General features: G+C 66.8%; 55 protein-coding genes and 4 tRNA genes (1 of these 59 running past the window's edge). 25 read left to right on the top strand and 34 right to left on the bottom strand.

From position 1 onward, the window contains the following. Both arsC and CEW88_RS03245 read left to right on the top strand, forming a co-directional pair. Nucleotides 1-90 carry the 3' portion of an arsenate reductase (glutaredoxin) gene (gene arsC / locus CEW88_RS03240; RefSeq protein ID WP_108964658.1) on the top strand. Its footprint begins 249 nt before the window's first position, so the window shows 90 of its 339 coding nt (coding positions 250-339); its start codon lies beyond the left edge, outside the window; it ends in the stop codon at nucleotides 88-90. A gap of 11 nt (nucleotides 91-101) precedes the next feature. Then, the gene (locus CEW88_RS03245; RefSeq protein WP_108964659.1) at nucleotides 102-1,205 is read left to right on the top strand and encodes a THUMP domain-containing class I SAM-dependent RNA methyltransferase; all 1,104 of its coding nucleotides are present in this window, start codon (nucleotides 102-104) and stop codon (nucleotides 1,203-1,205) included. On the opposite strand, the gene CEW88_RS03250 is transcribed toward CEW88_RS03245, so the two are convergent. The 4 genes from CEW88_RS03250 to hisB all read right to left on the bottom strand — a co-directional run bounded on the left by CEW88_RS03250 (nucleotide 1,184) and on the right by hisB (nucleotide 3,635). Next, on the bottom strand, nucleotides 1,184-1,480 hold the full coding sequence (locus tag CEW88_RS03250; RefSeq protein ID WP_108964660.1) for a hypothetical protein: 297 nt from the start codon (nucleotides 1,478-1,480) through the stop codon (nucleotides 1,184-1,186). The two genes, CEW88_RS03245 and CEW88_RS03250, sit on opposite strands and share 22 nt — an antisense overlap. Then, the gene (gene hisA, locus CEW88_RS03255; protein ID WP_108964661.1) at nucleotides 1,477-2,199 is read right to left on the bottom strand and encodes a 1-(5-phosphoribosyl)-5-[(5-phosphoribosylamino)methylideneamino]imidazole-4-carboxamide isomerase; all 723 of its coding nucleotides are present in this window, start codon (nucleotides 2,197-2,199) and stop codon (nucleotides 1,477-1,479) included. The genes CEW88_RS03250 and hisA overlap by 4 nt, the downstream gene beginning before the upstream one ends. A 102-nt stretch (nucleotides 2,200-2,301) precedes the next feature. Next, complete coding sequence (hisH, locus tag CEW88_RS03260; RefSeq protein WP_108964662.1) at nucleotides 2,302-2,937, bottom strand: imidazole glycerol phosphate synthase subunit HisH; 636 nt, start codon at nucleotides 2,935-2,937, stop codon at nucleotides 2,302-2,304. Between the two features lie 110 nt (nucleotides 2,938-3,047). After that, nucleotides 3,048-3,635: an imidazoleglycerol-phosphate dehydratase HisB gene (gene hisB / locus CEW88_RS03265; protein ID WP_108964663.1), complete on the bottom strand. Its 588-nt coding sequence runs from the start codon at nucleotides 3,633-3,635 to the stop codon at nucleotides 3,048-3,050. Between the two features lie 144 nt (nucleotides 3,636-3,779). Between hisB and CEW88_RS03270 the strand changes: the two genes are divergently transcribed. Then, on the top strand, nucleotides 3,780-4,019 hold the full coding sequence (locus CEW88_RS03270) for an Lrp/AsnC ligand binding domain-containing protein (protein ID WP_108964664.1): 240 nt from the start codon (nucleotides 3,780-3,782) through the stop codon (nucleotides 4,017-4,019). 163 nt (nucleotides 4,020-4,182) lie between these two features. On the opposite strand, the gene CEW88_RS03275 is transcribed toward CEW88_RS03270, so the two are convergent. The 3 genes from CEW88_RS03275 to CEW88_RS03285 form a co-directional block, all read right to left on the bottom strand. Next, nucleotides 4,183-4,257 (bottom strand) — tRNA-Gly (locus CEW88_RS03275). Between the two features lie 85 nt (nucleotides 4,258-4,342). Then, a tRNA-Gly gene (locus CEW88_RS03280) sits at nucleotides 4,343-4,417 on the bottom strand. A gap of 291 nt (nucleotides 4,418-4,708) precedes the next feature. Further along, entirely contained in the window at nucleotides 4,709-7,156 is a 2,448-nt protein-coding gene (locus CEW88_RS03285; RefSeq protein ID WP_108964665.1) for an ATP-dependent helicase, read from the bottom strand. Between the two features lie 347 nt (nucleotides 7,157-7,503). Between CEW88_RS03285 and CEW88_RS03290 the strand changes: the two genes are divergently transcribed. The 4 genes from CEW88_RS03290 to CEW88_RS03305 all read left to right on the top strand — a co-directional run bounded on the left by CEW88_RS03290 (nucleotide 7,504) and on the right by CEW88_RS03305 (nucleotide 13,861). Continuing rightward, nucleotides 7,504-10,947, top strand: a complete 3,444-nt coding sequence (locus CEW88_RS03290) for a pyruvate carboxylase (RefSeq protein WP_108964666.1) — start codon at nucleotides 7,504-7,506, stop codon at nucleotides 10,945-10,947. Between the two features lie 279 nt (nucleotides 10,948-11,226). Next, complete coding sequence (locus tag CEW88_RS03295) at nucleotides 11,227-12,765, top strand: ATP-dependent DNA helicase (RefSeq protein ID WP_108964667.1); 1,539 nt, start codon at nucleotides 11,227-11,229, stop codon at nucleotides 12,763-12,765. A 132-nt stretch (nucleotides 12,766-12,897) separates the two neighbouring features. Further along, complete coding sequence (locus CEW88_RS03300; protein WP_108964668.1) at nucleotides 12,898-13,344, top strand: MaoC family dehydratase; 447 nt, start codon at nucleotides 12,898-12,900, stop codon at nucleotides 13,342-13,344. 100 nt (nucleotides 13,345-13,444) lie between these two features. Further along, nucleotides 13,445-13,861, top strand: a complete 417-nt coding sequence (locus CEW88_RS03305) for a PaaI family thioesterase (protein ID WP_235940128.1) — start codon at nucleotides 13,445-13,447, stop codon at nucleotides 13,859-13,861. 12 nt (nucleotides 13,862-13,873) lie between these two features. Here the strand turns inward: CEW88_RS03305 and CEW88_RS03310 are convergent, their stop codons facing one another. Next, on the bottom strand, nucleotides 13,874-14,476 hold the full coding sequence (locus tag CEW88_RS03310; protein WP_108964669.1) for a flavin reductase family protein: 603 nt from the start codon (nucleotides 14,474-14,476) through the stop codon (nucleotides 13,874-13,876). A gap of 92 nt (nucleotides 14,477-14,568) precedes the next feature. Between CEW88_RS03310 and CEW88_RS03315 the strand changes: the two genes are divergently transcribed. Continuing rightward, the gene (locus CEW88_RS03315) at nucleotides 14,569-15,045 is read left to right on the top strand and encodes a GNAT family N-acetyltransferase (protein ID WP_370457115.1); all 477 of its coding nucleotides are present in this window, start codon (nucleotides 14,569-14,571) and stop codon (nucleotides 15,043-15,045) included. Between the two features lie 50 nt (nucleotides 15,046-15,095). Next, entirely contained in the window at nucleotides 15,096-15,860 is a 765-nt protein-coding gene (locus CEW88_RS03320) for an EcsC family protein (protein ID WP_108964671.1), read from the top strand. 224 nt (nucleotides 15,861-16,084) lie between these two features. Here the strand turns inward: CEW88_RS03320 and ptsP are convergent, their stop codons facing one another. The 7 genes from ptsP to CEW88_RS24420 all read right to left on the bottom strand — a co-directional run bounded on the left by ptsP (nucleotide 16,085) and on the right by CEW88_RS24420 (nucleotide 23,233). Continuing rightward, nucleotides 16,085-18,334 (bottom strand): phosphoenolpyruvate--protein phosphotransferase, encoded by a 2,250-nt coding sequence (gene ptsP / locus CEW88_RS03325; protein ID WP_108967514.1) that lies wholly within the window; start codon nucleotides 18,332-18,334, stop codon nucleotides 16,085-16,087. Nucleotides 18,335-18,638: 304 nt separating this feature from the next. Then, a complete protein-coding gene (locus CEW88_RS03330) occupies nucleotides 18,639-19,898 on the bottom strand; it encodes an aspartate kinase (protein WP_108964672.1) in 1,260 nt (419 codons plus the stop codon). A gap of 212 nt (nucleotides 19,899-20,110) precedes the next feature. Next, entirely contained in the window at nucleotides 20,111-20,755 is a 645-nt protein-coding gene (locus tag CEW88_RS03335) for an SDR family oxidoreductase (RefSeq protein WP_108964673.1), read from the bottom strand. 10 nt (nucleotides 20,756-20,765) lie between these two features. Then, nucleotides 20,766-21,215, bottom strand: coding sequence for a DUF1178 family protein (locus CEW88_RS03340; RefSeq protein ID WP_108964674.1), 450 nt, complete (start codon nucleotides 21,213-21,215; stop codon nucleotides 20,766-20,768). A 60-nt stretch (nucleotides 21,216-21,275) separates the two neighbouring features. Further along, nucleotides 21,276-21,743: an NUDIX hydrolase gene (locus CEW88_RS03345; protein ID WP_108964675.1), complete on the bottom strand. Its 468-nt coding sequence runs from the start codon at nucleotides 21,741-21,743 to the stop codon at nucleotides 21,276-21,278. 35 nt (nucleotides 21,744-21,778) lie between these two features. Continuing rightward, the gene (locus CEW88_RS03350; RefSeq protein ID WP_108964676.1) at nucleotides 21,779-22,993 is read right to left on the bottom strand and encodes a 3-deoxy-D-manno-octulosonic acid transferase; all 1,215 of its coding nucleotides are present in this window, start codon (nucleotides 22,991-22,993) and stop codon (nucleotides 21,779-21,781) included. 156 nt (nucleotides 22,994-23,149) lie between these two features. Beyond that, nucleotides 23,150-23,233 (bottom strand) — tRNA-Tyr (locus CEW88_RS24420). Between the two features lie 152 nt (nucleotides 23,234-23,385). Here CEW88_RS24420 and rlmB point away from each other — a divergent pair. The 6 genes from rlmB to CEW88_RS03380 all read left to right on the top strand — a co-directional run bounded on the left by rlmB (nucleotide 23,386) and on the right by CEW88_RS03380 (nucleotide 27,354). Continuing rightward, the gene (gene rlmB, locus CEW88_RS03355; protein WP_108964677.1) at nucleotides 23,386-24,165 is read left to right on the top strand and encodes a 23S rRNA (guanosine(2251)-2'-O)-methyltransferase RlmB; all 780 of its coding nucleotides are present in this window, start codon (nucleotides 23,386-23,388) and stop codon (nucleotides 24,163-24,165) included. 49 nt (nucleotides 24,166-24,214) lie between these two features. Then, a complete protein-coding gene (locus CEW88_RS03360; protein WP_108964678.1) occupies nucleotides 24,215-24,535 on the top strand; it encodes a hypothetical protein in 321 nt (106 codons plus the stop codon). A gap of 108 nt (nucleotides 24,536-24,643) precedes the next feature. After that, a complete protein-coding gene (gene ribB, locus CEW88_RS03365) occupies nucleotides 24,644-25,765 on the top strand; it encodes a 3,4-dihydroxy-2-butanone-4-phosphate synthase (RefSeq protein WP_108964679.1) in 1,122 nt (373 codons plus the stop codon). A gap of 2 nt (nucleotides 25,766-25,767) precedes the next feature. Then, entirely contained in the window at nucleotides 25,768-26,319 is a 552-nt protein-coding gene (locus CEW88_RS03370; protein ID WP_108967516.1) for a 6,7-dimethyl-8-ribityllumazine synthase, read from the top strand. Then, nucleotides 26,316-26,798: a transcription antitermination factor NusB gene (gene nusB, locus CEW88_RS03375; protein WP_108964680.1), complete on the top strand. Its 483-nt coding sequence runs from the start codon at nucleotides 26,316-26,318 to the stop codon at nucleotides 26,796-26,798. Before CEW88_RS03370 ends, nusB begins: the two co-directional genes overlap by 4 nt. Before the next feature lie 244 nt (nucleotides 26,799-27,042). Continuing rightward, complete coding sequence (locus CEW88_RS03380; RefSeq protein ID WP_108964681.1) at nucleotides 27,043-27,354, top strand: hypothetical protein; 312 nt, start codon at nucleotides 27,043-27,045, stop codon at nucleotides 27,352-27,354. 320 nt (nucleotides 27,355-27,674) lie between these two features. On the opposite strand, the gene CEW88_RS03385 is transcribed toward CEW88_RS03380, so the two are convergent. Together CEW88_RS03385 and CEW88_RS03390 are read right to left on the bottom strand one after the other, a co-directional pair. Next, the gene (locus CEW88_RS03385; RefSeq protein ID WP_108964682.1) at nucleotides 27,675-28,415 is read right to left on the bottom strand and encodes a hypothetical protein; all 741 of its coding nucleotides are present in this window, start codon (nucleotides 28,413-28,415) and stop codon (nucleotides 27,675-27,677) included. Beyond that, a complete protein-coding gene (locus CEW88_RS03390) occupies nucleotides 28,412-29,752 on the bottom strand; it encodes a hypothetical protein (RefSeq protein ID WP_108964683.1) in 1,341 nt (446 codons plus the stop codon). The genes CEW88_RS03385 and CEW88_RS03390 overlap by 4 nt, the downstream gene beginning before the upstream one ends. A gap of 109 nt (nucleotides 29,753-29,861) precedes the next feature. Between CEW88_RS03390 and CEW88_RS03395 the strand changes: the two genes are divergently transcribed. Beyond that, the gene (locus CEW88_RS03395) at nucleotides 29,862-30,323 is read left to right on the top strand and encodes an MmcB family DNA repair protein (protein ID WP_108964684.1); all 462 of its coding nucleotides are present in this window, start codon (nucleotides 29,862-29,864) and stop codon (nucleotides 30,321-30,323) included. A gap of 29 nt (nucleotides 30,324-30,352) precedes the next feature. On the opposite strand, the gene CEW88_RS03400 is transcribed toward CEW88_RS03395, so the two are convergent. Next, nucleotides 30,353-30,541: a DUF6324 family protein gene (locus tag CEW88_RS03400; RefSeq protein WP_092424081.1), complete on the bottom strand. Its 189-nt coding sequence runs from the start codon at nucleotides 30,539-30,541 to the stop codon at nucleotides 30,353-30,355. A gap of 72 nt (nucleotides 30,542-30,613) precedes the next feature. Between CEW88_RS03400 and CEW88_RS03405 the strand changes: the two genes are divergently transcribed. Beyond that, complete coding sequence (locus CEW88_RS03405) at nucleotides 30,614-31,129, top strand: GNAT family N-acetyltransferase (RefSeq protein WP_108964685.1); 516 nt, start codon at nucleotides 30,614-30,616, stop codon at nucleotides 31,127-31,129. A gap of 53 nt (nucleotides 31,130-31,182) precedes the next feature. After that, nucleotides 31,183-31,259, top strand: a tRNA-His gene (locus CEW88_RS03410). Nucleotides 31,260-31,395: 136 nt separating this feature from the next. On the opposite strand, the gene CEW88_RS03415 is transcribed toward CEW88_RS03410, so the two are convergent. Continuing rightward, nucleotides 31,396-31,719 (bottom strand): DUF6476 family protein, encoded by a 324-nt coding sequence (locus CEW88_RS03415; protein WP_108964686.1) that lies wholly within the window; start codon nucleotides 31,717-31,719, stop codon nucleotides 31,396-31,398. Between CEW88_RS03415 and CEW88_RS03420 the strand changes: the two genes are divergently transcribed. The 5 genes from CEW88_RS03420 to CEW88_RS03440 all read left to right on the top strand — a co-directional run bounded on the left by CEW88_RS03420 (nucleotide 31,718) and on the right by CEW88_RS03440 (nucleotide 36,671). Next, entirely contained in the window at nucleotides 31,718-32,746 is a 1,029-nt protein-coding gene (locus CEW88_RS03420; protein ID WP_108964687.1) for an RluA family pseudouridine synthase, read from the top strand. The genes CEW88_RS03415 and CEW88_RS03420 overlap by 2 nt on opposite strands. 180 nt (nucleotides 32,747-32,926) lie before the next feature. Further along, nucleotides 32,927-33,823, top strand: a complete 897-nt coding sequence (gene rpoH / locus CEW88_RS03425; protein ID WP_108964688.1) for an RNA polymerase sigma factor RpoH — start codon at nucleotides 32,927-32,929, stop codon at nucleotides 33,821-33,823. Between the two features lie 110 nt (nucleotides 33,824-33,933). After that, on the top strand, nucleotides 33,934-34,908 hold the full coding sequence (locus CEW88_RS03430; RefSeq protein ID WP_108964689.1) for a Gfo/Idh/MocA family protein: 975 nt from the start codon (nucleotides 33,934-33,936) through the stop codon (nucleotides 34,906-34,908). 138 nt (nucleotides 34,909-35,046) lie between these two features. Next, the gene (gene phaR / locus CEW88_RS03435) at nucleotides 35,047-35,604 is read left to right on the top strand and encodes a polyhydroxyalkanoate synthesis repressor PhaR (RefSeq protein ID WP_108964690.1); all 558 of its coding nucleotides are present in this window, start codon (nucleotides 35,047-35,049) and stop codon (nucleotides 35,602-35,604) included. A gap of 125 nt (nucleotides 35,605-35,729) precedes the next feature. Then, on the top strand, nucleotides 35,730-36,671 hold the full coding sequence (locus CEW88_RS03440) for a DMT family transporter (RefSeq protein WP_108964691.1): 942 nt from the start codon (nucleotides 35,730-35,732) through the stop codon (nucleotides 36,669-36,671). On the opposite strand, the gene CEW88_RS03445 is transcribed toward CEW88_RS03440, so the two are convergent. The 12 genes from CEW88_RS03445 to CEW88_RS03500 form a co-directional block, all read right to left on the bottom strand. Next, nucleotides 36,659-37,870, bottom strand: coding sequence for a DegT/DnrJ/EryC1/StrS family aminotransferase (locus tag CEW88_RS03445; protein WP_108964692.1), 1,212 nt, complete (start codon nucleotides 37,868-37,870; stop codon nucleotides 36,659-36,661). The genes CEW88_RS03440 and CEW88_RS03445 overlap by 13 nt on opposite strands. A gap of 112 nt (nucleotides 37,871-37,982) precedes the next feature. Next, nucleotides 37,983-39,284, bottom strand: a complete 1,302-nt coding sequence (locus tag CEW88_RS03450; protein ID WP_108964693.1) for an NAD(P)/FAD-dependent oxidoreductase — start codon at nucleotides 39,282-39,284, stop codon at nucleotides 37,983-37,985. An 85-nt stretch (nucleotides 39,285-39,369) separates the two neighbouring features. After that, nucleotides 39,370-40,734 (bottom strand): glutamine synthetase family protein, encoded by a 1,365-nt coding sequence (locus CEW88_RS03455; RefSeq protein WP_108964694.1) that lies wholly within the window; start codon nucleotides 40,732-40,734, stop codon nucleotides 39,370-39,372. Next, nucleotides 40,731-41,417, bottom strand: coding sequence for a type 1 glutamine amidotransferase (locus CEW88_RS03460; RefSeq protein WP_108964695.1), 687 nt, complete (start codon nucleotides 41,415-41,417; stop codon nucleotides 40,731-40,733). Before CEW88_RS03460 ends, CEW88_RS03455 begins: the two co-directional genes overlap by 4 nt. Before the next feature lie 63 nt (nucleotides 41,418-41,480). Next, nucleotides 41,481-42,824, bottom strand: coding sequence for a glutamine synthetase family protein (locus tag CEW88_RS03465; protein ID WP_108964696.1), 1,344 nt, complete (start codon nucleotides 42,822-42,824; stop codon nucleotides 41,481-41,483). A gap of 196 nt (nucleotides 42,825-43,020) precedes the next feature. Continuing rightward, nucleotides 43,021-43,830 (bottom strand): ABC transporter permease, encoded by an 810-nt coding sequence (locus CEW88_RS03470; RefSeq protein ID WP_108964697.1) that lies wholly within the window; start codon nucleotides 43,828-43,830, stop codon nucleotides 43,021-43,023. Continuing rightward, nucleotides 43,827-44,708: an ABC transporter permease gene (locus CEW88_RS03475; RefSeq protein ID WP_108964698.1), complete on the bottom strand. Its 882-nt coding sequence runs from the start codon at nucleotides 44,706-44,708 to the stop codon at nucleotides 43,827-43,829. The genes CEW88_RS03470 and CEW88_RS03475 overlap by 4 nt, the downstream gene beginning before the upstream one ends. A 50-nt stretch (nucleotides 44,709-44,758) precedes the next feature. Next, entirely contained in the window at nucleotides 44,759-45,481 is a 723-nt protein-coding gene (locus CEW88_RS03480; RefSeq protein ID WP_108964699.1) for a transporter substrate-binding domain-containing protein, read from the bottom strand. Between the two features lie 50 nt (nucleotides 45,482-45,531). After that, nucleotides 45,532-46,314, bottom strand: coding sequence for an ABC transporter ATP-binding protein (locus tag CEW88_RS03485; RefSeq protein ID WP_108964700.1), 783 nt, complete (start codon nucleotides 46,312-46,314; stop codon nucleotides 45,532-45,534). 146 nt (nucleotides 46,315-46,460) lie between these two features. Next, the gene (locus CEW88_RS03490) at nucleotides 46,461-46,901 is read right to left on the bottom strand and encodes a TerB family tellurite resistance protein (protein ID WP_108964701.1); all 441 of its coding nucleotides are present in this window, start codon (nucleotides 46,899-46,901) and stop codon (nucleotides 46,461-46,463) included. A 139-nt stretch (nucleotides 46,902-47,040) separates the two neighbouring features. Continuing rightward, nucleotides 47,041-47,469 (bottom strand): hypothetical protein, encoded by a 429-nt coding sequence (locus tag CEW88_RS03495; RefSeq protein WP_108964702.1) that lies wholly within the window; start codon nucleotides 47,467-47,469, stop codon nucleotides 47,041-47,043. Between the two features lie 123 nt (nucleotides 47,470-47,592). Next, the gene (locus CEW88_RS03500) at nucleotides 47,593-48,381 is read right to left on the bottom strand and encodes a 23S rRNA (adenine(2030)-N(6))-methyltransferase RlmJ (protein ID WP_108964703.1); all 789 of its coding nucleotides are present in this window, start codon (nucleotides 48,379-48,381) and stop codon (nucleotides 47,593-47,595) included. 391 nt (nucleotides 48,382-48,772) lie between these two features. Here CEW88_RS03500 and CEW88_RS03505 point away from each other — a divergent pair, with 391 nt between their 5' ends. Further along, nucleotides 48,773-49,849 (top strand): acyltransferase family protein, encoded by a 1,077-nt coding sequence (locus CEW88_RS03505; RefSeq protein WP_159099541.1) that lies wholly within the window; start codon nucleotides 48,773-48,775, stop codon nucleotides 49,847-49,849. Between the two features lie 83 nt (nucleotides 49,850-49,932). On the opposite strand, the gene CEW88_RS03510 is transcribed toward CEW88_RS03505, so the two are convergent. Continuing rightward, entirely contained in the window at nucleotides 49,933-51,576 is a 1,644-nt protein-coding gene (locus CEW88_RS03510; protein WP_108967518.1) for a CTP synthase, read from the bottom strand. A 171-nt stretch (nucleotides 51,577-51,747) separates the two neighbouring features. Further along, nucleotides 51,748-52,128 carry a preprotein translocase subunit SecG gene (gene secG / locus CEW88_RS03515; RefSeq protein WP_108964705.1) on the bottom strand — a complete coding sequence of 127 codons (381 nt, stop codon included), beginning with the start codon at nucleotides 52,126-52,128 and terminating at the stop codon, nucleotides 51,748-51,750. A 269-nt stretch (nucleotides 52,129-52,397) separates the two neighbouring features. Between secG and CEW88_RS03520 the strand changes: the two genes are divergently transcribed. After that, nucleotides 52,398-53,339 (top strand): DMT family transporter, encoded by a 942-nt coding sequence (locus CEW88_RS03520; protein WP_108964706.1) that lies wholly within the window; start codon nucleotides 52,398-52,400, stop codon nucleotides 53,337-53,339. Here the strand turns inward: CEW88_RS03520 and CEW88_RS03525 are convergent. Then, complete coding sequence (locus CEW88_RS03525) at nucleotides 53,260-53,949, bottom strand: thiamine diphosphokinase (protein WP_108964707.1); 690 nt, start codon at nucleotides 53,947-53,949, stop codon at nucleotides 53,260-53,262. The two genes, CEW88_RS03520 and CEW88_RS03525, sit on opposite strands and share 80 nt — an antisense overlap. Between the last annotated feature and the right edge of the window lie 50 nt (nucleotides 53,950-53,999).

Consider the following 53,999-nt stretch of genomic DNA (forward strand, 5'->3'; position numbering starts at 1 on the left):
ACGCCGAAGCTGATCGAGCGTCCGGTGGCCTTTGCCAGCGCGCGCGCGGTGATCGGCCGACCGCCCGAGCGCGTGCTCGAGCTGCTCTGACGGGACATGTGATGGACAAGACCTTCGAGATTTTCCTGGCCTGCGCGCCGGGGCTGGAACCCGTTCTGGTGGCCGAGGCAAAATCGCTCGGCTTCGGGCCGCTGAAGCCCGAACAGGGCGGCGTGTCGTTCCAGGGCGGCTGGCCCGAGGTGGCGCGCGCCAACCTCGAACTGCGCGGCGCGGCGCGGGTGCTGGCCCGCATCGGCGGCTTCCCGGCGGTGCATCTGGCCCAGCTCGACAAGCGGGCGCGCAAGTTCCCCTGGGGCGATGTCCTGCGGCCCGACGTGCCGGTGAGGGTCGAGGCGCTGAGCCGCAAGTCGAAGATCTACCACGCCGGGGCCGCCAAGCAGCGGATCGAGCGCGCCATCACCGAGGAGCTTGGCGGGCCGCTCGCCGACGATGGCGTGCGCATCCTCGCGCGGATCGAGGACAATCTCGTGTCGTTCTCCGTCGACACTTCGGGCCAGCCGCTGCACCGGCGCGGGCTCAAGCAGGCGGTCAGCAAGGCGCCGATGCGCGAGACGCTGGCCTCGCTCTTCCTGCGCGCCTGCGGCTACGATGGCAGCGAGCCGGTGCTCGATCCCATGTGCGGCTCGGGCACCTTCCCGATCGAGGCCGCCGAGATCGCCGCCGGCCTGCTGCCGGGCCGGGCGCGCGCCTTCGACTTCGAGCGTCTGGCGGTCTTTGCACCGGCCGATCTCAAGGGGCTGAAGCGGCAGGAGCCTCTGCGGGCACCCAGCTCGCGCTACTACGGCTCGGATCGGGACGCGGGCGCGGTGCGCTTTGCCACCGAGAACGCCGCGCGCGCGGGCGTCACCGACTGGACCCGCTTCGACTGCCGCCCGGTGGCCGATCTGGAACGCCCCGAGGGGCCTCCGGGCCTTGTCATGGTCAATCCGCCCTACGGTGCGCGGATCGGCGAAAAGGGCCCGCTGCACGCGCTGCACGCCTCGCTCGGCACTGTGTTGAAGGAGAGGTTCGCGGGCTGGCGCGTCGGCATCATCACCACCGAACCGGGGCTGGCCAAGGCCACCGGCCTGCGCTTCCTGCCGACCGGCGCGCCGGTGGCGCATGGCAGCCTGAAGGTGAAGCTCTACCGCACCGAGCCGCTCTGACGGCGCCGGATCAGCCGGACCAGCCAGAGCGCCCCCAGCACCATCACGATGAGCCCGGCAAAGGGCAGGGTGAGCAGCGCGAACCAGCCCGACACGAAAACGGTGCTGAGCAGCCCGCCGAGGTCATGGCCGAGCACGAGACAGGGGTAGCTGCCGGCCTCGTCGAGGCGGCAGCCTGCCAATTCAGCGATGGCCGTGGACACGAGAACGCCCGCGACGGGCAGCAGGCAGATCAGCAGTGCCCCAAGCAGGATCAGGGTGAGCGCGCGGCTCACCCCTTCAGCGCGGCCAGCGCCTCTTTCAGGTCGATCGCCCCGTCGTAGAGCGCCCGGCCCGAGATCGCGCCATTGAGCTCTGCGCCGCAGTCGCGCAGCGCAATGAGGTCCGCCAGCTTCGACACGCCGCCCGAGGCGATCACCGGAATCGACACGGCGCGCGCCATGGCGGCGGTGTACTCGATGTTCGGGCCCTGCATGGCGCCGTCGCGGTTGATGTCGGTGTAGATGATCGCCGCCACGCCGTCGTCCTCGAAGCTGCGCGCGAGATCCACCGCATCGACGTCGGTGACCTCGGCCCATCCCTTGGTCGCCACGCGTCCGTCACGTGCATCGATGCCCACCGCGACCTTCCCGGGGAAGGCCTTTGCCGCCTCGCGCACCAGTGCGGGGTTCTCGACCGCCACGGTGCCGAGGATGACCCGCGCGAGGCCCTTGTCGAGCCAGCGCTCGATCGTCGCCATGTCGCGGATGCCGCCGCCGAGCTGCGCCGGAACCTTGGTGCGGGCGAGGATCGCCTCGACCGCCGCGGCGTTCACCGGCTCGCCGGCGAAGGCGCCGTTGAGATCCACGAGGTGCAGCCAGTCGCAGCCCGCCTCGACGAACTCCATCGCCTGCGCGGCGGGATCGTCGTTGAAGACCGTGGCCTTCTCCATGTCGCCGCGCAGCAGGCGCACGGCCTTGCCGTCCTTGAGGTCGATGGCGGGGTAGAGGATCATGGCGCGGCTCCGCAAATTCTGTGACGGCCCCCTATAGCCGCGCCGGGGCGCGCTTTGCAATGCGCGCCGCCCCGATGCGAGGGTGCGTTCCGGGCGCGGCGCTTACGGCGCCCAGGTGAGGAAGTTGCCGATCATCCGCAGGCCGGTGTCGGCGCTCTTCTCGGGGTGGAACTGGAAGCCGAGCATGTTGCCCCGCCCGACGACGGCGGTGATCGTGCCGCCGTAATCGACATGCGCCAGACGGTGCTCGGGGGTCAGCATGCGCATCTGGTAAGAATGCACGAAATACGCGTGATCGCCGGTCTTCACGCCGTCCAGCACCGGGTGCGCGCGGTCGATGACCAGCTCGTTCCAGCCCATGTGCGGCACCTTCAGCGAGGTGTCCGAGGGCAAGATCTTCTCGACCTCGCCGTCGACCCAGCCGAGGCCGGGCGTTTCTTCGTATTCGTGGCCGACACGGGCCATGAGCTGCATGCCGACGCAGATCCCGAGGAAGGGCCGGCCCTTGACGGTCACCGCCTCGACCATGGCGTCGAAACAGCCCGAGAGCCGCAGGGCCTTTGCGCAGGCGGGAAAAGCGCCGTCGCCGGGCAGCACGATCCGGTCCGCCCTGGCAACCACTTCGGGCGCGTCGGTGACCACGACGTCGCCCGCGCCCAGCTCGTGCGCCATGCGCTGAAAGGCTTTTTCGGCGGAATGCAGGTTGCCGCTCTCGTAATCGATGATCGCCGTCAGCATCTCGCCTCCTGTCCGGGCATCGGGTCCGCCCAAGTGTCATGGGTGTTTCTTGTGGGATCAAAGACCCCGGTGAGCGCGAGGGGTTGGCCCCTCGGCTCGGTCGTAAGCGCTCAGAGCGCGCCCTTGGTCGAGGGGATCGCGTCGCTCTTGCGCGGGTCGGGCTCGACCGCCTCGCGCAGGGCGCGGGCCACGGCCTTGAAGGCCGCCTCGACGATGTGGTGCGAGTTGACGCCGTCGATGGCCTCGATGTGCAGGGTGATGCCGCCGTGAGTCGCCAGCGCCTGGAAGAACTCGCGCACCAGCTCGCAATCGAAGGAGCCGATCTTCTCGGTGGGCAGATCGACTTTCCAGACGAGGAAGGGCCGCGCCGAGAGGTCGAGCGCCGCGCGCACCAGCGCGTCATCCATCGGCAAGAGGCAGGAGCCGTAGCGGCGGATGCCGCGCTTGTCTCCAAGCGCCTTGGCCAGCGCCTGGCCGATGGCGATGCCGGTGTCCTCGACGGTGTGGTGGTCGTCGATGTGCAGGTCGCCCTCGGCACGCACCACCATGTCGATCAGCGAATGGCGCGCCAGCTGGTCCAGCATGTGGTCGAAGAACCCCACGCCGGTCTTCATGTCGTAGCTGCCTGTGCCGTCGAGATCGAGGCTTACCTCGATCTTCGTCTCGGCGGTGCTGCGGCTCACCTCGGCCTTGCGCATGGACCATACTCCTCGATGTCTCGCAGGGGCTTATAGGGCGGGGCAGGGCGCAGGCCAAGCCCCGCGCGCGCGTGAGAGGCCGGGCGCGCTTGCGGCGGCGGGAGCGCTGTGACAGCTTGCGCGCATATCATCGAGAGGCCCGCCATGACCACCTGCGTCTTCGTCCAGATCCGCTGCAAGCCCGGCGCCACCTATGAGGTGGCCGACCAGATCGCGCTCCGGGAAATCCATTCCGAGCTCTATTCGACGTCGGGCGAATGGGACCTGCTGCTCAAGCTCTATATCCCCGAAGGTGCCGACGTGGGGCATTTCATCAACGAGAACCTTCTCACGGTGCCGGGAATCGAGCGCACGCTGACCACGCTCACCTTCAAGGCCTTCTGAGCCGGAGCCGGGCGGCCTGAGGGTCGCCCTCTGCTTAGGGTCGCCCTGTGCCTTGGGCGGAGTTCGCGCATTCGCGCAGACGCGAAACACCCGGCGTCGCGTCACCGCGGCCGGACAATCTCGTGTCGTATCTTGAAGGATTTTCCGAAGGGAAAGTGGTGAATGGAGCGGGCGAGGCGATTCGAACGCCCGACCCTTACCTTGGCAAGGTAATGCTCTACCCCTGAGCTACGCCCGCATACCATTCATCATGTGGGTCTTTCGACCCTTGGCCTTTCAGCCAGCCGGCCTCTCACCGGTCCGACTTGCGCCGGAGGTCCAACTGGAGCGGGCGAGGCGATTCGAACGCCCGACCCTTACCTTGGCAAGGTAATGCTCTACCCCTGAGCTACGCCCGCTTCCTTGTTGGTGTGGGCGATTTAGAGTTTCCCGCGGACCTCCGCAAGAGGAAAAATGACCTTTTTCCGGGAAATTTCCCGCGCGGCGAAAAAACCCAATAAGACGCGACGGAAACCCAACCGCCGCGCCGCGATGTCCTTGGTCGCAGAGGAGAGGTGCGACGCGGCGGCGGCCGCATTTGCCAAAAAAGAAAGCCCGGAGGGCGCTGCCCCGGGCCTTCTTCTGGGTTCGGATGTCGCGGCGGAGGGGTTGCGGCGGCGGGGACAGAGCTCCCGTAGCAGGCGATCTGATCAGAAGGGTACGTCGCCCGCCGAATCCGCCGCCGTGACGAAACGCGCCACCACCTTCTTCACCCCGGCTTTCTCGAAGCTGATCTCAAGCTTGTCGCCCTCGAGGCCGATGATCTCGCCGTAGCCGAACTTCTGGTGGAAGACCCGCTCGCCCATCTCGAAGGCCGAAACCGCTTGCAGGTCGATCACCGTGTTGCGGCTTTCGCGCGGCTGGCTGACCGGGCGCGCGCTCGACGAGCGCTCCTGCAGCCGCTTCCAACCCGGCGAATTGTAGACATTGGCCTCGGCTGCACGGGTTTCGAGCCCGGAGCCGCCGCCAAAGCCGCCGCTCATGCCGGCCGCGCCGTAGCCACCGCCGTAGAGCCCGGGCGGCGTGAGAATCTCGACATGTGCCTCGGGCAGCTCGTCTATGAATCGCGAGGGCAGGGCGGATTGCCACTGTCCGAAGACCCGGCGGTTCGCCGCAAAGGAGATGGTGCAGAGCTCCTCGGCGCGGGTGATGCCCACATAGGCGAGGCGCCGCTCCTCTTCGAGGCCCTTGAGGCCGCTTTCGTCCATCGAGCGCTGCGAGGGGAAGAGCCCGTCCTCCCAGCCCGGCAAGAAGACCGCCGGGAACTCGAGGCCCTTGGCCGCGTGCAGCGTCATGATCGACACTTTTGCGCCGGTCTCCTCGGTCTCGTTGTCCATGATCAGCGCGACGTGCTCGAGGAAACCCTGCAGGTTGTCGAAGCTTTCCAGCGCTTTCACCAGTTCCTTGAGGTTCTCGAGCCGTCCCGGCGAGTCGGGGTTCTTGTCGAGCTGCCACATCTCGGTGTAGCCGCTCTCGTCGAGCATGGTCTCGGCCAGTTCCATGTGGCTGACCACCTTGCTCAGCGGCTTGTCCTCGTCGATCAGCACAAGGTCGTCGTCGTCCTGCTGCACCTCCGAGGGCAGGCCGAGCTGCTGCCGGGCCACGTCGTGCCAGCGCTCGATCTGATCGACGAAGGTGGCAAGCTTGGCCGCGCCTTTGCCGGTGATCTCCTTGTCGCGCAGCAAAAGGCGTGCGCCCACCAGCAGCGGCACGCCATGCTCGCGCGCTTTGAGCTGGATCTTCTGCTGCGCCTTGTCGCCGAGCCCGCGTTTCGGGGTGTTGACGATGCGCTCGAAGGCGAGATCGTCCTCGGGCGAGACCACCAGCCGGAAATAGGCCATGGCATCGCGAATCTCGAGCCGCTCGTAGAAGCGCGGGCCACCGATCACCCGGTAGGGCAGGCCGATGGTCAGGAAGCGGTCCTCGAAGGCGCGCATCTGGTGCGACGCGCGCACGAGGATCGCCATGTCGTCGAGCGAGAAGGCGCGCATCCCGCGCGAGCCGCGCTGCGCCGCCTCGATCTCCTCGCCAATCCAGCGAGCCTCTTCCTCGCCGTCCCAATGGCCGATGAGGCGGACCTTCTCGCCGCCCTGCGCTTCGGTCCACAGCTCCTTGCCGAGCCGGTTCTCGTTGCCGCGGATCACCGAGGAGGCGGCGGCGAGGATATGCGCGGTCGAGCGGTAGTTCTGTTCCAGCCGCACCACATGGGCGCCGGGGAAATCCTTTTCGAAGCGCAGGATGTTGCCCACCTCGGCGCCGCGCCAGCCGTAGATCGACTGGTCGTCGTCGCCGACGCAGCAGATGTTGGTATGCCCCTGCGCCAGGAGCCGTAGCCAGAGGTACTGGGCGACGTTGGTATCCTGATACTCGTCCACCAGGATGAAGCGGAACCATCGCTGGTATTGTTCGAGCACATCGGCGTGCTGCTGGAAGATCATCACCACGTGCAGCAGGAGATCCCCGAAATCGCAGGCGTTCAGCTCGCGCAGGCGGGTCTGGTACTGGGCATAAAGCTCGGTGCCGCGGTTGTTGAAGGCCGAAGCCTCGGCAGCGGGCACCCGGTCGGGCGTCCAGGCGCGGTTCTTCCAGTTGTCGATCAGCCCCGAGAGCTGCCGGGCGGGCCAGCGCTTTTCATCAATGTTGTTGGCCGCGATCACCTGTTTCAGCAGGCGGATCTGGTCGTCGGTGTCGAGGATGGTGAAGTTCGACTTCAGCCCGACCAGCTCGGCATGCCGGCGCAGCAGCTTGACGCAGATCGAGTGGAAGGTCCCCATCCAGGGCATGCCTTCGACCGCGTGGCCGAGCAGGCGGCCGACCCGCTCCTTCATCTCGCGCGCGGCCTTGTTGGTGAAGGTCACCGAGAGGATCTCGTTTGGTCGCGCCCGGCCGGTGGTCAGCAGGTGCGCGATGCGGGAGGTGAGCGCCTTGGTCTTGCCGGTGCCCGCCCCCGCGAGCATCAGCACGGGGCCGTCCAGCCGCTCCACCGCCTCGCGCTGCGCCGGGTTGAGATCGTCGAGATAGGGCGCGGGACGCGCCGCCATGGCCCGCGCCGACAGCGAGGCCCCCTCGAATGCATCCATGTCGTCGAAACTGCTCATGCGCCAAACTTAGCGCGGCACAGGGCGTTGCGAAAGGTGCGTTCTTTGTTTGTTCATCAAATTGATCGTGCGGCCACCCCTCTCGCCCTCCGCGGCCCGATCAAGGCTCTCGGCGTGCGACGTCGTGGGGATTCGCGTCCCTCGACAGCAAGATCACACCCCGGAGAAAGTCGCAAAAGCGCGGGAAGAGGTCGCGGCCCCGTCGCGTCGATCAAGTCAACTTTGCAAATCATGCGCTAACATTAGCATAATTTGCAAAGCCTCTTGCGCTGCAGCGCGGCATGCCCTTGAGTTTGGAATGCGATGCCTCCGGGAGCGGCATTTCGCATTCAAAGGAGGAAGATTTGATGCCCGAGTTCCAGAAGATCCTCATCGCCAACCGTGGCGAGATCGCGATCCGCATCATGCGGGCGGCGAACGAGATGGGAAAGAAGACCGTTGCCGTCTACGCCGAAGAGGACAAACTCGGGCTCCACCGCTTCAAGGCCGACGAGGCCTACCGCATCGGCGAGGGGCTGGGCCCGGTCGCGGCTTACCTCTCGATCCCCGAGATCATCCGCGTGGCCAAGGAGTCGGGCGCCGACGCGATTCACCCGGGCTACGGGCTGCTGTCGGAGAACCCCGAGTTTGTCGATGCCTGCGATGCGGCGGGCATCACCTTCATCGGTCCCAAAGCGGCGACCATGCGCGCGCTCGGCGACAAGGCCAGCGCCCGCAAGGTGGCCATCGAGGCCGGCGTGCCGGTCATCCCCGCGACCGAGGTGCTGGGCGACGACTTCAAGGCCATCGCCAAGGAGGCCGAAGAAATCGGCTACCCGCTGATGCTCAAGGCGTCCTGGGGCGGCGGCGGGCGCGGCATGCGTCCGATCGAGGGGCCGAAGGAACTCAAAGAGAAGGTGCTCGAGGGCCGGCGCGAGGCCGAGGCGGCCTTTGGCAACGGCGAGGGCTATCTCGAGAAGATGATCCTGCGCGCCCGCCACGTCGAGGTGCAGATCCTCGGCGACAAGATGGGCAATATCTACCACCTCTACGAGCGCGATTGCTCGGTGCAGCGCCGCAACCAGAAGGTCGTCGAACGCGCCCCCGCGCCCTATCTCAGCGAAGCGCAGCGCGAGGAGATCTGCGAGCTTGGCCGCAAGATTTGCGCCCATGTGAACTATGAGTGCGCTGGCACCGTCGAGTTCCTGATGGATATGGACAGCGGCAAGTTCTACTTCATCGAGGTCAACCCGCGCGTGCAGGTCGAGCACACCGTCACCGAAGAGGTGACCGGCATCGACATCGTGCAGGCACAGATCATGATCGCCGAAGGCAAGAGCCTCGCCGAGGCCACCGGCAAGGCCAGCCAGTACGACATCCGCCTCACCGGCCACGCGCTGCAGACCCGGATCACCACCGAGGATCCGACCAACAACTTCATTCCCGACTACGGCCGGATCACCGCCTACCGCTCGGCCACCGGCATGGGCATCCGGCTCGACGGCGGCACCGCCTACGCGGGCGGGGTGATCACCCGCTACTACGACTCGCTGCTGGTCAAGGTCACCGCCAAGGCGCCGACGCCGGAGAAGGCCATCGCCCGCATGGACCGCGCCCTGCGCGAGTTCCGCATCCGCGGCGTGAGCACGAACATCGACTTCGTGATCAACCTGCTCAAGCACCCGACCTTCCTGACCAACCAGTACACCACCAAGTTCATCGACACGACGCCCGAGCTCTTCGACTTCAAGAAGCGCCGCGACCGCGGCACCAAGGTGCTGACCTACATCGCCGACATCACCGTCAACGGGCACCCCGAGGTGCAGGGGCGCCCCAAGCCGCATGCCGAGCTGAAGCCCGCCCGCGCGCCCGAACTGCGCGCAGAGACGCCGCCGCCGGGCACCCGCACGCTGCTGGAAGAGAAGGGCGCGCAGGCCGTGGCCGACTGGATGGCGGCGCAAAAGCAGCTGCTGATCACCGACACCACCATGCGCGACGGTCACCAGTCGCTGCTGGCGACCCGGATGCGCTCGATCGACATGATCAAGGTGGCCCCGGCCTATGCGGCGAACCTGCCCGGGCTCTTCTCGGTGGAATGCTGGGGCGGGGCGACCTTCGACGTGGCCTATCGCTTCCTGCAGGAATGCCCGTGGCAGCGGCTGCGCGACATCCGCGCCAAGATGCCCAACATCCTGACGCAGATGCTGCTGCGCGCCTCGAACGGCGTCGGCTACACCAACTACCCCGACAACGTGGTGCAGAGCTTCGTGGCGCAGGCGGCCGAGAGCGGCGTAGACGTCTTCCGCGTCTTCGACTCGCTCAACTGGGTCGAGAACATGCGCGTCGCCATGGATGCGGTGATCGAGAGCGGCAAGATCTGCGAGGGCACCGTCTGCTACACTGGTGACATCCTCGATCCGGCGCGCGCCAAGTACGACCTCAAGTATTACGTCGAGATGGGCAAGGAGCTTCGTGATGCCGGCGCGCATGTCCTCGGTCTGAAGGACATGGCGGGCCTGCTGAAACCCTCCGCCGCCGGCGCGCTGATCAAGGCGCTGAAGGAAGAGGTCGGCCTGCCGATCCACTTCCACACCCATGACACCTCGGGCGCCGCCATCGCCACCATCATGGAAGCCTCGAAAGCGGGCGTCGACGCGGTCGACGCGGCGATGGACGCGCTCTCGGGCAACACCTCGCAGCCCACATTGGGCTCGATCGTCGAGGCGCTGCGCCACACCGATCGCGACACCGGGCTCGACGTCGATGTGATCCGCGAGGTTTCCAACTACTGGGAGGCGGTGCGCGGGCAATACGCGGCATTTGAATCGGGCATGCAGGCCCCGGCGTCCGAGGTCTATCTGCACGAGATGCCGGGCGGGCAGTTCACCAACCTCAAGGCGCAGGCGCGCTCGCTGGGGCTCGAAGAGCGCTGGCACGAGGTCGCCAAGACCTATGCTGACGTGAACATGATGTTCGGCGACATCGTGAAGGTGACGCCCTCGTCGAAGGTCGTGGGCGACATGGCGCTGATGATGGTCAGCCAAGGGCTCACCCGGGCGCAGGTCGAGGACCCGAAAAGCGACGTCAGCTTTCCCGACTCGGTGATCGACATGATGCGCGGCAACCTCGGCCAGCCGCCGGGCGGCTTCCCCGAGGGCATCGTCAAGAAGGTGCTGAAGGGCGAGACGCCCAACACCGAGCGCCCGGGCAAGCACCTGCCGCCCGCCGATTTCGCCAAGCTGCGCGCTGAGCTGGACGCGAAGTTCGAGGACGTCGAGTTCGACGACGAGGACTTCAACGGCTACCTCATGTACCCCAAGGTCTTCACCGATTACGTGGCGCGGCACGAGGACTACGGCCCCGTCCGGGTGCTGCCGACGCTGACCTACTTCTATGGCATGCAGCCGGGCGAGGAGATCACCGCCGAGATCGACCCCGGCAAGACACTGGAGATCCGCCTCATCACTGTCGGCGACACGCAGGACGACGGCGAGGTGCGGGTGTTCTTCGAGCTGAACGGCCAGCCGCGCGCGGTGCGCGTGCCCGACCGCAAGGCCAAGGCAGCGAGCGGCGCCAAGCCCAAGGCCGAGGCGGGCAACCCCAACCACATCGGCGCGCCGATGCCGGGCGTTGTCGCCACCATCGTTGTGCAGGCGGGGTCCAAGGTCAAGGAAGGCGACCTGCTGCTCACCATCGAGGCGATGAAGATGGAGACCGGCCTGCACGCCGAGCGCGACGCCACGGTCAAGGCGGTGCACGTGCTGCCGGGCGGCCAGATCGACGCCAAGGACCTGCTGATCGAGCTGGAATGAGGGGAGGGGCACTGTCGCCGCCTGGCAAGGCGCGGCAGGACATGGAGGAGGGGGCTCCACCCCCCGCCGCGCTGCGCGCGCCTCCCCCTGACTATTTGGACCTGGAAGAAGAAGGGGGTCGCGCGTGCCGCCCCCTTCTTCCTTCTCGTTGACACATGCGCCCGCCGGAGGCGGTTCTGCGCGGCCCGCCGGGCGAAGCCCCGCAAAACTCCCGCAGGCGACAACGGAAAAGCTGGCGCGCGTCTGGTGCGCGCCGCGCGGCTCTTGTAGGGTCGCGCCATGACGGCGCCCGCGATCAGTTTTTCCGAGGATCAGGCCGAAGCCTGGGACCGCGTGGCCGAGATGCTGCGCGGTGCCGGCGTCGATCTGGATGAAGGCACCACCGAGCCCGCCCGCGAGGGGCTCTCGAAGGTCATGGCGCTGATGGGCAAGGCCGGCTCGGGCAAGACATTGCTGCTAGCCGAGCTGAGCAAGGCCCTGCAGGACGCGGGCTGCGAGGTTGTCTCGGGCGATTTCGAGAGCCGCAAGAAGCGCGAGAAGCGAACGCTTGCGATCCTGGCGCCCACCAACAAGGCCGCCTCGGTACTACGGATGCGGGGCGTGCCAGCGACAACCATTCACCGCATTCTCTATACCCCGGTCTATGATCCGGTCTACGAGCGCATCGCCGAGTGGCTGATGGGCAACGAGGAGCGGCCCGAGATCGACACGCTGACCCCCGAGGCGCTCGACCGCGCGTATTCCGCCTACCAGAGCCACAGCTCGGTACCGGCCGCGCTGGCCGCGGCGGGGCTGCGCGGCAGCGATTTCATCACCGGCTGGAAGCGCCGCGAGGAGCCGCTCGACATCGGCTTCGTGGACGAGGCCTCGATGCTCGACGACCGGCAGTTCGAGGATCTCCAGGAGATCTTCCCCAACCTGCTGCTCTTCGGCGACCCGGCGCAGCTGGCGCCGGTGAACCAGTCGGGCAAGATGGTCTTCGATGCGGTGCCCGAGGACCGCAAGATGGAACTCAGCCGCATCCACCGGCAGGAGGCCTCGAGCCCGATTCTCGATCTCGCCCACGCGCTAGCCGACCCGGAGGTGGATTTTTACCGTTTCGAGCGGCTGGTCGAGGAGATGGCCGCCAAGGACGATCGCGTGGTCTGGGGCCAGCGGGTCGAGGTCGACCTGATGGCGCGCTCACCGGTGCTGGTCTGGCGCAACGCCACGCGCATCCGGCTGATCAACGCCTTCCGCGCCGTGCATGGCGCGCCCGAGACCGAGCTTTTGCCCGGCGAGCCGCTGATCTGCGACGGCATCGAGCTGCCGCTCAAGCACCGCAAGAAGCGGCTCGATCTGGAAGCGCGCGGGCTCATCAAGGGCGCGCAGGTGGTCTATCTTGGGCCGGGCAAGAAGCCCGGCTTCTCGCGGCTGCACGTCATTGGTGCGCCCGATCCGCAGGTCTCGGCCGCGTCGATCGTGAAGATAGAGAAGCCCGACGAGGAAGAGCCCTTCATCCCCTTCGCCGCGCGCATGGGGGCGACCTTTCTGCATGGCGCCGCGGTGACCATCCACAAGGCGCAGGGCTCGCAATGGGAGAACGTGCAGGTCTTCGGTCCCGATCTTTATGCGGCGGCGCGCATGGGGCGGGTCGAGGCGGGCCAGCCGCTGTGGAAGCGGCTCGCCTATGTCGCGGTCACCCGCGCCTCTGACCGGCTCTACTGGGTGGTGCGCAACCGGCTGTCGCGGCCCTCGGGGCCGCTGCGGGTGGACGATCTCGGCGGCGCGCCGGTGCCGCTCGAGCTTGAGATGCAGGGCGAGGAGGCGGCGGGCTGAGCTGCTCATCTGGCAGGCGCCCGGCATTTACCCTTGCCATCGGTGGGGGCGATCCGCCACTCTGCCTCGGGATTTCGCACCGATCGGGAGACGGGATGCAGCGCGAGAAAGCACTGAACGGGGGAGCGTGCCATGCCGGCTGAGGCCATTCTGCAGATGGAGCCGAAGGTCTCGCGCTGGTTCACGCTTGACGCCGAGACCGTGGCCCGCTTCGGCGAGGTGACCGGGGACCTGAAATTTTTCCATTCCGACCCCGAGCGCTCCGCAGATTTCCTTTTCGGCGCGCCCGTCGCGCAGGGGTTCCTGACGCTCTCGCTGCTCTCGGCCATGTGCGCCGATGCCGTGCCGCCCTTTCCCGGGCAGATCGCCAACGTCAATTACGGCTTCGACCGGGTGCGCTTCGTCACCCCGGTGCCGGTGGGCTCGCGGGTGCGCGGGCATTTCACCGTCGGCGGCGTCGAGGAGGGGGACGATCGGCTCACCGTGCATTGGGACGTGGAGATCGAGATCGAGGGGCAGGGGCGCGACCAGCCGGCGCTCGTGGCGCAATGGGTGACCTTCCTCGAACTGCGCGACTGATGTCCCCGTCTGACCGGCTCGCCTGATCGACCCGGGCGGAGCATGGCTTGACGCTGGGCCGCGCAGCGCCGAGAACGGCGCGACAGAGCAGGAGAGCCCCATGGACAAGCACAGCGCGGAGATGCCCATCACCGAGGCGCCCTCGGGCTACCTGTCGCACCTCGGCATCGAGATGACCGGCTGGCGGCAGGATTTCGCGCGCTTCGAAGTGCAGCTCGGGCCGGAGCATCTCAACCGCCACGACAACCCGCACGGCGGGGTGCATGCCTCGATGCTCGACACGGCCATGGGCTACGCGGGCTGCTGGACCGGCGATCCGCAGGACAGGCTCATGGCGCTCACCCTCTCGCTCAACGTCCAGTACCTGTCGCGGCCGAAGGGCAGCCGGCTCATCGTCGAGGGCGCGCGCACCGGCGGTGGCAAGAGCACCTTTTTCGCCGAGGGCACCGTCACCGATGAGACCGGTGAGCTGATCGCCAAGGGCTCGGGCGTGTTCCGCTACCGCCGCCGGGGCTGAGCCAGCCGGCGCTTACTCTCCGGGGCGCTTGAGTTCGAAGACCTCGCGGATCACCGAGTAATCGCGGTAGCCGAGGCGGGTGAGCGGCTGGAAGGTCGTCACGTCGAACCGCCCGTCCACGAGGCAGTCGTCGCGCATGTGCACGCCGGTGACCTCGCCGAAGACGGCGAAGTTTGTGGCGCCCTCGAGCCTCACGATCTGCGTCACCTTGCATTCCAGCGAGGCTGGCGCCCCGGCGACGCGCGGGCAGTCGATGGTTTCGCACTCGGCCTTGTCGATCCCTGCGAGGGCAAATTCGTCCTCACCCGCGGGCCAGGGGCCGGAGCTGAGGTTCATCGCGTCGCGCGCCGCGTATTCCACGATATTCACGCAGAAGACCCCGCTTTCGCGGATCTGGGCGACGCTGTCCTTGGTGCCCTCGCGGTCCTCCTTGGCAGAGGTCGAGGAGAACATCACCTGCGGCGGCACATAGGCCACGGCATTGAAGAAAGAGTAGGGCGCGAGGTTGTCCCCGAGCGTGCCGCGGGTCGAGATCCAGCCGATGGGCCGGGGCGAGACGATGGCGTTGAACGGGTTGTGCGGCAGCCCGTGGCCGTCTTCGGGGCGATAGAACATGCCTGTCCTCTCAGGTGTTTGCGCGACTGTCAGACCCGTGATAGGGCGGATTCGTCCGAAACGCCACGGGGGAGACCGGGTCTCTGTACAGCTTGCATCAGGAACGCCCGGATGATCGCTGGGAAGTCGAGGCGCTCTACGACCTGTGCTTCGCGCCGGGTCGCGAGTTGCTGTCCTCCTACCGTTTGCGCGACGGGGTGGCCCCGGTCTCCGAGCTTTGCCGGGTGGCCAAGGACGACAGCGGCAGCATCGGCGGGGCGATCCGTTACTGGCCGGTGCGCGTCGGCGCGGCGCAACTGCTGTTGCTGGGGCCGGTGGCGGTGCATCCCACGGCGCAGGGCGAAGGGCTGGGCGCGGCGCTGATCCGCGATACGCTGGAACGGGCGCGGGCCTTGGAATGGGGCCGGGTGCTGCTGGTCGGCGACGAGCCCTACTACCGCCGCTTCGGGTTTTCCAAGATCGAGGGGGTCCAGATGCCTCCGCCGACCAACCCCGAGCGGGTTCTGGCGCTGGAGCTGCTTCCGGGCGCTTGGCAGGGCGTCACCGGCGAGGTCATGCGCAAGGCTTGATTTCCCGCGGGGCGCGCCGATCTTCTAGGGGAGACCCAAGGAGGCCGCCCATGACCGCACCCGTTTCCGGAACGCAGCTCGTTCCCCTCAGCATCGACGCCGAGATCGCCGCGCTGGCCCGCCGCCACCGGGCCGCGGGCGGGGTCGGGCTGCAGGTGCTCAACATCATCGGCGGTCAGGCCGAGAACCTGCTCGAACGCTTGCCCGACCGGGTGAAGGAGCGGCTCGAAACAAGCACCGCCAAGGCGCTCGAGCTGGCGCTGAAGGCCGCCACGGGCTCGCGCCGCGCCGTACCCGACCAGAAGGGCTGGCTGAACACCGCGCTCGCGACCGCCATGGGCGCGGCGGGCGGCGCCGGGGGCCTGCCGACCGCTCTGGCCGAGTTGCCGGTGACCGTGACGGTGCTGCTGCGCGCGATCCAGGGGATCGCGGCGGAATACGGCTTCGACCCCGAGATGCCCGAGATCAAGCGCGAGTGCCTCAGCGTCTTTGCCTCGGCTGGACCGCTCGAGGCAGATGATGGCGCGGACCTGGGATTCCTTGCCACACGGGTCACGCTCACCGGGGCGACGGTCCACGGGCTGATCGGCAAGGTGGCGCCGCGGCTGGCGACGGCGATGGGTCAGAAGCTGGCGGCGCAGACCGTGCCGGTGCTCGGAGCGGCGGCGGGGGCGGCGACGAACTATGCCTATACCAGCTACTACCAGCAGATGGCGCATGTGCACTTCGGCCTGCTGCGGCTTGCCGAGCAGAGCGGCCGTCCGCGCGCCGAGTTGGTGGCCGCTCTGCAGGAAAAGCTGGCGCTGCGCGCTTAACCACTTCGCAAGGTTAATGGCTTATCAGGTGCTCGGGGCGTGGTGTAATCCGCGCCGCAGCACCCGCGCAGAAGGCGCGGGGAGCGTCCCGTGCCAGAACGGCCGGAGATGCGCGCACGACCACTATCGCCCGGGGTGCGGGGGACCGATGCGCCGGGCGAGCCTCGTGGTCCGACCGGGACGGGGGCATGGCGCGGGAAAAACTGGGCGCGCTCCGCCACGGCTCATCCCTGCCAGCGCATGTACTCCATGACGGCGCCGCGCACCGATTGTTCGCCGCGCTCGCGGGCGTCGCAGATCACGTCGTAAAGCGCGTCGAGATCCGTGCGCATGATCAGGCTCTTCACCGGCCCGATCGAGGCCGGGCGCATCGACAGCCGGTGCAGCCCGATGGCGGCGAGGCAGATTGCCTCGATCGGTCGGCCCGCATCCTCGCCGCAGAAGCTCAGCGGCGTGCCGGTGGCCGAGCAGCGCTGCACGATCTGCTCGAGGAACGTCAGGAAGCTGACGTTCAGCGTGTCGTAGCGCCGCCGCACCCGCTCGTTCTCGCGGTCGGCGGCAAAGAAGAACTGCTTGAGATCATTGCCGCCGATCGAGACGAACTCGACCTCCTCGAAAAACTTGTTCGAGGCATAGGCGAGGCTCGGGGTCTCGAGCATGGTGCCGACCGAGATCTTCTCGGGCACCACGTGCCCGAGCTTGCGCTCGGTGGCGATGGCCTTGTCGACCTCGGCGCGGGCGGCGCGGAACTCTTCCCATTGGGCGACAAAGGGGAACATCAGCGTCAGCGGCCGCCCTTCGCAGGCGCGCAGGAGCGCCTGCAGCTGCATGCGCATGACGCCGGGCCGGTCGAGACCGACGCGGATCGCCCGCCAGCCGAGCGCCGGGTTGGGCTCGTCGGTGGGCTTCATGTAGGGCAGCACCTTGTCCGAGCCGATGTCGAGCGTGCGGAAGATCACCGGCTTGTCGCCGGCGGCCTCGGCGGCCTCGATGACGCGTTTGTAGACGGCGACCAGTTCGGTCCGCGAGGGCATCTTGTTTCGCACCAGGAACTGCAGTTCGGTGCGGAAGAGGCCCACGCCCTCGGCGCCGGAGTTCTCGAGCGAAGGCAGGTCGGCGAGCAGGCCCGCGTTCATGTGGAGGCTGATCCGCTTGCCGCAGAGCGAGACCGCGGGCTTCTGGCGGATCGAGGCATAGCGTTCCTGCGCCTCGGCCTGCATGGCGATCTTGTCGCGGAAGGCGGTGACGACCGTGTCGTCGGGGCGCAGGTGCACCACGCCCTGATCGCCGTCGACCATGATGTGGTCGCCGTTCAGCGCCTCGGTGGTGATGCGCGGTGCGTTGATCACCAGCGGGATCGCCAGCGCGCGGGCGACGACGGCGGCGTGGCTGCCGACGGAGCCCTCCTCGAGCACGATGCCACGCAGCTGGCGGCCATAGTCCAGCAGCTCGGCGGGGCCGATGCTGCGGGCAACGAGAATGGGATCGGCGGGCATCGAGGCGCCGGTGTCCTTGCCCTGTCCGGTGAGGATGCGCAGCAAGCGATTCGACAGGTCGTCCAGATCGTGCAGCCGCTCGCGCAGGTAGTTGTCGGCGACCTGGCTCATCCGGGCGCGGGCCGCGGATTGCTCCTTTTCCACGGCGGCCTCGGCGGAGAGCCCGCGCGAGATGTCTTCCTCCATGCGCCGACGCCAGCCCTTTGAGTTGGCGAACATGCGGTAGGCCTCGAGCACCTCGAGCTGTTCGGCATCCTGGACCGCGCCGGCGAGCATCTCGTCAACGCTGACGCGCAGCTGCTCGATGGCCTCATCCAGCCGCTGGCGCTCTCGCTCGGGGTCGTCGGCGACGAGGTTGGTCACCATCACGCGCGGCTCGTGCAGCCAGACGTGGCCCTCGGCGGTGCCTTCCTGACCGGTGCCGCCACGCAGCATGGTGGGCTGGGTGTGGCGGGCCGACAGCGCCGCGGTGTCGCCGACGAAGGCGCCGAGCTCGGTCATCTCGGCCAGCACCATGGCGACCACTTCCAGCGCGTAGACCTCGTCCGCGGTGAACTCGCGTTTCTGCTTGGTCTGCACGACCAGCACGCCCAGCGTCTCGCCAAGGCGCTGGATCGGGACGCCGAGGAAGCTGGAGTAAATCTCTTCGCCGGTCTCGGGCATGTAGCGAAAGCCCTTGGCCGAGGGAGCGTCGGCGGTGTTGACCACCTTGCCGCTGCGCGCGACCCGGCCCACGAGGCCTTCGCCCATGCGCATCCGGGTCTGGTGCACGGCCTCTTTTTTGAGGCCCTCGGTGGCGCAGAGCTCGAGCGTGTCCTCGTCGCGGAAGAGGTAAATCGAGCAGACTTCGGAGCCCATGGAATCGGCGGTCAGATGCATGATCTTGTCGAGGCGCGCCTGCCCGGCGGCATCCTCGGCCATCGTGTCTCTCAGCCGCCCCAGAAGCTTGCGGCTTTCGCTTTCCGTGCCATCCGGCATTTTGCTGCCCGTCTTCATTCCGTTCCGCTTGGGATCAGCTATATGCGGTTTGCCCGAAGAAAGGAAACGGGATCAAATAGGACGGTCGAATTCCCGCGCGTTGAAACGACCATTTGCCGCGCCTTTCCGCGCCTTTGAGAAGGGATCGCCGCGGCAAAGCGGTATTTCCGGGAAGATTGTCGCGCATATAGGCGCGGAAAAGAACTGTCGCCCTAGCCAATAAAAGAAGCGGCGCCCCGAGAGGCGCCGCCATCGATGATTTTCGGGGTGCGCGGGAAGCCGGAAGGCCCCGGGCCGCCTCCGGTCAGTCGGCCCTTTCGAGTTCGAAGGCGTCGTGAAGGGCCTGCACCGCGAGTTCCATGTACTTGCGTTCGATCAGCACGGAGATCTTGATTTCGGACGTGGTGATGACCTGGATGTTGATGTTCTCGTCCGAGAGCACCTTGAACATCTTCGCGGCCACACCGGCCGCCGAGCGCATGCCGATGCCGACGACCGAGACCTTGGCGACCTCGGTTTCCGATTCGAGCTTGTCGAAGGTCAGCGTGCCGGCTTCCTGCGCATCGGCCAGTGCCTTCTCCGCGCGCTTCACCTGGTTGACCGGGCAGGAGAAGGTCATGTCGGTGACGCCGCCCTCATGACCCTTGTAGTTGGTTTCCGAGACGTTCTGCACGATCATGTCGACGTTCACGCCGGCATCTGCCAGCGTGCCGAAGATCGCGGCGGCGATGCCCGGACGGTCTGCGATGGTGACGAGGGTCATCTTGGCCTCGTCGCGCGAAAAGGCCACACCGGCCACAACTTTGGATTCCATGATATCCTCCTCGTCGCAAACGAGCGTCCCGGCGTCGTCCGACTGTTCTTCGAAGCTGGAGAGGACCCGCAGCTTCACCTTGTAACGCATGGCGAGTTCGACCGAGCGGGTCTGCAGCACCTTGGCGCCCAGCGAGGCCAGCTCGAGCATTTCCTCAAAGGAGATGCGGTCGAGCTTGCGGGCCTTCTCGCAGATCCGCGGGTCGGTGGTGTAGACGCCGTCGACATCGGTGTAGATGTCGCAGCGCTCGGCCTCGAAGGCTGCGGCAAAAGCGACGGCGGTGGTGTCCGAGCCGCCCCGGCCCAGCGTGGTGATCCGGCCCTCGGGGCTGATGCCCTGGAAGCCGGCAACCACGGCCACCTTCATGCCCTCGGCGAACTTGCGGTTGATGTTCTCGGGGGGGATGCCTTCGATCCGCGCGGCGCTATGCGCCGAGGTGGTCAGCAGAGGCACCTGCCAGCCCTGCCAGCTGCGCGCGGGGATATCCATTTCCTGCAGCGTCAACGCCATCAGGCCGGCGGTCACGTTCTCGCCCGAAGAGACGACGGCGTCATATTCGCGCGCGTCGAACAGCGGCGAGGTCTCCTCGACGTAGCCGACGAGCTTGTTGGTCTCGCCCGACATGGCCGAGACGATGACGATCACGTCGTAGCCCTTGGCCACTTCGACGCCGACGCGTTTGGCGGCCCGGCGGATCCGGTCAAGCGTGGCGACGGAGGTGCCGCCGAATTTCATCACGAGAACGGGCATGGCGCCTCCCCGGCATGGTCCTTTGAATCAGCGGTGCTTTACTTGGGGGGGCGGGGCTGCGCAAGGGGATTGCGCGCCCGCCGCGAGCGATCACTGCGTGGGTCCGGAGCATTCTGGCATATTCGAAAAGATGGGGCCGCCGGGGCTTCGCGGTTCTTCGTTTGCGGCTTTGCGAGAGCGCGGCCGCCGGGGTCCGGCGGCGCTCCGGGCGCTCAGTAGGCGTGCGCGCGGCCGTCCCAGGTTTCGAAGCAGCCCGTGGTCCCAAGGCTCAGCGCGTCGAGCCGATCGGCGAGCCCGGCGGCGGATTGCTCGGGGGTGAGTTCGGCGCCGCTGCCCCCCATCTCGGTGCTCACCCAGCCGGGGTGATAGATGCCCACGGCGATGCCTCGCGGCTTCAGCGCGGCGGCAAGGTTGGTGCCGAGATTCAGCGCCGCGGCCTTGCTGGCGCGGTAGATCAGCGCGTTACCCTTGGCCAGCGCGTTCGAGCCCATCTGCGAGGAGATGATCATGATCTTCGGCGTCTCGGCCCGTTCCAGCAGCGGCAGCATCGCTTGCACCGTCAGGAAGACCCCGGTGACATTGACCGCGAACATTTCGGCCCACATCTCGGGCGGGTAGCCGGTGTCGAGCGGTTCCGGCTTGTCGAGGTAGACCCCGGCGTTGCAGATCAGCGCGTCGAGCTTGCTCTCGCCGAGGTGCTCGGCCAGTGCCTTCGGCGAGGCCGGGTCGCTCACGTCGAGCGGCAGCAGCCCGGGGGTGTGTCGCGCCGTGCCCAGCACCTCGTGCCCACGCGCCGAGAGTGTCTTTACGAGCGCCGCGCCTATGCCGCGGTTCGCGCCGGTGATCAGCAGGGTCATGGCATGTCTTTCAGTTGGATTTTCGTGTCGGCATGAAGGGCAGGGGCGCCACGGGCACGCCGTCCTCGATCAAGGCCTTGGCCTCGTCGCCTCGGGTTTCGCCCCAGATCGGGCGGTGCGGAGCATCGCCGCTGTGCATGGCGCGCGCCTCGCGGGCAAAATCGCGGCCAACGTAGTCCGAGGTCTTTTCGACGTGCTCGCGCAGCGCGCGCAGCGCCTGCTCGGCGGGCGAGGAGGGCTCGGAGAGGTTGGGCTTTTCCTTGGCGGGGGTCGGCGCGCTTTCGGGGCGCGCGGCGCCGCTGTTCACGCGCGGGGCCATGAGCACCTTTTCCACCTTTGGCGTGCCGCAGACGGCGCAGGCAACCATGCCCGCGGCATGCAGCTTGTCGAAGGCGCTGGCGGATTGGAACCAACTGTCGAAGCGATGGTCATCCGCGCATTTGAGTGAGTATTGGATCATGCGGCAGTTCCGAAATGATCCCTTTTACCTAGTCAAAATCCGCGCAGGTTCAAGCCGATGTCAGTGCTTGCGGGAAAAGGGGCGGAAGCCAAGGAGCAGCTTGGCCAGTTCCGGGTGATCGACCATCTCGGCGGCACGCTTCGGGCTGACCCAACGTTGCTTGCGCTCGCGCCGCTCGGGAAACTTCTTGTCGAGCTCCACCACTTCGAGTGGATAGACCAATGCCATATGCGGCCGGTTCGAACTGCGCTTCTGGTAGCTGTAGCCGCCGACGCAGAGCTCGTCCACGAGCCCCTTTACCCCGGCTTCTTCCCAGGCCTCGCGCGCGGCGGCCTTGGCCGGGCTGCGGCCCTGCATCGGCCATCCCTTGGGCAGGGTCCAGCGTCTGCGGCCGCGGCTGGTGATGAGGAGGATCTGCACCTTGCCGTCGCGGACGCGGTAGCAGAGCGCCGCATATTGCACATGGGTTCGCTTGGGCAGGGTTCTGATGCCCGGTCCGCGAGAAACGATGTCCAGTGAAGCGCCCATCCTGTTGTCCTGCTCGTTTTTAGAGGAGGATGCGCCTATTTGGCAGCTGCGTCCATATGTTGTGTCAGCTCGGAAACAAGTTCGTCCGCCGATGCCTCCGGAGCGAGCAGCGCGCGGGCCGCGGCCCCTGCGCGCTGCTGTGCCTTCTCCTCGGTCAGCGAGAGCAGCGCGGCGGCAAGGCCCGCTGCGTCCTCGATGGGAAGGGCGGCACCGGCGTCGTCGAGCAGGCGAAAGGGCACGCGGAAGTTGCGCACGTCGGGGCCGTGGGTCAGCGCATCGCCAAAGGCCGCGGGCTCGTAGGGCGTGTGGCCGCCGCGGTCGGTCAGCGTGCCGGCGATGAAGACCCGGCCCGCAAGGCGGTAGAAGAGCGCCATCTCTCCCAGGGTGTCGGCCAGGTAGACCTCGGCGCCACTCGGCGGCTCGCCGAGGCTGCGGCGCGCGCAGCTGAGCCCCTGCGCGGCGGCCAGCCGGGTAATTTGCTCGGCCCGATGCGGGTGGCGCGGGGCGAGTATCAGCCGCAGTCCGGGGTCCTGCTTCCGCGCCGCGGCGTGGGCTGCAAGCACGGTTTCGTCCTCGCCCTCGTGGGTGGAGGCGGCGAGCCAGGTGCGGGCGCGGGAAAATTCGGCCTCGAGCGCAGCGTCGTGCTGGTCGGGAGGGGTGTAGAGAGCCTTGAGATCAACCACCGGCCCCTGCGCCGCCTTGGGCAGCCCGGCGGCGACGAAACGGTCGCGCGAGTCGGGATCCTGGGCCGAGAGGAAGGCGACGCGGTGCAACACCCGTGCCTGCAGTCCGCCGAAGAAGCGCCAGCCCTTGGCTGTGCTCTCGGTGAGCCGTCCGCCCAGCACCAGCACCGGGCCGGGGCAGCTCAGCAGGCGGTTCGGCCAGAGTTCGGATTCCATGGTGATATGGCTGGTCACGTTCCAGCGCCGGTGCAGGCGCTTCGAGGCCCGCGCGAGGTCGAGCGGTGCGAGTCGCGCGCAGAGCCCCCAGCTTTGCGCCAGCGCAACGCCCGACTGGGAATTGCAGGTGACCAGCAGCTTCATCCCAGGTCGGGCGGCGAGCAGCGCCTCGATCACAGGTTTCGCCGAGGCCAGCTCTCCGTTCGAGGCAGCGTGCAGCCAGACATGCGCGCCGGGCTGCGCCTTGCCATGGCCTAGCCGCGCGCGAATCCCGTCCCAGTCGCGCTTGAGCGCGGCCCGGCCAAGCACGATGGCCGCGAAAAGGGACAGAAGCAGACGGTAGCGCAACATTGGCGGGACAGGGTCCTCGGGGCAAGATCGTTATATCAAAACGGCACTTAGGCCGAAGGGCCAAGCGCCGCAACACTCGGGCACGCGGGGGTGCCGCGCTGCCGGAAGCTTGATATATATATTGATATATAAGGAGATGTTTCCGAAGAGGGAAAGTGGTGGGCGACCCTGGAATCGAACCAGGCGTGCGTCTCCGCGAGGGAGTTACAGTCCCCTGCCACACCTTGCGGCCTGTCGCCCACTTTCCGCCAGTCTCTGGCGTCCGGCGCCGTATGACCGGCGTCGTGGGGCGCTGACTACAAGCACTCAAAAGGGTCGTCAACAGGAAAATATCTTGCAGCGCGTCACGGGGCGATGCAGAGACCGAAGCTCAGGAAAAAAGGACGCGTGCCATGGTCAAGAAACCGAAATGGGTGGTCGAGAAGGAACAGGGGAAGAAGGCCAAGGCGGCCGAGACCGTCTGGCTGTTCGGCCTGCATGCGGTGCGTGATGCGCTGATGAACCCCAAGCGCGAAAAGCTGCGCTTGATCTTGACACTAAACGCAAAATCCAAGCTGGAAGACGCGCTGGAAGCGGGCGGGATCGAGCCCGAGGTCCACGATCCTCGCAAGTTCGGAGCGCCGCTTGACCCGCAGTCCGTGCACCAGGGGGCGGCACTGGAAGTGAAGCCGCTGAACTGGGGCCGACTCGAGGATGTGGCGCTGGGAGACGGCGACACGCCCCCCCGTCTGGTGCTTCTCGACCGGGTCACCGATCCGCATAACGTCGGGGCAATCCTGCGCTCGGCCGAGGTTTTCGGCGCGCAGGCGGTGATCGGCACGCTGCATCACTCGGCCCCGGAGACCGGCGCGCTGGCAAAGACCGCGTCTGGTGCGCTCGAGCGCCAGCCCTACCTGCGCGAGCGCAACCTCGCCGACACCATCGTGGCGCTGCAGGGGATGGGCTACATCGTTCTTGGCCTCGACGGGGAGGCGGAGGTCAGCATCGACGCCGCGATGGACGGCAGGCGCGACCGTGCCGTGGCGCTGGTGTTGGGCGCCGAGGGGCCGGGGCTGCGCCAGCGCACCAAGGAAACTGTCGACCAGCTGGTGAAAATCGACTTCGCGCGCGGCTTCGGCTCGCTCAACGTGTCAAACGCGGCGGCAGTGGCGCTCTACGCCGCAAGGCCCTGATCCGGGGCGCGAACTTGCGGCGGGGCGGCGGCGCGCCCATATCGGGGGCATGGTCCAGACGATTGCCACCTGTTGCTACTGCGGAAGCCGCGCCGCGCTCGTTCTGAGCGGCACGCAGCGCCACGAACTCAGCTGCGCCTCCTGCGGGGCGCCGCTGCGCCAGCTCAAGAACCTCAAGTCCGATACCGGGCGCTGCGCCACCGGTCCTGCCCCGGCGCAGGCGAGGCCGATGCCGCATCCCTCCAAAACGCAGCGCAAGGCCGAGAAGGCCGCGCGCAAGATGGCGAAGAAGCACCTCAAGAAACGGCGCTCTCCGGCGCAACGGGCGGCCAAGGGGATCTTTGATCTGCTCGAGGACATCTTCGACTGAAGCGGCGCGCCCAGTCATGCACAGGATGCCGCACGGTGGCGCACAAAAACCGGCCTAGTCTTTCTTGCCCTCCTGTCTTATTTGGCGGGGGACGAAATGCGAGGCGACATGGCGGACTACGAAAACCCGGGACCGGTTGAAGAAAACTGGAAAGACGCGATTTCCTCGGTCGAGGAGATCATCGAGGATGCCCGCAACGGGCGGATGTTCATCCTCGTCGACCACGAGGACCGCGAGAACGAGGGCGACCTCGTGATCCCGGCGCAATGGGCGACCCCCGACGCGATCAACTTCATGGCCACCCATGGCCGGGGCCTGATCTGCCTGTCGATGACCTCGAAGCGCATCGACGAGCTGGGCCTGCACCTGATGTCGGTCAACAACTCCTCGCGCCACGAGACGGCCTTCACCATCTCGATCGAGGCGCGCGAGGGCGTGACCACCGGCATCTCGGCTGCCGACCGGGCAAAGACCGTCGCCGTGGCCATCGACGCCTCGAAGGGCGCGGCGGACATCGCCACCCCGGGCCACGTCTTCCCGCTGCGCGCCAAGGATGGCGGCGTGCTGGTCCGCGCCGGCCACACCGAGGCCGCCGTGGACGTCTCGCGGCTCGCAGGGCTGAACCCCGCCGGCGTGATCTGCGAGATCATGAACGAGGACGGCACCATGTCGCGCCTGCCCGAGCTGGTCGCCTTCGCGCAGCGCCACGGGCTGAAGATCGGCACGATCTCGGATCTCATCGCCTACCGTCGCCGCCACGACAACCTTGTGCGCGTGCGCTCCGAAGAGGTGATCCGGTCGGAATTCGGCGGCGACTGGAACATGCGTATCTACACCGACCAGTCCCACGGCGACGAGCACATTGTGCTGACCAAGGGCGACATCTCCGGCGACGAGCCGGTGCTGGTGCGGATGCATGCGCTCGATCCGATGCTCGACATCATCGGCACCGGACATGGCGGGCGCTCGGACGAGTTCCGCGACTCGATGAAGGCTGTCGCCGATGAGGGGCGCGGCGTGGTCGTGTTGCTGCGCGACACGTCGATGAAGCTTGAGTTGCATGACGACGTCTCTCCGCGCACCCTGCGTCAATACGGGCTCGGGGCGCAGATTCTCTCGTCGCTCGGCCTGTCGAAGATGGTGCTGCTGACCAATTCGCCCACCCCGCGCGTTGTCGGGCTCGAGGCCTACGGGCTCGAGATCGTGGGCACCCGCAAGATCGGAGAGTGAAGATGGCCTCGAACGAAACCCATTACACCCTGCCGCGCGCCGAGTTCGACAGGCCGGCGAAGATCCTCATCGTCGTGGCACCCTACTACAAGGATATCGCCGACGAGCTGATCGCCGGTGCCATCGCCGAGATCGAGGCGGCGGGCGGCTTCCACGAGATCGTCGAGGTCCCCGGCGCGCTGGAAGTGCCGACCGCGATCGGCATCGCCGAGCGCATGTCGAACTTCGACGGCTACGTGGCGCTCGGCTGCGTGATCCGTGGCGAGACCACCCATTACGAGACGGTCTGCAACGACAGCTCGCGCGGGCTGACGCTGCTTGGCCTGCAGGGGCTCTGCATCGGCAACGGCATCCTGACGGTCGAGAACTACGAGCAGGCGCGCGTGCGGGCCGAATCGGCCGGCCAGAACAAGGGAGGCGGAGCCGCGGCTGCAGCCTTGCATCTTGTCGCGCTGACCCGTAGGTGGGGCGGCGCCCGCAAGGGGGTGGGATTCGTGCCCGCCCAGGATGAATACCAGATCGCGGGCGCTTCCAAAGGAAAGCATAGCGCATGACGACCCCGGTCCCCCCTTCCGGCAATCAGAAACGCCGTATGAAATCCGCATCCCGGCTCTACGCCGTGCAGGCGCTCTACCAGATGGAGCTTTCTGGCACGACGGCTGAGAAGACGATGCGTGAATTCCTCGACTACCGCTTCGGCGCGGAGGTCGAAGAGGGCGTGGAACTGGTGGAAGGGGACGTGGATCTCTTTGGCAAGATCGTCGGCGAGGCGGTCAACTGGCAGGGCAAGATCGACCAGATGACCGACCGCGCGCTGGTGGCGAAATGGCCGATCGACCGCATCGACCCGATCCTGCGCGCGCTGTTCCGCGCCGCCGGCGCCGAGATGGTGGCACTCGACACGCCGCCGAAAGTGGTGATCACCGAGTTCATCGACGTGGCCCGCGCCTTCTTCACCGACGGACGCGAGGTGCAATTCGTCAACGCGGTGCTCGACCACATGGCGCGCGAGGCGAAGCCCGAGGCGTTCTGAGGATCTGCAGAGGCAGGGGCTCTCCGCACCGCGCCTCCCTGGACTGTTGGGACCTGGAAGAAAGGGCCGGTCGCGCGCGTCGTGACCGGCCCTTCTGCGATGGTCCCCGCTGCCCTGGCGGAAGCGCGGCTTGCGTTTGGCTTTGGCCCCCCTACATTTGGCTGTGACGGAGCGGAATATTCTGCGGGTCTTGTGCTTTGACGTGGGTCCGCTACGCTTGTTCCGCCTGATAAAGGAGAGTCACATGCCGAAACTCGTCCGCCTCTACATCACCCAATGCGCGATCGGCTTCGGCCTGTCGGCGGGCTTCGTCGCGTTGCTGCTCTGGCAGAACGTCGGCAACCTGCAGCACCTGGTGACCCATACCGACGCGGGCATGCTGGCAGTGTTTCTCCTGTGGCTTTTCAATGGTCTGGTGTTTGCCGGGGCGCAATTCGCGATGACCGTGATGCGCATGTCGGGCGATCATTCGCGGCCCGCGGGGGGCAAACGCATGGCGCTCGAGCCGATGCCGATCCGCATCCCTGTCGAGCAAAAGCCGCGCCGCCTTCTCTGAAGGCAATACGGCGGAAATGATTCGAAGCGCCTCCTCGCGGGGCGCTTTTTTCGTGCGCGGGCGCGGCGGGGTGCGCTGTCGGTGCTGTCTGCCATCTGGGGAAAAGCGGCGGGAACCGGTCCTTCCGTGGGGTTATCTCATTCCCGAGGACCTGTATATACAGGTGGGCGTCAGGTAACCGGACCAGGGCCCGGACAGAGCCAACTCCCTCGGAATTGCTTAAGGCCACCGGAATGCAACCATGCACGCAAAGGTCAGAACCCGCCTGAGCCGGAGATAGTGGCAGCTGGCCCTCGCGACAAGGGGCAAGCCGCGCTCCGTTAGCTTTCTTCTGTCACGAAGTTGTAGCGGGTCAGTTCCTCGGGCAGCAGGATGTAGATCTGATCGGCCGGTGTGGCCAGCGCGGGGCGCAGCACCATGGGGTCGATGCCCATTTCCTCGAGGTACTCCATCACCTCGCCCTGGCCGCGCTGGATCTGCTCGACCGCGACAAAGGCGGGCAGGATTGTGCTTTCACCGAAATAGTGCTGATGCACCCCGACCGAAGCGCCCTCGGCGATGTCCCGGGTTGTGCCGGAGGCGAGAAGGTAGGGGCAGGCGGAGTAGCAGAATTCGCCCTCCAACATGCGCGTTTCGAGCCCCATCTGCCGCACGTGCCGCCCGATGGCCAGCGCGTCGGGCACCGAGCCTCCGGGGCTCTGCAGGATCAGCGTGTCCAGCGAGGGTGCCTCGTCGAGCGCGGAGATGATCCGCTCGGCATCGCCCTCGGCGATGGTGCCTTCGAGCCGCCAGGTCGCGCCATCGCCTTGGGTCAGCGTCAGCCGGTTGGGCAGCTTGCCGGGATCGCGTAGCGGCGAGAGCGGCGGCAGGTCGCGGTTCGGGGCGAAGGTGCGGCGCTGGTCGCCAGGCTCCACCGGCTGCGACAGGCGCGGCGCGCTGGGACCGAAGCGGGGCAGGGAGAAGTTGCTGCTTGTCAGATCGCCCCAGACTAGGAAGCCGCCAAGGGCGACCTGCAGAATCAGCGCGCCGGTGAGGGCGCGGGCGACCGTCAGATGCCTCATGGCGTGCGCCCGGCAAAACGGGAGACCTCGGGGGACTCGTGGGCCGCGGCACTGGCGGGCGCCGGGGTCGGGTGTGCCGGGTGCAGCGTGGTCTCGACGTCGCGCATGGCGTGAAGCGCGGCGCGCAGCTCGGCGAGGGTCAGCGTGTCCTCGAGCTCGGCGCCTTCGCGGCCATGGCGGATCGCGCCATGGGTGACGGCGAGGATCAGCACCAGCACCGCCGGAAGTAGGTCAATGGCGATGGCCCCGGCCCAGGAGGGCACGAAGTTGCGGGCGTACATGATCACCGCGTCGGCGGCGGAGACCGGCGTATAGGTGACTTCGGCGGCAGGCTGCAACGCCAGCACGTTTTGTGCGGCGCGCTCCAGCGTTGTCGCCCGCTGCGCCAGCACGTCGAGCACCGAGGTGATGGTCGCCTGTTGGCTGCCACGGTCGGCATCGCTCTGGCCGTCGAGTTCGGGCAGCACCACCGAGGCTGCCAGATCCTGCGCCGCCCTCTCGACCAGCGGCGCGACCGACAGCTGGCGGAGCTGGGCGATGAGACCCTGCAATTCCACCGCGGCCTCGGAAAATTCCACCGAGCGCGGCTCGACGGGGCCGGGCTCGACGGTCAGCGCGCGCATACGCGACAGAATCGCGTTGCCCTGGGCAAAGGCGCTGTCCACCAGCGGCGTCTGCTCGGCGATCTGCGCTTCGAGCGCCGAGAGCTCCGCGGCCTTCTGGCGCAGCACGCGGAAGACCGCACCGCGCCCGGCGAGGCCCGAGAGCGAACCCTGTGCCTCTTGCTCCGAGAGGTCTTCGAAACTCTGCCGCACCCGCGCCACGTCACGCTCCAGAGACTGTCCGGTAAGCGCGATCTCATGGGTGCGTTCGAGGGCGCCCTGGTAGTCCTGCACTGTCTTCGCGAGGTGCTGCTCGACCGCGGCCGAGCCTGCCAGCGCCGCCGCGTTCAGCCAGGACGACATGGCGATGATTGCCAGCGAGCCAAGCCCCATGGCCGCCAGCAGACCGACGCGCGAGCGGGTCGAGCGCATCGCCGGAAACAGCCGCATCAGGTAGGACCAAAAGACGAAGATGCCCACGGAAACCGCCACCGAATAAGCGATGGCGGCAAAGACAGTGAAGGCACCGCCCTCTTCCAGCAGCGAGGACACGCCGAGATAGGTGTAGATGCCCGAGGCGACCGAAAGCACGCCGAGCGCAGTGCCCGAGAAGGTGTCGAGCCAGCCGAGGTGAGATTCGAGCTCGCGGGCGTGGCGGATGCCACGGGCCTTCGACCGGGCGGAGCGGGTGTCATCTGTCGCGGCCGTCGGGGCGTCTGTTGCGGCGTCTGTCATGGGCGGGGCCTCCTGCAACCATCTGACAGGAGATAGGCGTGAAGGGGGCGCAAAAAAGAGTGAGCGGGCTTCGGGTTGCCTTTGTTCACCTATTGTTCATATTGGAGGCATGAGCATCCTGAGCGAAACCCCGATGATGCCCGGCCAGCTGCTGGCCCGTGGCGTCTGTCGTCACCTTGCCAGCCTCGGCTTCGCGCCGGTCGAGGAATTCGTGCCTGAGCGCGGCCGCCGGGTCGACGTGATGGCGCTGGGGCCAAAGGGCGAGATCTGGGTGGTGGAATGCAAGAGCAGCCGCGCCGATTACATGTCTGACGGCAAGTGGCAGGGCTATCTCGACTGGTGCGACCGCTATTTCTGGGCTGTGGACGAGCTGTTCCCGACCGACCTGCTGCCCGAGGGCACGGGCCTCATCATCGCCGATGCCTATGATGCGGAGATCCTTCGCATGGCGCCCGAGACGAAGCTCAGCGGCGCGCGGCGCAACGCGCTGATCCGGCGCTTTGCCGCCCATGCGGCGCGGCGGCTGCAGGCGCTGCGCGACCCCGAGGCGCGGCTCGGCGCCTGGGGGTAAGGTCTGGAGATGTCAGGCGGGCTGGCGTCTCAGCGCTTGACCTTGCGCGCGGTGGCAGCGGCGGCGCGCAGCTCCTCGGCGATCTCCTCGGCTTCCTCGGGATCGAAATCCATCGGGATCTCGAGATCGCCGGCGTAAATGTAGAGACGTACCATGCCCTGGTCGGTCGGACCGATCTGCAGGTTGGCTTCGATGTCGCGTTCGGTGTTGATCCCCATGACCGTCCCCATGAAACTGGAATGGCGCGGGCTTAGCCCCGCGATGTGCATATTGCAAGCGAGAGGGGCGGGATGTCCACGTTGCACGCGACGCGAGAGACCATCAAGCTGAAGCCCTACGCTGCCGAGGATCGGGCCTGGCTGGTGCGCCAGCACGCCGAGCTCTACGCGCGCGACGAGGGGTTCGACGACAGCTTCGGCCCGCTTGTGGAGAGCATCCTGCGGGATTTCGAGGCGGCGCATGACCCGGCGCGCGAGCGGGGGTGGATCGCCTGGGACGGGGAGGCCCGGCTCGGCAGCATTTTCTGCGTCGACGGGGGCGCGCGAGAGGGCGAGTCGCTGGCCAAGCTGCGGCTCTTCCTGCTGCTGCCGGAGGCGCGGGGCAGGGGACTCGGCCAGCGCCTGCTCGAGACCTGCATGGGATTCGCGCGTGACGTAGGGTACGCGCGGATGACGCTCTGGACCCATGAAAGCCACCACGCCGCCTGCGCGCTCTATGCCAAGAACGGGTTTTCTCTTGTGTCCTCGGTACCTGTGACCAGCTTCGGGGTGCCGCTCGTCGAGCAGCATTGGGAGCGTGCGATTTAACTCAGGATTGGGGCTTGCAATCGAAAATGGCTGGCGTTATTCCCCCCGAGCGTGCCGCCTTAGCTCAGTAGGTTAGAGCGCTTGATTGTGGATCAAGAGGTCTCCCGTTCGAACCGGGAAGGCGGTACCATTTTCCCTCTCTTCAGTATGACACAGGCTGAGACGCACATTTTCCCTGTGCCGCGCCGGTTTACGGCTCTGCCCAGTCCGTGCAGAGGCGCGGGCTGCCCGAGGTATTCTTGCCTAGAAGAAATGCCCTCGGGGGGTCAGTCGGCAGAGGTGATCGAAATGGTCTGGCGCAGCTCTTGTGTCGCCCGGTCGAAGATCAGGATCTGGTCATCCGTGGTGACCACGGCATACCAATCGCCGCCCTGAGTGAAGGCCGAGGCTGTCGCGCCGGAGGGCAGGGCGATCTCGGCCGGCAGAGGAGCGGGCGCTTTGGTGGCAGCCGTGAACCGGATGACAATCAGCGACACAATGGCTACAAGCCCTGCGATCATCACCGCCGTGAGCACCGTGACCAGCCGCCGCAGGAAGCGCAGGTTGGCCGGTTCGGGCAGGATTTCGGGATCTTCAGGAGTATTGGACATGGAGCAGCCTCTGCGCGTCGTCATCGGGGAAGCCCCGCCGCCGCGTCTTGATAAGGCGCTGGCACGCGATGTGCCAGAGGAAGCCGCGCTGTCGCGCACGCGTCTCGCGAAACTCATCGCCGAGGGCGCGGTCACCCGTGCGGGTGAGGTGCTGTCCGACCCCAAGGCGAAGGTCGAGGAGGGCGACGTGCTGGAGATCTCCGTGCCAGAGGCCGAGGAGAGCCACATTGGCCCCGAGGACATCCCGATCAACATCGTCTGGGAAGACGAGGACCTCGTGGTGGTCAACAAGCCCGCGGGCATGGTTGTGCACCCGGCGCCCGGCACGCCCTCGGGGACGCTGGTCAATGCGCTGCTGTTTCACTTCGGCGAGGCGCTCTCGGGTGTCGGAGGAATGAAACGGCCGGGCATCGTGCACCGGATCGACAAGGATACCTCGGGTCTGCTGGTGGTGGCGAAATCCGACCGTGCGCATCACGGCCTTGCCGCGCAATTCGAAAAGCACAGCGCCGAGCGCGCCTATCTGGCGGTGGTGCATGGGGTGCCCTCGACCGCCGATCCGCGGCTTCGCGGCGTGAAAGGTGTGTCGGTCGAGCCCGGAGAGGTGATCCGCATCCAATCCGGCCTCGCGCGGCACAAGACCGATCGGCAAAAGCAGGCGGTCTATTTCGACGGGCAGGGGCGGCATGCGACGACGCGGGCGCGGGTGCTCGAGACCTTCGGCACGCCCCCGGCGCTGGCGCTGGTGGAATGCCGGCTCGAGACGGGGCGCACCCACCAGATCCGCGTGCACATGGCCCATGCCGGGCATGGGTTGATCGGCGATCCGGTCTACGGCGGGCGCCGCAAGATCGCCGCCAAGGCTTTGCCGCCGCAGGTGGTGGCCGAGGTCGATCGCTTCGACGGGCAGGCGCTGCACGCGGCGCTTTTGGGGTTCGAGCACCCGGTGACCGGCGACGCGCTGCGCTTCGAGGCGGAGCTTCCCACGGACATGGCACATCTGCTGCAGACACTGCGCGGCGAGTGACATATCCTTCGCATCTGCGTGAGGTCGCCAAAATCCGGATCCGCACACCGGGACCATACGTTAAACACGTGAAAACCTTGAACACCCTATGGTGCATCCGTGCACAGCGGGGTGGTTGAATTCCACCGAGGGGCTGCCCATATGGCATGTTAACCCTCATAACATTGGAGGAAGGGGCACGTGAGCAACTATGCGAATCTGCCGGCGCCGTCGCCGGAAGCCGGCCTCAGCCGTTACCTGCAGGAGATTCGGAAGTTCCCTCTGCTGGAACCGGAAGAGGAATACATGCTGGCCAAGCGCTGGGTCGAGGAGCAGGACGCCGAGTCGGCCCACAAGATGGTCACCAGTCACCTGCGTCTCGCGGCGAAGATCGCCATGGGCTACCGCGGCTACGGCCTGCCGCAGGCCGAGGTGATCTCGGAGGCCAACGTCGGCCTGATGCAGGCGGTGAAACGCTTCGACCCCGAGAAGGGCTTCCGCCTTGCGACCTACGCCATGTGGTGGATCCGTGCCTCGATCCAGGAATACATCCTGCGGTCTTGGAGTCTCGTGAAGCTCGGCACCACCTCGGCGCAGAAGAAGCTCTTCTTCAACCTGCGCAAAGCGAAAAACCGCATCGGTGCGCTGGAGGAGGGTGACCTGCGCCCCGAGCACGTCGAGAAGATCGCCACCGACCTCGGTGTGTCCGAGGACGAGGTGATCTCTATGAACCGGCGCATGTCGGGCGGAGATGCCTCGCTCAACGCCACCGTCGGTTCCGAGGGCGAAGGGTCGATGCAATGGCAGGACTGGCTCGAGGATGAAGACGCCGATCAGGCCGCCGATTATGCCGAGCGCGACGAGCTGGACGCGCGCCGCGCCCTTCTGGCGCAAGCGATGGATGTGCTGAATGATCGCGAGAAGGACATTCTCACCCAGCGCCGTCTTGCCGAGCAGGCGGTGACGCTTGAGGAGCTGTCGGGCATCTATGATGTCAGCCGCGAGCGGATTCGGCAGATCGAGGTGCGCGCCTTCGAGAAGCTGCAGAAGCGCATGCGTGAATTGGCGGTGGAGCAGGGGATGCTCACCGACGCCTGATCTTGTCTTGCAAGGCCCCTTAAACGCCCGTCGCCCTGCGGCGGGCGTTTTGCTTGCGAGGGACGCTGCGGGCGCTAACATCAGGCGCGACACAAAAAAGGGAAGAGATCATGGCCGACCACGTCAGATGGGGCATCCTTGGCGCCGCCAATTTCGCGAAGAACTACATGGGTCCCGCGATCCACGCCGCGCGGGGCGGCGCACTGAGTGCCATCGCCACCTCCAAGCCGGAAAAGGCCGCGCCCTTTGCCGAGTTCGCGCCGGGGCTGAAGGTGCATGAGGGCTACGCGGCGCTTCTGGCCGATCCGGAGATCGATGCGGTGTACATCCCGCTGCCGAACAGCCTGCATGTAGAGTGGAGCCGCAAGGCCGCCGAGGCCGGCAAGCACGTCCTTTGTGAAAAACCCATCGCGATGAGGGCCGAGGAGATCGACGAGCTGATCGCCGTGCGGCAGGCGACGGGAAAGTTGGTGGCCGAGGCCTGGATGGTGGCGCACCACCCCCAGTTCGCCAAGGCGCGCGAGCTTCTGCAGGCGGGCGAGATCGGCGACCTGGTGCGGGTCGACAGCACCCATAGTTTCTACAACGACGACCTCGGCAATATCCGCAACCAGGCAGATGTCGGCGGCGGCGCGTTGCGCGATGTGGGCGTCTACGCCCTCGGCTCGGTGCGGCTGATCACGGGGCAGGAGCCTGCCGAGATCCTGGCCGCCGAGATCGACTGGCAGAACGAGGTCGACGCCAGCGCCCACGTGATGGCGCGGTTCCCGGGGTTCCTCTACACCGGCCGCGTTTCGACCCGTGCCGCGCCCTGGCAGGAGATCGTGCTGCATGGGACCAAGGCGGTGATGCGCCTGCCAGTGCCGTTCAACGTGCAGGTCTTCGGCGAGGCGCGGCTCGAGTTGCACGGCCCGGGGCTGGAAACCCGGACCTGGCGCTGGCCGGCCGAGAATCACTACGTGTTGCAGGTCGAGGCCTTCAACCGGGCAGCCATGGGCGCGGCGGACTACCCGCTGCCGCTCGAGTTCTGCCGTGGCACCCAGGTCTTTGTCGACCGCGTCTTCGCTGCGGCGCCACAGGGATGATGCTGCGCAGCATTTGCCGGGCCGCGGCGCAGCGAAATTGCTGTCCGCGCTCGGCAAGTGTCAGTGAAACTGGTGCTTTTCTTTTTTTCTGCACTCGCATAGGCTTTTTCTCAACTCTGCGTCGAGGGAGGGGCCATCGTGGCTGACAAGGAAAAACCGCTGCTCATCAAACGCTATGCGAGCAGGCGGCTCTACAATACCGAGACCAGCGACTACGTGACGCTCGAGGATATCTCGGGCTTCATTCGGGACGGGCGCGACGTGCAGATCATCGATCTGAAGTCGGGGGATGATCTTACACGGCAATATCTGCTGCAGATCGTGGCCGAGCACGAGAGCCGCGGCGAGAGCGTGCTGCCGATCAACGTGCTGACCGACCTGGTGCGCAGCTACACTACGCAGGCGACCTCGGTCGTACCGCAGTTTCTTGCCGCCAGCTTCGAGATGTTCCGCGACAGCCAGAGCAAATGGGCGGACAGCATGAGCCACATGAACCCGATGATGCCGAAAATCCCGGGGCTCGAGGCGATGCAGGCGCAGCAGGAGGCCTTCCTCAAGGCGATGGCCGGGAACATGGGCAAGAGCTGGTCCGGCCCCGAAAAGGAAGAGCCGCAGGGCGAAAGCGAGGAAGACCTCGCCGCCATAAAGAAGCAGCTCGCCGAGTTGCAGCAGAAGCTCTCGAAAATGGACAAGTGATGCGGCGGGCCCTTCGGGGCCCGATGTGTTTCGGGGGGGCGCCCGAGAGCACGACTTTCAGCGCCGCCACGGCAATGCGCAGGATTCGGATTTCCTCTGCAGGCGGCTTGCGGCAGAGGAAGGGGATGGACACCGCATCTTCTCTCCGCATCGACCGCCGCTCGGGCCTGTTGCTGCTCACGCTGGCCGCGCTCTGGGGCAGCACCTTCCTCTTTGCGGAAATCGCGCTGACCGAACTCAGCCCGATGCAGGTGACGCTGCACCGGGTGGTGATCGCGGCCGTCGCGCTCTGGCTGGTGCTGCGCCTGCGTGGGGTCAAGCTGCCGCGCGCGCCGCGACTCTGGGGGGCCTACCTGGTCATGGGTGCACTCAACAACGCCTTGCCCTTCACGCTGATCTTTTGGGGCCAGACCCATATCGAGAGCGGGCTGGCGGCGATCCTTAACGCCTCGACCGGTGTGCTGGGCGCGGTGGTGGCGGGGCTTTTGCTGCGCGACGAGCGGCTGAGCTGGCGCAAGGTGGCCGGGGCGGGCCTGGGCTTGGCCGGGGTGGCTGTGGTGATCGGCCCGGACCGGCTCACCACGCTCGATCCGCGCAACCTGGGGCAGGGGGCGGTGCTGTTGGCGGCGCTGAGCTACTCGCTGGCCAGCGTCTGGGGCAAGTTGCGGCTCGCCGGGCAGCCACCGCTGGCCAACGCCTTCGGCATGCTGGCGGGCGCCGCGGTGATCATGCTGCCGCTGGTGCTCTGGCAGGACGGGCTGCCGACGCTTGATTACGCGCCGCGCGTCTGGGCCGCGCTGCTGGGCCTGTCGCTGCTGGCCACGGCGCTGGCCTTCATCCTCTACTTCGCGATTCTCTCCCGGGCGGGCGCGGCGAACCTGATGTTGGTCACTCTGCTCATTCCCCCCTTCGCCATTGTCATCGGGCGCGTCGTCCTTGGCGAGCAGCTTCCGCCCGGCGTCTACCTCGGCCTCGGGATCATCGCCGCCGGGCTGGTGGTGACCGACGGGCGGCTGGTTGGACGTCTTCGGCGCAAGCCGCCCGCCGACGAAGCTCAGGTGCCGTAGGCGCGCAGCGGACCCATCACGCTGTCGGCGGCACCTACCAGCACCTCGGCCACCGCCTCGCAGTCGGCGAGGCTGAGCCGGGCGGGCAGGCGGGTGTCGCAGGCGCGCTCGAGCATGGCGCGGGTGCGCGGCAGCTCGGGCACCTCCTCGAGGAACTGCCAGTTCCAGAAGGCCCGGGCATTGTCTGTCGAGAGCCCGAAGAGCTGCACCTTCACGCCGCCCGCCTCGGCGGCGGACAGGAAGGCGCGCATCTCCCCGGCGCTCATCCCGGTGAGGTTGAACTGCAGCGAGTCCGGCGCGCGCTCCTCAGGCGCCAGCTTCTCCGGCACCTCGATCCAGGGCGAGCGGTTGAGGAGTGCCGCCACGTGGTCATGGTTGCGCCGCCCGTCGCGGACACGGCGCGCGACGTGCTCAAGCTGCGGGCGGATCACCGCGGCGGCGAGGTTGGACAGGCGCAGGTTGTAAAGCGGAAGGCGGTTCTGCCAGCGGTCAAAGGCCTCTTCCAACTCGGGGGAATTGTCTCCCGGCGCCATATGCTTGCGCCAATTGTGTTCGTAGGCGCCCGAGAGGATTACCGCCCGCGCCACCAATTCGGCATCATCGGTGATCAGGATGCCGCCCTCGCCGGCATTGACCAGCTTGTAGCTCTGGAACGAGAAGCAGCCGACCCGGCCCAGCGTGCCGATGTTGCGCCCCGCCCAAGTGGTGCCGAGCGAATGCGCCGCATCCTCGATCACCGGCAGGCCGCGCGCGTCGCAAAGCGCCAGGATCGCGTCCATGTCCGAGGTGTGGCCGCGCATGTGGCTGATGATCACCGCGCTGACGCCCTCGAGCTTGGCCTCGAAATCGGCCATGTCGATGCGGTAGTTTTCGCCGACATCGCAGAGCACCGGCACGCAGTCTGCGTGCACGATCGAGGAGGGAACGGCGGCAAATGTGAAGCCGGGGATCAGAACCTTGGCGCCGCGCGGCAGGTCCAGCGCCTTCAGCGACAGGAAGAGCGCCGCCGAGCAACTCGACACCGCCAGCGCGTATTTGCTGCCCAAAAGCGCTGCGAACTCGCGTTCAAGCAGGGCGACGGGCGCGTTTTCGGGGGCGGTGTAGCGGAACAAATCGCCCGACAGCAGGAGGCGGTCGATCTCGGCGCGGGCGTCTTCGGGAATGGGCTCCGCATCATGCATGTTCGGAAGGCTGCTCATATCACTAAACCCAAATTGTTTCTTCTGAAAAACTTAAACACCTGATCTGTGACAGCCAAGTGAAAAGGCCTCCCCGGGGGGAGGCCTTGCGGAAACTTGCCCGGCGGCGGTCTCAAATCCCGATGCGGTCGCGCAGAGCGTACCAGCTCATCGCCAGCGCCAGAAGCGGCGTGCGCAGCGCCGCGCCGCCGGGGAAGCTGGGCACCGGCAGGGACGCCATGGCGTCGAACCCTGCCGACTGCCCGCGCACCGCCTCGGCCAGCAGTCGCCCTGCGTGCACCGCGGTGCCCACCCCGTGGCCGGAATAGCCCGAGGCGGTGAGCACGTTGGGCCCGAGCCGCGCCAGCATCGGCAGCCGCTTCATGGTGATCGCCAGCGTGCCGCCCCAGGCGTAGTCGAGGCGCGTGTCCTCGAGCTGCGGGAAAATCTCCAGCATCGGCTTGCGCACCAGCGCCTTGATGTCGGCAGGGAAGCGGTAGCCATAGCTTTCGCCGCCGCCGAACAGCAGCCGCCCGTCATGGCTGAGCCGGAAGTAGTTCACCACGAATTTGGAATCCGCCACTGCGACGTCGCGGGTGAGCACGTCGCGGGTGCGTTCTCCGAGCGGCTCGGTGGCGACAATAAAGTTGTTGATCGGCATGACCTTCGCGGCGACCTTCGGCTCGAGCCCGCCAAGATAGCCGTTGCAGGCAAAGATCACCTGACCCGCACGCAGCGTGCCGCCGCTGGTGTGGATCAGCACCTCGCGTCCCTGCTCGACGCTCTCGACATGGCTGGTCTCGTAGATCCGTGCCCCGGCTCCGGCGGCGGCCCTGGCCAGCCCCAGCGCAAAGCGCAGCGGGTGCAGATGCGCTGCGCCCATGTCGAGCACCCCGCCGCGATAGTCGGGCGACGGGCAGAGCGCGTGGAAGGCCTCGCGGTCCAGCGCCTCGATCTGGTAGCCGTATTTCTCGCCCATGTGCGCGGCATAGTGGTGCAGGTGCTCGACGTCGCCCTTGCTCGAGCCGCACCAGGCGACGCCGTCACGCAGGTAACAGTCGATCTGATGCTTGGCGATCAGCGAGCGGCAGAGCTCCTTGGCCTCTTCGCCCAGATCCCAGAGAACCCGCGCGTTGCCCTCGCCGACCATCTTCTCGAGGCTCAGCTGATCCTGCCTCTGCCCCGAGCCGAGCTGCCCGCCGTTGCGCCCCGAGGCGCCGAAGCCCACACGATGCGCCTCGAGCAGCGCCACGTCGAGCCCGGCCTCGGCAAGGTGCAGCGCGGCCGACAGCCCGGTATAGCCGCCGCCAATGACGCAGACATCGGCCCGCGCCTCACCCTCGAGCTTGGGAAAGGGCGGCAACATCTCCGCGGTGGCCGCGTACCAGCTCTGCGGATACTCGCCGCGCCGGTCGTTGGAGAACAGCAGGTCCATAAGGCGTCTCCCGTGGTTTCTTCTAGGCGAAAATATCCCGGGGGTGGGGGGCACCCCCGCCGACGCCTCGGGCGATGGCGCGCGCTCAGACGTTGAGCAGCAGGTGCTCGCGCTCCCAGGGGGAGATCACCGCAAGGAACTCCTCGTACTCGGTGCGCTTCACGATCGAATAGACGCGCGCGAACTCCGGTCCCAGCACCTCGTGCAGCTTGGTCGCCTCGTCGAAGATGTCGAGCGCCTGGCCCAGCACGCGCGGAATGTCACCCTCGCCTTCGTAGGCGTCGCCGCGGAATTGCTTCGAGGGCCGCAGTTCCTCCATCAGGCCGAGGTAGCCGCAGGCCAGCGAGGCGGCGATGCCGAGGTAGGGGTTGCAGTCCATCCCGGCGAGGCGGTTCTCGACGCGGCGCGCGGAGGGGCCGGAAATCGGGATGCGGATACCGGTGGTGCGGTTGTCCCGGCCCCATTCGAGGTTGATCGGCGCTGCGCTGTCACGCACGTAGCGGCGATAGCTGTTGACGTAGGGCGCAAGCACCGCGATGGCCGCGGGCAGGTAGGTCTGCAGCCCTCCGATGAAGTGGAAGAAAGCGTCGGTCTCGCCTCCGGCGGGGCCGGAGAAGATGTTGCGGCCGGTCTCGATGTCCATCACCGAGTGGTGGATGTGCATTGCCGAGCCGGGCTCGTCGGCGATCGGCTTGGCCATGAAGGTGGCGAAGCAGTCGTGGCGCAGCGCCGCCTCGCGGATCAGGCGCTTGAAATAGAAGATTTCGTCGGCCAGCTTGACCGGGTCGCCGTGCTGCAGGTTAATCTCGAGCTGACCGGCGCCGCCCTCCTGGGTGATGCCGTCGATCTCGAAGCCCTGCGCCTCGGCGAAGTCGTAGATGTCGTCGATCACCGGGCCGAACTCGTCGACCGCGGTCATCGAATAGGCCTGGCGGGCAGCGGCGGGGCGACCCGACCGGCCCATCATGGGCTTGATGTCCTTGGCCGGATCAACGTTGCGCGCCACCAGGAAGAATTCCATCTCGGGCGCCACCACGGGCTCCCAGCCCTGCTTGCGGTAAAGCTCGACCACGCGCTTGAGCACGTTGCGCGGCGCGGCAGGGACCGGCTCGCCCTTGCGGTCGAATGCGTCGTGGATCACCTGCAGCGTCCAGTCGGCGGTCCAGGGCGCGGCGGTGGCGGTGCTCATGTCCGGGCGCAGGATCATGTCACGCTCGATGAAGCCGACGGTCTCGTCCGCCGCCTCGCCCCAGTCGCCGGTGATCGTCTGGTAGAAGATCGACTCGGGCAGGTGGAAATAGTCCTGCCGGGCGAACTTCGAGGCCGGAACCGCCTTGCCGCGGGCAATGCCGGGCAAGTCGGCGATCACGCATTCGACCTCGTCGAGCCGCCGCCCTTCGAGATAGGCGGTGGCGGGTTGCGGAAGCTGGCCTGTCCAGTCTTCGGTCATGCGAGAGCCTTTTGCTTGAAGAAATGCGCGAATTGATCGGCCACCGCCCGCTGGTCGAGCGGGGTGCCGAGCGCCTTGCCGGCGGCGTCGAGCCGCTCCTGCGGCACCACGCCGGGGCCGCGGGTCTCGATCAGGGCGCGGGTGAAATCGTCGCTGAACTCGGGATGGGGCTGCACCGTGTAGGCATGGCCCGGATAGAGCAGGGCGGCGTAATCGCAGAAGTCGGAGCTGGCCACGACCTCGGCCCCCTGCGGCAGCTCTGTGACCTGATCCTGGTGCCAGGCGTTGATCACCTTTTCCTGCCCGTCCTTGAAGCGATAGGTTGTCGGCCCGACGACCCAGCCGCCGGGGTGCTTCTCGACCTTGCCGCCAAGCGCCTGCGCGATGATCTGGTGGCCGAAGCACACGCCAATCAGCGGCTTTTCGGCGGCGTAGATGTCGCGGATCAGCTGCTCGAGCGGCGGGATCCAGGCGTGATCCTCGTAGGCGCCGTGGCGCGAGCCCGTAATGAGCCAGCCGTCAGCCGCCTCGGGGCCGTCTGGGAACGCGCCATTCACCACCGACCAGCTTTGAAAGTCGAAGCCGTAGCCGTCGAGCAGCCGGGCAAAGAAGGCGGGGTATTCACCGGTCTCACCCGCGAGTTCCGCGGGGACGAGGCCGGTTTGCAGTATGCCGATTTTCATGGATCACACATGTGGTTTCTGGCGCAAAGGTAGACTTGCCGCGACGACGCGGCAAGGCCGTGCTCAGACAGTATCTAGGTAGATTTCGACCTGTTCGAGCGGCGAGAGCTCGGTCATGTAGAGCTGCTCCTGCCGCTTGGTCAGCAGCAGGTTGCGGATCAGCTCCTGCGGCAGGATGCGGGGCATGATCTCGCTCGTCTCGAACGCGTCCATGGCCGAGACCCAGTCCGTCGGGATCATTGGCAGGTCCTGCGCGTAGGCGTTGCCGGTGATCGGCTCGGGTGGCTCGATCTCGTCCTCGATGCCATTGAGCGCCGCGCCGAGGATGGTGGCCATCAGCAGGTAGGGGTTCACGTCGCCCCCCGCCACGCGGTGCTCGATCCGCCGCGCCGCCGGGCTGCCCGAGGGCACACGGATGGCCGCGGTGCGGTTCTCGTAGGCCCAGGAGATGCCGCAGGGGGCGTGGTTCTCGGGGATCAGACGTTCGTAGGAGTTTAGGTGCGGCGCGAAGATCAGGGTGCTGTCGTGCATCGCCTCGACGCAGCCGCCGATGGCGTGGCGCAGCACGTCGGTGCCCTTCGGACCGCCATCATCGAAGATGTTGTTGCCGTCCTCGTCGAGCACCGAGAAATGCATATGCATCCCCGAACCTGCGTAGTCCTCGTAGGGTTTGGCCATGAACGACGCGGCAAAGCCGTGGCGGCGGGCCAGCCCCTTGAGCAGCATCTTGAAGAGCCAGGCGTCATCGGCGGCGCGCAGCGCGTCGTCCTGGTGCATCATGTTGATCTCGAACTGCCCCAGACCTGCCTCGGAGATGGCGGTGTCGGCGGGGATGTCCATGTCCTCGCAGGCATCGTAAAGATCGGTGAAGAAGATGTCGAAAGTGTCGAGCGCGCGGATCGAGAGCACTTCGGCGGCCTTGCGGCGCTTGCCCGAGCGGGGCGAGACCGGCACCTGCAGCTTCTTGGCGCTGTCGTCGATGAGGAAGAATTCCATCTCGAGCGCGACCACCGGGGTCAGCCCGTGGCGCTTGTAGCGGTTGACCACCTGCGCCAGCGCGTGGCGGGGGTCGCCCTCGTAGGGCTTGCCGCCCTCGTGGAACATCCAGATCGGCAGCAGGGCGGTGGGCGCCTCGAGCCAGGGCATGGGCACGAAGCCGCGCTCGGTGGGTTTCAGAACGCCATCGCGGTCGCCGGATTCAAAGACCAGCGGGCTGTCGTCGATGTCCTCGCCCCAGATGTCGAGATTCAGCGCCGAGAAGGGGAAGCGAGTGCCGTCCTCGACGACCTTGTGAGCGAAGCGGGAAGGAACGCGCTTGCCGCGCGGCTGTCCGTTGAGGTCGCATGCGGCCACACGGATGGTGCGGACCTGGGGGTTCTTGCGGAGCCAGGTTTTCGGGTCTGTCATTTTCTGTCCAAGAATTTGATCAAATTCAGCGTAGCGACTCGGATGCTGACTGGCAAGCGGGGGGTGGGGGGAAGAAAGCGAGTATTTTTGGAAAGATGAAAGGCTGGGCGTGGCGCGGCCGGGAAAGCGATCATGAAAAAGCCGGGCGCTGGGGTGGCGTCCGGCTCTCGCGTCTCGCGTCTCGTGCGTCGGCGGCTCAGCGCATCAGCAGTCGGGGGCGCATCCGCATCTTCTGGCGGCGCTCCTTCGGCAGGTGCCGGTTCAGCCGCTTGTTGATCAGCCCGAAGATCCCCACCACGCAGAGCGTCAGCAGGATGAAGAACCCCGCGAGGATCGGATAGGGCACGAAGGGGTTGAAGGTCTTGTCAGCGAAGTAGTTCGCGTAATAGAGCGCGTCGCCGCGTTGCTGCCATGCCGGGAAGCCCGAGAAGAAGACCAGCGTCGTGGCATGGAAGAGGAAGATCGCCTCGTTGGTATAGGCTGGCCAGGCCAGCCGCAGCATGGTCGGCCAGACAATCCGCCTGAAGCGCGGCCAGCCCGAGAAACCATAGGCATCCGCCGCCTCGACATCGCCCCGCGGGACCGACAGCAGCGCCCCGTAGAAGATCTCGCCGGTATAGGCCGCGGTGTTCAGGAACAGCACCAGCGCCGCCCCCAGCCAGGCCGAGGTCAGCGGATCGAAGGCGGGCGACACGCTCTTGAGGCTGAGGAACAGGAAATAGGCGAAGAAGAACTGGATGAACAGCGGCGAGCCGCGGAAGACGAAGATCACCCATTCCGCCAGCTTCCGCACTGGCGTGACCCTCGACGCTTTCCCCAGCGCCAGCGCCGTGGCGAGGAAAAAGCCGGTGACCAAAGCGACCACGCCGAAGTAGATGTTCCACAGCATGCCCGAGCCGATCAGCGTGACCTGCTGGCACAGGGTGAAATTGTCGCGCGGCAGCAGCCGCTCGCCGATGCCGATAGAGCGCAGCCCGTAGTCGGCGATGGTTTCCCAGCAGCTCATGCGGCCTTCCTCTGCGCTTCACCGCCCATGGTCGCCTGCCCATGGGTGAGCCGTTTCATGATCCGGCCCAGAACGATTTCCGACACGCGGGTGAACGCGAGGTAGAACACCAGCAGCGCCAGGAAGTACCACACGCGCCAGTCGGGGTGCGGGTAATCGGTGAATTTCGCGGTTTTCGAGCCGCCCAGCTCGCGCGCCCAATAGACGATGTCCTCGACCCCCAGCAGGAACAGCAGCGGCGTGGCCTTGATCAGCACCATCCAAAGGTTCGACAGGCCGGGCAGGGCGTAGACCCACATCTGCGGCACGAGGATGCGCCAGAAGGTCTGGCGGCGGCTCATGCCATAGGCCTCGGCGGTCTCGAGCTGGGCGCGGGGCACGGCCCGCATGGCGCCAAAGAGCACGTTGGCTGCAAAGGCGCCGAAGACGATCGAGAAGGTCAGCACCGCGAGCGAGAAGCCGTAAGTCTCGTGCACCCATTGGGCGGCGGTCGAGAGCGGCAGCTTTGCCTCGGGGCAGACCACGAAATCATTGCCTTGGCGGATCGGCTGATCCCAGTCGGGACATTTCACCTCGTGCCGTATCCACTCGAAGAACTGGTCGAGGGCGATCACGAAGAACAGGAAGAAGGCGATATCCGGCACGCCGCGCACGATGGCGATATAGGCCTTCCCGAGCCAGGACAGCGGCGGGAAATGCGAGCGCGCGGCCATGGCGCCGCCGAAGCCGAAAGCAAGCGCGACGGGTGCGGTGACCGCCAGCAGCAGCAGCACGGTGCCTACCGAGACATAGATCGACAGGTGCTTGCCCGTGGTCAGGTAGCAGCTCAGCCATGCCAGGCCGTCGATCGCATTGGGGTCGGTACACCAGGAGAACATGTCGTATCAGCCGTCGAGGGGGCCGCAGGGGCCCCCTCGCTCTGGGGCGCTCAGAACGAGGCGCCGATTTCCCACTTTTCGATCAGCGCGTTGAGCGAGCCGTCGTCTTTCATCGACTGGATCGCCGCGTCGAACTTTTCCTTCAGCTCGGTGTCGCTCTGGCGCAGGCCCATGCCGACGCCGCCACCGATCAGCTCGTCCTTGTCGAGCAGCATCACGTCGTCGCTCTCGTCGGCCACGGGCACGAGGTAGCTCTTGTCCGCGAGCACCGCGTCCGCCTCGCCGTTGCGCACGGCGGCGACGGTCTCGTCGGGGGTGGCATATTCGACCAGCGTCGCGCCCATCTCGGCGACAAAGGCGGCCTGGATGGTGCCGGTCTGTGCGGCGATCACCGCGCCCGAGAGATCGATGCCGTCGTTGCCCGACAGCACCAGGTACGCCGAGGGATCGGGCTGGGTGTAGTTCTGGGTGAAGCCGATGACTTCCTCACGGTCGGGGGTGATCGACATGCCGGCCATGATGGTGTCGTAGTTGCCCGACACGAGGTTGGGGATGATCGAGTCCCAGTCGTTGGTCACCCACTCGCAGGTCACCTCGGCGCGGGTGCAGAGCTCGTCGCCCAGCTCGCGCTCGAAACCGTCCACTTCACCGCTGTCGTTGATGAAGTTGTACGGAGGGTAGGCGCCCTCGGTGCCCATGCGCACGACGTCCTGGGCCAGCGTCATCGAGGCGGTCATGGCCAGCGCGGCGGTGCCGAGAAGGATGGATTTCATTGGAGTTGCTCCCTGGTTATATACATGTCCGGGGTGGTCTCTGCCGCCCGTCAGACGTGGCTGGTCGACCGCAGGAAGCCCTGCAGCCGTTCCGATTTCGGCGCGCCGAACAGCTCGGCCGGGGCGCCCTCTTCCTCGATGAGCCCCTTGTGCAGGAACACCACGTGATCGCTCACGTCATGGGCCATCTTCATGTCATGTGTCACGATGATCATGGTCCGCCCTTCGGCGGCGAGGTCCTTGATCACCTTCACAACTTCCTGTTCCAGCTCGGGATCGAGCGCCGACGTCGGCTCGTCGAAAAGCAGCGCCTCGGGCTCCATGCAGAGCCCGCGCGCGATCGCCGCGCGCTGCTGCTGGCCACCCGAAAGCTGCGCCGGCCAGGCATCGGCCTTGTCGCCGATACCGACCTTGTCGAGATAGCGCCTTGCGGCGGCCTCGACCTCGTCGCGCGGGCGGCCAAGTACGGTGAGCGGCGCTTCCATGACGTTCTGCAGGATCGTCATATGGGCCCAGAGGTTGAACTGCTGGAACACCATCGACAAGTTCGTGCGAATGCGCAGCACCTGCTTTGGGTCGGCCGGACGACGGTGATGCCCGCTGCCGTGCCAGCGCACCGGCTCGCCCTTGAATACGATCTCGCCCTGCTGGCTGTCCTCGAGCAGGTTGCAGCAGCGCAGGAGCGTCGACTTGCCGGAGCCCGACGAGCCGATCAGGGAGACCACGTCACCACGCTTTGCGGTGATGCTGACCCCTTTGAGCACTTCAAGCTCGCCGTAGGCCTTGTGCAGATCGCGGATCTCGATGACTGGAGCTTGGGCTGGATCGGTCAAGCCAAACCTTCTTGGGCTGTTGCTGATATTGGCGGCGAGAATGGGCGCAAAATGGCCTGATTGTCCATGCGCAAAACGGCGGCTGTCTTGTGCTTTGCGCGGCGTAAATTGGCATATGCCCGGATTTCAGCCGCTGCCGGTGGGCATCAGCCCGCGGCTTCCACCCGTTGCCGGGCCAACGCCGAATCCCTGTCGTTGATGCCGAGAAGGTTCGCCACCAGCCGCAGCACCGCGTCTTCCTCATCGTCGCGGCTGCCGTCGGCGAGCGCCACTTGCCACAGCGCCTCGATCACCGCGATGCGGTCCTCATAGGCCACGGCATCCTTTATGGCCCGGGTGAAGCGCACGGTGTCCGGGGCCTCGGCCTCCAGAGCTTCGGCGTCGCGGCGCAGCCGCGTGGCCTCGAAGGGCGAGAGCCCGTAGCGCGTGGCGGCGATCCGGTCGATCCGGTCCTGCTCGGATTGGTCGTAGGTCTCGTCGGCGCGCGCGACGCGCACCAGCAAAGCGCAGAGCGCCAGCCGCGCATCGGCGTCGGGCAGGCGGTCAGGGCCGGGATCGACCAGCCGTTTGAGGAAATCAGCGAACATGCGCAAGATATAGCCGCCTTGCGGCGCAGCGCCAACGCCCCGCGCGCGATCGTGTAAAGACGCGCGCCGACGCGCTTTCTTCGTGGCGAAAATGTCCCGTGGAGTGCGCGCAGCGGATGGGGACGGCGCCCCGGATGCCCTAACCCGTCCGGCTCGCGGAAAGATCGCAGGGCGCGACGAAGAGCAGGTGTTCGGCCAACCACAGCGCGGTCTGCCGTGAGCTCGGGGCAGGATCGCTGCCAGCCATCACGTCGCACAGGCAATGCGCCAGCGCCAGCCGATCGCGGTAGCCCACGGCGCGGGCGAGCATGGCGGCAAAACAGGCGGTATCGGGGGCGGCGGCGGCGACAGCTTGGCACGTCAGCCGCATCTCGGCAGCCTCGCGCTGGGTCAGCTCATGGCGCCGCGCCAGCACCGCATCGACCAGCGCCACGCCGATCAGGGGTGGCGCGCCATGCGCCTCGGCGGCGGCGCGCAGCAGCAGCGCCCCGAGCGCCAGCGGCACGTCGCAGGGCTCCAGAGGCGTGGCCTCGGGCGCCGCCATCCAGAATTTCAGCCCGCGCGCCACGGCTGTCTCGGCTGGCGTGCGGGTGGGCGCTGCAGGAAGGAGGGGGCCATCTGTCTCCCGTTGGCATGTGTCAACGGCATTACTCTGCGTCAGCTTGCGGGGCTGGGCAATGGCAGAAAACGGTCAGCCGAGGGCGCCGGCAGAGCGCAGCCGATCGGTAAGCTCGGCAGCGGCCTCGGCAAGTCCCCAGGGCGGGTTCACGATGAACATGCCAGAGCCGATCATCCGGTGACCCTCGCGCGCCGGCGGGAAGCGGATCTCGTGGCAGAGCGCGCCGGGGAAATCTTCGGAGAGCTGGGCGAGCATGGGCACATGCGCGGCGGAGTTGAGGATCGGGTACCAGAGCGCCAGCACGCCGACATTCCATTTCTTCGCAATCTGCCGGAACAGCTTGGGCAGCTCGACATAGTCTTGCTTGAGTTCGTAGGGCGGGTCGACGAGCATCACGCCGCGGCGCGGATCGGGCGGGCAGAGGCTCTGCGCCAGATCGAAACCGTCCTGCCGGTGGATCGCGATATTGGGTGCGCGCAGCGCCCGGGTCAGCGCCGCGTGCTCCTGCGGATGGAGCTCGGCGAGGTGGAGCTTGTCCTGCGATCGCAAGAGTTTGGCCGCGATCATCGGCGAGCCGGGATAGGCGCTCGGGCCGTGCTCGCGGCGCACCTCGGCGAGCGCCTGCAGATACGGGTGTCCTTGGCGGAAGATGCCCTGATACGCCTCGATCCCCTGCGCCGCCTCGCCGGTCTTCACCGCCTCCGCCGAGGTCAGGTCGTAGAGACCGCGCCCGGCGTGGGTCTCGATGTAGCTGAGCGGCTTGTCCTTTTTCGTCATGTAGGAGAGCAACTCGGCCAACAGCGCATGCTTCTGCAGGTCGGCGAGGTTTCCGGCGTGGAAGGCGTGTTGGTAGGAAAGCATCGCAGCCTCGGCAGATGGGCAGATCAACGGGTGGGGCGGGGCAGGGGCCAAACACGCGACCTGCACCTGCCGCCGCAGATAACGCCTGCCGGGCTCGAAGTCGAGCGCGGCTGGGATCGTTCGCCACCTGCTCGATTGCCCCGGTACGTGGCGCCTCTCTGGCGCGAGTGCACGGAGTCTGGCGCGACGGGAAGTTGAGGCTTGCCGAACGCCGATCCATGCGCGACCATCGTCGCTATTGTTTGAAGTGATATTCCATCTTGTTCGTGCAGGCCCAGCCAATGCGGGGGGTGCCCCCTTGCCCAAGCCCGGCTCTGTGCAGAGGAGTGACATAGTGACCATTGATGATTTGATGGCGGCCGCCCGGGGTCGGCCAAGCGGATTTGACTACATGCGCCTGACCCTCTCCGTGCTGGTCCTGCTGATTCACAGTGTGCAGATCGCCTATGGGCAGAGGGTCTACATGGACGCCGTCTGGGCGCATTTCCCGCTCGACGGCCTCGCGATGACCGTACTGCCGATGTTCTTCACCCTGTCAGGTTTCCTGGTGGCGGGCAGCCTCTACCGCTGCCGCACGCTGCTGAGCTTCATGGGGCTGCGCTTCATCCGCATCTACCCGGCGCTGGCCGTCGAGGTGACGATCTCGGCGGTGCTGGTCGGCGGGCTGGTCACCAACCTGAGCTGGCCAGAGTATTTCACCAGCGACCAGTTCTTTCGGTACCTGTTGAACGTTACCGGCCATGTGAGCAATGCCTCGCTCTACCTGCCGGGCGTCTTCGAGACCAACCCCGAGCCGGGCATGGCCAATGGCCAGCTCTGGACCGTGCCCTACGAGTTGATTTGCTACATCGGTCTGGGTGTGCTTGCGCTGGCCGGAGCGCGCAAGGACCGGCGGGTGCTGCTGGCGGGTCTGACGATCTTCATCGCCTTCTCGGTCCTCAAGATGGGGCTGCGGACCGGCTGGCAGTTCGATCCCTGGGTGGGGCCGGTGACCGGCCGGGCGCTGGTGATTGCCTTCCTGCTCGGCATCTGCCTGCACGCCTACCGCGACCGGCTCCAGGTCCACGGCTACCTCGTGACGATCGCCGCATTGGTGGGGGTCATCGGCTTCAGCGTGAGCGGGCTGGGGCAATACATCGGCCTTGTGGCCATGGCCTATGTCACGGTGGGGCTTGGGGTCATGGATCCGCCGCGGCTCGGGGTGCTGAAGAGCGCCGATCTGAGCTACGGCATCTTTCTCTATCATTTTATCATCCAGCAGCTGATCGCGCATCTGCTGCCCGGGATGCGCGAATGGTACTGGATCGCCGCCCTTTCCCTGCCGCTTACCATGCTGGTCGCGCATCTGTCCTGGGTGGGGATCGAGCGGCCCGCCCTGAAGCTGCGCCAGCATGTCTTCGCGCTGGAGTGCAGGATCATGCGCAGCCTGCCGGGCATGTCGGCGTGGCACGCCTCAGCGGAGCGCTGAGCGCCGGGCGACCGCACCCGGAAAACGAAAACGCCCCCGAGGGAGTCCTCGGGGGCGTTTCTCATGTCAGCTGAAGCGCGGGTTCAAACCAGCCGCGAGACCTCTTTCGCCGCGCGGACGAAATCCTTGAAGAGGGGATGCGGATCGAAGGGCTTCGACTTCAGCTCGGGGTGGAACTGCACGCCGATGAACCACGGGTGATCCGGCCATTCGACGATCTCGGGCAGGCGACCGTCGGGCGACATGCCCGAGAAGCACAGACCGCCCTTTTCCAGCGCCTCGCGGTACTTGATGTCGACCTCGTAGCGGTGGCGGTGGCGCTCGTCGATGGCGGTGGTGCCGTAGACCTCGGCGACCTTGGACCCTTCGGTCAGCACCGCGTCATAGGCACCTAGGCGCATGGTGCCGCCCTTGTCGTCGGCCACCGAGCGGTTGACCTTCTGGTTGCCCTGCACCCACTCCTTGAGGTGGTAGACCACCGGCTCGAAGCGCTTCTCGCCGGCCTCGTGGTCGAACTCCTCCGAGCCGGCCTTGGCCACGCCCGCGACATTGCGCGCCGCCTCGATGACCGCCATCTGCATGCCGAGGCAGATGCCGAGGTAGGGCACCTTGTGCTCGCGCGCGAACTGGGCCGCCTTGATCTTGCCCTCGGTGCCGCGCTCGCCGAAGCCGCCGGGCACGAGGATGGCGTCGTAGCCTTCGAGATAGGGGGCGGCATCCTCGCGCTCGAAGAGCTCGGCGTCGACCCAGCTTACGTTGACCTTGACCCGGTTCGCCATGCCGCCGTGGGTCAGCGCCTCGGCGATCGACTTATAGGCGTCCTCGAGCTGGGTGTACTTGCCGACGATGGCGACGTTCACCTCGCCCTCGGGGTTGTGGATGCGCTCGGAGACGTCTTCCCACTTCTCGAGGTTGGGGCGGGGGGCCGGGGTGATGCCGAAGGCATCGAGCACGGCCTGGTCGAGGCCTTCGCGGTGGTAGGCCAGCGGCGCGTCGTAGATCGACGGCAGATCCTGCGCCGCAATCACGCTGTCGGAGCGCACGTTGCAGAAGAGCGCGAGCTTCTCGCGTTCCTTCTGCGGGATCGGACCCTCGGAGCGGCAGACGAGAATGTCGGGCGCGAGACCGATCGAGCGCAGCTCCTTGACGGAGTGCTGCGTCGGCTTGGTCTTCAGCTCCCCCGAGGCCTTGATGTAGGGCAGCAGCGTCAGGTGCATGAAGACGCACTGGCCGCGCGGCTTGTCCTGGCTGAACTGGCGGATGGCCTCGAAGAAGGGCAGGCCCTCGATGTCGCCGACCGTGCCGCCGATCTCGCAGAGCATGAAGTCCACCTCGTCCTCGCCGATCGAGATGAAGTCCTTGATCTCGTTGGTGACGTGCGGAATGACCTGGATGGTTTTGCCGAGATAGTCGCCGCGGCGCTCCTTCTCGAGCACGTTGGTGTAGATGCGGCCCGACGAGATGGAATCGGTCTTGCGCGCTGGAACGCCGGTGAAGCGTTCGTAGTGGCCGAGATCGAGATCGGTCTCGGCGCCGTCATCGGTGACGAAGACCTCGCCGTGCTCGAAGGGGCTCATGGTGCCCGGATCGACGTTCAGATACGGATCGAGCTTGCGCAGACGAACCGAGAAGCCCCGCGCCTGAAGCAGCGAGCCGAGTGCCGCCGAGGCAAGACCCTTGCCGAGAGAAGAAACGACACCGCCGGTGATGAAGATGAAACGTGCCATTGGCAGCGCGACCCCGTGATTTGCGTCAAAAAAGGAGGACACCCACGGCCCATCGAGCCGCAGCATCACGGGAGTCCACGTATAAAGGATTCGGGCCGCACTGTCTAGCCAACCGCAAGATGCTGTTGCGGCTGACAGGCGGCCCTCAAGCTGTTGTTAGTCGAGCAGTTCTTAGTCGGCGCTCGGAACCATCGGCGCATCCGCGCCTGCGTCATTTCCGCCCGACGGAGGGGGCAGGAGGCCATCGGTGTCCAGCGGAGCCGGTGCCGAGGTGTTCGTGTCTGTTGCCGGAGCGGAGCCCGAGAGACGGTCCATGACCGACACGCCGCTGGCATCGCTCGCCGCGAGCACCGTCAGGGTGATCGAGGTGATGATGAAGGCGATGGCCAGGCCCCAGGTGATCTTGCCGAGCGCGGTGGCAGCCGCGCGCTGGCTCATGGCCCCGCCGCCGCCGCCCATGCCGAGACCGCCGCCTTCGGAGCGCTGGAGCAGCACGACGCCGATCAGCGCGAGCGCGAGGAGGAGGTGCACGATAAGGATCACGTTTTCCATGGGGCGTCTCAGGCATTCCGGCTGTGTTGAACGGGCGCTATGTAGGCCAAGGAGGATGCACACGCAACCCGGCTCTTGGCTATGGGGGCAAAGGGCCGCGGCGCTGGGGCAGCCGCGCCGCGCCTGTTGCATGGCACCGGGGTCGTCGCAGCCGCGAAAATGCCCGGGGTCATCGCCTTCGCGGCGGCGCGAGCCCGGCTGGGGGGCGCTTCGAACGCGGAGCTGAGAATGCCTTGTGGGGTCGAGAGGGCGCGGCTAGGCTGCGCGTCATGGCTGGTGATCGTCCCCTTCTCGGTGTGCTCTTGATGCTTGGCTTTTGTGTCGTGGCGCCGATGGGCGATGCGACGGCCAAGCTGCTGGGCGACAAGGTCTCGATCGGCCAGCTGCTGCTGCTGCGCTTCGCCATTCAGGCGGCGGTGCTGATTCCTTTGATGATCGCGACGCGGGGCGTCTGTCGTCTGCGCGGCCGGGTGTTGGGGCTGACGGTGCTGCGCACGGTGATGCACATGCTGGGCATCGCGATGATGTTCGCCGCGCTGCGCTTCCTGCCGCTGGCCGACGCCATAGCGATTGCTTTCGTCATGCCCTTTTTCACGCTGCTGCTGGGGCATTACGTGCTCGGCGAAGAGGTCGGCTGGCGTCGCATGGCCGCGTGCGGGGTGGGCTTCATCGGAACGCTGCTCGTGGTTCAGCCCGCCTTTGCCGAGGTCGGCTGGCCGGCGCTGCTTCCGCTCGGTGTCGCGCTGAATTTCGCGCTTTTCATGCTGGTCACCCGGCAGATCGCCCGCGACGTCGATGCCATCTCGCTGCAGGCCGTCTCCGGCGTGATCGCGGTGGGGATCATGGCGCCGGTGCTGCTGCTTGTGCCGGGCGGCACGGTGCCAGGGCTCGCGCTGAGCCAGCCAAGCGCACCGGTCTGGGGGCTGATCGTCGCGATCGGGCTTCTGGGCACGCTTGCGCATCTGCTGATGACGTGGTCGCTGCGCTTTGCGCCGGGGGCCACGCTGGCGCCGATGCAGTACCTCGAGATTCCCGTCGCCACGATCATCGGCTTCGCGGTCTTCGCGGACCTGCCGAACGGGCTCGCGACGGTGGGCATCTGCGTCACCGTCGCCTCAGGGCTCTATATCCTCATGCGCGAGCGGGCCATCGCGAGGGCGCTTCGAGAAGCGCCCGTTCCAGCGCAGCCAGCGCCGTCACCGGCAGAATGACCAGCATCTTCGGCGCATCGAGGTGCAGCGTGACGCGCGGTGCATCGGTCTCGTTCGACGTGCCGGTGAGCAGGTCGGGCGTGAAGCGCAGCCCGTCGATCGGCCAGCGCAGGCCCTGGCTCGTTCCGCCGACCTCGGCCATCGGGTAGAGCGAGAAGCGGCTGCCGACCGGCAGATCGAGCGCCAGCTCGGGCGGGCAGAGTGCCACGACGTCCTCGCGCCCGACCAGCAGGCAGGGGCGGTCGGGGCGCCGCGCCAGCACCGTCATCGCCGCCAGCTGGTGGTCGAGCCGCGCGCCGAGAAACCCCGCCGCGTAGATCAGAGGTGCCTCGATACTGCGCAGGCACTTGTCGAAATCGGTGCTGTCCTGCTCGGCGATGCGGTGGATGCGCGCGGCGGGGATCCGGGCGCGGTGCTCCTCGGTCAGCGAGTCGAGATCGCCGATCACCGCGTCGGGGGTCACGTCTGCCGACAGCAGCGCCGCGGCACCGCCGTCCGCGGCGACCCGCGTTTTCGTCCGCGCCAGTAACGGCAGGAGTATGTCGGCCGGGCAGTCGCCTCCTCCGACCAGCAGGACGGGAGAGTGTGATCGGATCGGGTCGAAGTTCATGGCTTTTTAGTGGCTTTCCTCGAAAACGACCACAATTTGGTCATGAAATG

The organism is Alloyangia pacifica, assembly GCF_003111685.1.
Lineage (GTDB): Bacteria > Pseudomonadota > Alphaproteobacteria > Rhodobacterales > Rhodobacteraceae > Salipiger > Salipiger pacificus_A.

What these genes read in the sequence shown, in the direction of transcription:
- CEW88_RS03245 (WP_108964659.1), top strand. Translation starts at nt 102, where the DNA reads ATGGACAAGACCTTCGAGATTTTCCTGGCCTGCGCGCCGGGGCTGGAA.
- ptsP (WP_108967514.1), bottom strand. Translation starts at nt 18,334, where the DNA reads ATGCCGGATGGCACGGAAAGCGAAAGCCGCAAGCTTCTGGGGCGGCTG.
- CEW88_RS03430 (WP_108964689.1), top strand. Translation starts at nt 33,934, where the DNA reads ATGGCCGACCACGTCAGATGGGGCATCCTTGGCGCCGCCAATTTCGCG.
- hisB (WP_108964663.1), bottom strand. Translation starts at nt 3,635, where the DNA reads ATGCGCAAGGCCGAGGTGAGCCGCAGCACCGCCGAGACGAAGATCGAG.
- CEW88_RS03480 (WP_108964699.1), bottom strand. Translation starts at nt 45,481, where the DNA reads ATGAAATCCATCCTTCTCGGCACCGCCGCGCTGGCCATGACCGCCTCG.
- CEW88_RS03270 (WP_108964664.1), top strand. Translation starts at nt 3,780, where the DNA reads ATGACCACCTGCGTCTTCGTCCAGATCCGCTGCAAGCCCGGCGCCACC.
- CEW88_RS03520 (WP_108964706.1), top strand. Translation starts at nt 52,398, where the DNA reads ATGGCTGGTGATCGTCCCCTTCTCGGTGTGCTCTTGATGCTTGGCTTT.
- CEW88_RS03490 (WP_108964701.1), bottom strand. Translation starts at nt 46,901, where the DNA reads ATGTTCGCTGATTTCCTCAAACGGCTGGTCGATCCCGGCCCTGACCGC.
- CEW88_RS03450 (WP_108964693.1), bottom strand. Translation starts at nt 39,284, where the DNA reads ATGGACCTGCTGTTCTCCAACGACCGGCGCGGCGAGTATCCGCAGAGC.
- CEW88_RS03510 (WP_108967518.1), bottom strand. Translation starts at nt 51,576, where the DNA reads ATGGCACGTTTCATCTTCATCACCGGCGGTGTCGTTTCTTCTCTCGGC.
- CEW88_RS03290 (WP_108964666.1), top strand. Translation starts at nt 7,504, where the DNA reads ATGCCCGAGTTCCAGAAGATCCTCATCGCCAACCGTGGCGAGATCGCG.
- CEW88_RS03305 (WP_235940128.1), top strand. Translation starts at nt 13,445, where the DNA reads ATGGACAAGCACAGCGCGGAGATGCCCATCACCGAGGCGCCCTCGGGC.
- CEW88_RS03370 (WP_108967516.1), top strand. Translation starts at nt 25,768, where the DNA reads ATGGCCTCGAACGAAACCCATTACACCCTGCCGCGCGCCGAGTTCGAC.
- CEW88_RS03310 (WP_108964669.1), bottom strand. Translation starts at nt 14,476, where the DNA reads ATGTTCTATCGCCCCGAAGACGGCCACGGGCTGCCGCACAACCCGTTC.
- CEW88_RS03330 (WP_108964672.1), bottom strand. Translation starts at nt 19,898, where the DNA reads ATGCCCGTTCTCGTGATGAAATTCGGCGGCACCTCCGTCGCCACGCTT.
- rlmB (WP_108964677.1), top strand. Translation starts at nt 23,386, where the DNA reads ATGGTCAAGAAACCGAAATGGGTGGTCGAGAAGGAACAGGGGAAGAAG.
- CEW88_RS03440 (WP_108964691.1), top strand. Translation starts at nt 35,730, where the DNA reads ATGGACACCGCATCTTCTCTCCGCATCGACCGCCGCTCGGGCCTGTTG.
- CEW88_RS03420 (WP_108964687.1), top strand. Translation starts at nt 31,718, where the DNA reads ATGGAGCAGCCTCTGCGCGTCGTCATCGGGGAAGCCCCGCCGCCGCGT.
- CEW88_RS03385 (WP_108964682.1), bottom strand. Translation starts at nt 28,415, where the DNA reads ATGAGGCATCTGACGGTCGCCCGCGCCCTCACCGGCGCGCTGATTCTG.
- CEW88_RS03295 (WP_108964667.1), top strand. Translation starts at nt 11,227, where the DNA reads ATGACGGCGCCCGCGATCAGTTTTTCCGAGGATCAGGCCGAAGCCTGG.
- CEW88_RS03465 (WP_108964696.1), bottom strand. Translation starts at nt 42,824, where the DNA reads ATGACAGACCCGAAAACCTGGCTCCGCAAGAACCCCCAGGTCCGCACC.
- CEW88_RS03380 (WP_108964681.1), top strand. Translation starts at nt 27,043, where the DNA reads ATGCCGAAACTCGTCCGCCTCTACATCACCCAATGCGCGATCGGCTTC.
- CEW88_RS03395 (WP_108964684.1), top strand. Translation starts at nt 29,862, where the DNA reads ATGAGCATCCTGAGCGAAACCCCGATGATGCCCGGCCAGCTGCTGGCC.
- CEW88_RS03415 (WP_108964686.1), bottom strand. Translation starts at nt 31,719, where the DNA reads ATGTCCAATACTCCTGAAGATCCCGAAATCCTGCCCGAACCGGCCAAC.
- CEW88_RS03460 (WP_108964695.1), bottom strand. Translation starts at nt 41,417, where the DNA reads ATGAAAATCGGCATACTGCAAACCGGCCTCGTCCCCGCGGAACTCGCG.
- hisA (WP_108964661.1), bottom strand. Translation starts at nt 2,199, where the DNA reads ATGATCCTCTACCCCGCCATCGACCTCAAGGACGGCAAGGCCGTGCGC.
- CEW88_RS03300 (WP_108964668.1), top strand. Translation starts at nt 12,898, where the DNA reads ATGCCGGCTGAGGCCATTCTGCAGATGGAGCCGAAGGTCTCGCGCTGG.
- CEW88_RS03505 (WP_159099541.1), top strand. Translation starts at nt 48,773, where the DNA reads ATGCGCCTGACCCTCTCCGTGCTGGTCCTGCTGATTCACAGTGTGCAG.
- CEW88_RS03340 (WP_108964674.1), bottom strand. Translation starts at nt 21,215, where the DNA reads ATGATCCAATACTCACTCAAATGCGCGGATGACCATCGCTTCGACAGT.
- CEW88_RS03475 (WP_108964698.1), bottom strand. Translation starts at nt 44,708, where the DNA reads ATGTTCTCCTGGTGTACCGACCCCAATGCGATCGACGGCCTGGCATGG.
- CEW88_RS03320 (WP_108964671.1), top strand. Translation starts at nt 15,096, where the DNA reads ATGACCGCACCCGTTTCCGGAACGCAGCTCGTTCCCCTCAGCATCGAC.
- CEW88_RS03390 (WP_108964683.1), bottom strand. Translation starts at nt 29,752, where the DNA reads ATGACAGACGCCGCAACAGACGCCCCGACGGCCGCGACAGATGACACC.
- CEW88_RS03335 (WP_108964673.1), bottom strand. Translation starts at nt 20,755, where the DNA reads ATGACCCTGCTGATCACCGGCGCGAACCGCGGCATAGGCGCGGCGCTC.
- CEW88_RS03525 (WP_108964707.1), bottom strand. Translation starts at nt 53,949, where the DNA reads ATGAACTTCGACCCGATCCGATCACACTCTCCCGTCCTGCTGGTCGGA.
- secG (WP_108964705.1), bottom strand. Translation starts at nt 52,128, where the DNA reads ATGGAAAACGTGATCCTTATCGTGCACCTCCTCCTCGCGCTCGCGCTG.
- CEW88_RS03455 (WP_108964694.1), bottom strand. Translation starts at nt 40,734, where the DNA reads ATGACCGAAGACTGGACAGGCCAGCTTCCGCAACCCGCCACCGCCTAT.
- CEW88_RS03445 (WP_108964692.1), bottom strand. Translation starts at nt 37,870, where the DNA reads ATGAGCAGCCTTCCGAACATGCATGATGCGGAGCCCATTCCCGAAGAC.
- CEW88_RS03405 (WP_108964685.1), top strand. Translation starts at nt 30,614, where the DNA reads ATGTCCACGTTGCACGCGACGCGAGAGACCATCAAGCTGAAGCCCTAC.
- nusB (WP_108964680.1), top strand. Translation starts at nt 26,316, where the DNA reads ATGACGACCCCGGTCCCCCCTTCCGGCAATCAGAAACGCCGTATGAAA.
- CEW88_RS03360 (WP_108964678.1), top strand. Translation starts at nt 24,215, where the DNA reads ATGGTCCAGACGATTGCCACCTGTTGCTACTGCGGAAGCCGCGCCGCG.
- CEW88_RS03350 (WP_108964676.1), bottom strand. Translation starts at nt 22,993, where the DNA reads ATGTTGCGCTACCGTCTGCTTCTGTCCCTTTTCGCGGCCATCGTGCTT.
- CEW88_RS03345 (WP_108964675.1), bottom strand. Translation starts at nt 21,743, where the DNA reads ATGGGCGCTTCACTGGACATCGTTTCTCGCGGACCGGGCATCAGAACC.
- hisH (WP_108964662.1), bottom strand. Translation starts at nt 2,937, where the DNA reads ATGCTGACGGCGATCATCGATTACGAGAGCGGCAACCTGCATTCCGCC.
- CEW88_RS03500 (WP_108964703.1), bottom strand. Translation starts at nt 48,381, where the DNA reads ATGCTTTCCTACCAACACGCCTTCCACGCCGGAAACCTCGCCGACCTG.
- ribB (WP_108964679.1), top strand. Translation starts at nt 24,644, where the DNA reads ATGGCGGACTACGAAAACCCGGGACCGGTTGAAGAAAACTGGAAAGAC.
- CEW88_RS03285 (WP_108964665.1), bottom strand. Translation starts at nt 7,156, where the DNA reads ATGAGCAGTTTCGACGACATGGATGCATTCGAGGGGGCCTCGCTGTCG.
- CEW88_RS03400 (WP_092424081.1), bottom strand. Translation starts at nt 30,541, where the DNA reads ATGGGGATCAACACCGAACGCGACATCGAAGCCAACCTGCAGATCGGT.
- CEW88_RS03470 (WP_108964697.1), bottom strand. Translation starts at nt 43,830, where the DNA reads ATGAGCTGCTGGGAAACCATCGCCGACTACGGGCTGCGCTCTATCGGC.